The organism is Shimia sp. FJ5 (assembly GCF_032918335.1).
Lineage (GTDB): Bacteria > Pseudomonadota > Alphaproteobacteria > Rhodobacterales > Rhodobacteraceae > Shimia > Shimia aestuarii_A.
Genome location: NZ_JAWJUV010000002.1, coordinates 786,085 through 841,273 on the forward strand (window position 1 = coordinate 786,085; position 55,189 = coordinate 841,273).

At 62.2% G+C, this 55,189-nt stretch carries 56 protein-coding genes, 1 tRNA gene and 1 pseudogene (1 of these 58 cut by a window edge); 41 read left to right on the forward strand and 17 right to left on the reverse strand.

Annotated features, from left to right (window positions below; genetic code table 11):
* Positions 1 to 7: 7 nt before the first annotated feature.
* The 8 genes from R1W01_RS10275 (at position 8) to R1W01_RS10310 (ending at position 3,071) form a co-directional block, all read left to right on the forward strand.
* Positions 8 to 709, forward strand: coding sequence for a M48 family metalloprotease (locus tag R1W01_RS10275; protein WP_411028157.1), 702 nt, complete (start codon positions 8 to 10; stop codon positions 707 to 709).
* Positions 710 to 714: 5 nt separating this feature from the next.
* Positions 715 to 1,071, forward strand: coding sequence for a YigZ family protein (locus tag R1W01_RS10280; RefSeq protein ID WP_317275223.1), 357 nt, complete (start codon positions 715 to 717; stop codon positions 1,069 to 1,071).
* A 100-nt stretch (positions 1,072 to 1,171) separates the two neighbouring features.
* Complete coding sequence (locus R1W01_RS10285) at positions 1,172 to 1,435, forward strand: DUF6455 family protein (RefSeq protein WP_297755541.1); 264 nt, start codon at positions 1,172 to 1,174, stop codon at positions 1,433 to 1,435.
* On the forward strand, positions 1,432 to 1,710 hold the full coding sequence (locus R1W01_RS10290; protein ID WP_297755538.1) for a DUF6455 family protein: 279 nt from the start codon (positions 1,432 to 1,434) through the stop codon (positions 1,708 to 1,710). Before R1W01_RS10285 ends, R1W01_RS10290 begins: the two co-directional genes overlap by 4 nt.
* Positions 1,707 to 1,985, forward strand: a complete 279-nt coding sequence (locus tag R1W01_RS10295; protein WP_243612529.1) for a DUF6455 family protein — start codon at positions 1,707 to 1,709, stop codon at positions 1,983 to 1,985. Before R1W01_RS10290 ends, R1W01_RS10295 begins: the two co-directional genes overlap by 4 nt.
* A 15-nt stretch (positions 1,986 to 2,000) precedes the next feature.
* Complete coding sequence (locus R1W01_RS10300; protein ID WP_297755534.1) at positions 2,001 to 2,258, forward strand: DUF6455 family protein; 258 nt, start codon at positions 2,001 to 2,003, stop codon at positions 2,256 to 2,258.
* A 54-nt stretch (positions 2,259 to 2,312) separates the two neighbouring features.
* The gene (locus tag R1W01_RS10305) at positions 2,313 to 2,660 is read left to right on the forward strand and encodes a diacylglycerol kinase (RefSeq protein WP_297755531.1); all 348 of its coding nucleotides are present in this window, start codon (positions 2,313 to 2,315) and stop codon (positions 2,658 to 2,660) included.
* 51 nt (positions 2,661 to 2,711) lie between these two features.
* A complete protein-coding gene (locus R1W01_RS10310) occupies positions 2,712 to 3,071 on the forward strand; it encodes a diacylglycerol kinase (RefSeq protein WP_297755528.1) in 360 nt (119 codons plus the stop codon).
* Positions 3,072 to 3,225: 154 nt separating this feature from the next.
* Here the strand turns inward: R1W01_RS10310 and R1W01_RS10315 are convergent, their stop codons facing one another.
* Entirely contained in the window at positions 3,226 to 3,867 is a 642-nt protein-coding gene (locus R1W01_RS10315) for a DUF4145 domain-containing protein (protein WP_297755525.1), read from the reverse strand.
* Between the two features lie 80 nt (positions 3,868 to 3,947).
* Positions 3,948 to 5,330 (reverse strand): 30S ribosomal protein S12 methylthiotransferase RimO, encoded by a 1,383-nt coding sequence (gene rimO / locus R1W01_RS10320; protein ID WP_297755522.1) that lies wholly within the window; start codon positions 5,328 to 5,330, stop codon positions 3,948 to 3,950.
* Between the two features lie 114 nt (positions 5,331 to 5,444).
* On the opposite strand from rimO, the gene R1W01_RS10325 reads away from it, so the two are divergent.
* The 3 genes from R1W01_RS10325 (at position 5,445) to R1W01_RS10335 (ending at position 9,537) form a co-directional block, all read left to right on the forward strand.
* Positions 5,445 to 7,391, forward strand: a complete 1,947-nt coding sequence (locus R1W01_RS10325) for an AsmA family protein (RefSeq protein ID WP_297755519.1) — start codon at positions 5,445 to 5,447, stop codon at positions 7,389 to 7,391.
* Positions 7,381 to 8,607, forward strand: coding sequence for a multidrug effflux MFS transporter (locus R1W01_RS10330; protein ID WP_297755516.1), 1,227 nt, complete (start codon positions 7,381 to 7,383; stop codon positions 8,605 to 8,607). Before R1W01_RS10325 ends, R1W01_RS10330 begins: the two co-directional genes overlap by 11 nt.
* 186 nt (positions 8,608 to 8,793) lie before the next feature.
* The gene (locus tag R1W01_RS10335; protein WP_297755513.1) at positions 8,794 to 9,537 is read left to right on the forward strand and encodes a prephenate dehydrogenase/arogenate dehydrogenase family protein; all 744 of its coding nucleotides are present in this window, start codon (positions 8,794 to 8,796) and stop codon (positions 9,535 to 9,537) included.
* On the opposite strand, the gene R1W01_RS10340 is transcribed toward R1W01_RS10335, so the two are convergent.
* Positions 9,534 to 10,670: an endo-1,4-beta-xylanase gene (locus R1W01_RS10340; RefSeq protein WP_297755510.1), complete on the reverse strand. Its 1,137-nt coding sequence runs from the start codon at positions 10,668 to 10,670 to the stop codon at positions 9,534 to 9,536. The two genes, R1W01_RS10335 and R1W01_RS10340, sit on opposite strands and share 4 nt — an antisense overlap.
* Before the next feature lie 209 nt (positions 10,671 to 10,879).
* Positions 10,880 to 11,467: a GcrA family cell cycle regulator gene (locus R1W01_RS10345; protein ID WP_243612519.1), complete on the reverse strand. Its 588-nt coding sequence runs from the start codon at positions 11,465 to 11,467 to the stop codon at positions 10,880 to 10,882.
* Between the two features lie 131 nt (positions 11,468 to 11,598).
* Between R1W01_RS10345 and R1W01_RS10350 the strand changes: the two genes are divergently transcribed.
* Entirely contained in the window at positions 11,599 to 12,399 is an 801-nt protein-coding gene (locus R1W01_RS10350; protein ID WP_297755506.1) for an ABC transporter permease, read from the forward strand.
* A 171-nt stretch (positions 12,400 to 12,570) separates the two neighbouring features.
* Here the strand turns inward: R1W01_RS10350 and R1W01_RS10355 are convergent, their stop codons facing one another.
* Complete coding sequence (locus R1W01_RS10355) at positions 12,571 to 13,464, reverse strand: DMT family transporter (RefSeq protein WP_297755503.1); 894 nt, start codon at positions 13,462 to 13,464, stop codon at positions 12,571 to 12,573.
* Positions 13,465 to 13,749: 285 nt separating this feature from the next.
* Here R1W01_RS10355 and R1W01_RS10360 point away from each other — a divergent pair, with 285 nt between their 5' ends.
* From R1W01_RS10360 to gndA, 4 genes are all read left to right on the forward strand, one after another.
* Complete coding sequence (locus tag R1W01_RS10360; RefSeq protein WP_297755500.1) at positions 13,750 to 14,931, forward strand: aspartate aminotransferase family protein; 1,182 nt, start codon at positions 13,750 to 13,752, stop codon at positions 14,929 to 14,931.
* Positions 14,932 to 14,935: 4 nt separating this feature from the next.
* Entirely contained in the window at positions 14,936 to 15,862 is a 927-nt protein-coding gene (argF, locus tag R1W01_RS10365) for an ornithine carbamoyltransferase (RefSeq protein WP_243612515.1), read from the forward strand.
* A gap of 262 nt (positions 15,863 to 16,124) precedes the next feature.
* Positions 16,125 to 17,183: a 2-dehydropantoate 2-reductase gene (locus R1W01_RS10370; RefSeq protein ID WP_243612514.1), complete on the forward strand. Its 1,059-nt coding sequence runs from the start codon at positions 16,125 to 16,127 to the stop codon at positions 17,181 to 17,183.
* Between the two features lie 85 nt (positions 17,184 to 17,268).
* Positions 17,269 to 18,666, forward strand: a complete 1,398-nt coding sequence (gndA, locus tag R1W01_RS10375; protein WP_297755496.1) for an NADP-dependent phosphogluconate dehydrogenase — start codon at positions 17,269 to 17,271, stop codon at positions 18,664 to 18,666.
* Positions 18,667 to 18,685: 19 nt separating this feature from the next.
* Here the strand turns inward: gndA and R1W01_RS10380 are convergent, their stop codons facing one another.
* The 4 genes from R1W01_RS10380 to R1W01_RS10395 all read right to left on the reverse strand — a co-directional run bounded on the left by R1W01_RS10380 (position 18,686) and on the right by R1W01_RS10395 (position 24,026).
* Positions 18,686 to 20,167, reverse strand: coding sequence for an inorganic phosphate transporter (locus R1W01_RS10380; protein ID WP_243612512.1), 1,482 nt, complete (start codon positions 20,165 to 20,167; stop codon positions 18,686 to 18,688).
* 90 nt (positions 20,168 to 20,257) lie between these two features.
* A complete protein-coding gene (locus R1W01_RS10385; protein ID WP_243612511.1) occupies positions 20,258 to 20,716 on the reverse strand; it encodes an NUDIX hydrolase in 459 nt (152 codons plus the stop codon).
* Between the two features lie 100 nt (positions 20,717 to 20,816).
* Positions 20,817 to 23,261, reverse strand: coding sequence for an ATP-dependent helicase HrpB (gene hrpB, locus R1W01_RS10390; protein ID WP_297755493.1), 2,445 nt, complete (start codon positions 23,259 to 23,261; stop codon positions 20,817 to 20,819).
* 33 nt (positions 23,262 to 23,294) lie between these two features.
* Positions 23,295 to 24,026 (reverse strand): DUF3108 domain-containing protein, encoded by a 732-nt coding sequence (locus tag R1W01_RS10395; RefSeq protein ID WP_297755491.1) that lies wholly within the window; start codon positions 24,024 to 24,026, stop codon positions 23,295 to 23,297.
* A 69-nt stretch (positions 24,027 to 24,095) separates the two neighbouring features.
* Here R1W01_RS10395 and meaB point away from each other — a divergent pair, with 69 nt between their 5' ends.
* The 6 genes from meaB to ubiM all read left to right on the forward strand — a co-directional run bounded on the left by meaB (position 24,096) and on the right by ubiM (position 28,676).
* Positions 24,096 to 25,073, forward strand: a complete 978-nt coding sequence (gene meaB, locus R1W01_RS10400; protein ID WP_297755488.1) for a methylmalonyl Co-A mutase-associated GTPase MeaB — start codon at positions 24,096 to 24,098, stop codon at positions 25,071 to 25,073.
* Positions 25,070 to 25,879: an alpha/beta hydrolase gene (locus R1W01_RS10405; protein ID WP_297755486.1), complete on the forward strand. Its 810-nt coding sequence runs from the start codon at positions 25,070 to 25,072 to the stop codon at positions 25,877 to 25,879. Before meaB ends, R1W01_RS10405 begins: the two co-directional genes overlap by 4 nt.
* Before the next feature lie 161 nt (positions 25,880 to 26,040).
* Positions 26,041 to 26,331 (forward strand): 50S ribosomal protein L28, encoded by a 291-nt coding sequence (gene rpmB, locus R1W01_RS10410; RefSeq protein ID WP_243612506.1) that lies wholly within the window; start codon positions 26,041 to 26,043, stop codon positions 26,329 to 26,331.
* A gap of 119 nt (positions 26,332 to 26,450) precedes the next feature.
* Complete coding sequence (locus R1W01_RS10415) at positions 26,451 to 26,807, forward strand: hypothetical protein (protein WP_243612505.1); 357 nt, start codon at positions 26,451 to 26,453, stop codon at positions 26,805 to 26,807.
* 53 nt (positions 26,808 to 26,860) lie between these two features.
* Entirely contained in the window at positions 26,861 to 27,355 is a 495-nt protein-coding gene (locus R1W01_RS10420; protein ID WP_243612504.1) for a copper chaperone PCu(A)C, read from the forward strand.
* Between the two features lie 121 nt (positions 27,356 to 27,476).
* Positions 27,477 to 28,676 carry a 5-demethoxyubiquinol-8 5-hydroxylase UbiM gene (gene ubiM, locus R1W01_RS10425; protein WP_297755481.1) on the forward strand — a complete coding sequence of 400 codons (1,200 nt, stop codon included), beginning with the start codon at positions 27,477 to 27,479 and terminating at the stop codon, positions 28,674 to 28,676.
* On the opposite strand, the gene R1W01_RS10430 is transcribed toward ubiM, so the two are convergent.
* Positions 28,673 to 29,371, reverse strand: a complete 699-nt coding sequence (locus R1W01_RS10430; protein WP_297755478.1) for an NAD-dependent deacylase — start codon at positions 29,369 to 29,371, stop codon at positions 28,673 to 28,675. The genes ubiM and R1W01_RS10430 overlap by 4 nt on opposite strands.
* Positions 29,372 to 29,485: 114 nt before the next feature.
* On the opposite strand from R1W01_RS10430, the gene R1W01_RS10435 reads away from it, so the two are divergent.
* Both R1W01_RS10435 and R1W01_RS10440 read left to right on the forward strand, forming a co-directional pair.
* Positions 29,486 to 30,181, forward strand: a complete 696-nt coding sequence (locus R1W01_RS10435; RefSeq protein WP_297755475.1) for a 2-dehydro-3-deoxygalactonokinase — start codon at positions 29,486 to 29,488, stop codon at positions 30,179 to 30,181.
* Positions 30,178 to 30,609, forward strand: coding sequence for a low molecular weight protein-tyrosine-phosphatase (locus R1W01_RS10440; protein WP_297755473.1), 432 nt, complete (start codon positions 30,178 to 30,180; stop codon positions 30,607 to 30,609). Before R1W01_RS10435 ends, R1W01_RS10440 begins: the two co-directional genes overlap by 4 nt.
* A 3-nt stretch (positions 30,610 to 30,612) precedes the next feature.
* Here R1W01_RS10440 and R1W01_RS10445 read toward each other — a convergent pair whose 3' ends face one another.
* The 3 genes from R1W01_RS10445 to R1W01_RS10455 form a co-directional block, all read right to left on the reverse strand.
* Positions 30,613 to 31,578, reverse strand: coding sequence for a LysR family transcriptional regulator (locus tag R1W01_RS10445; RefSeq protein ID WP_297755470.1), 966 nt, complete (start codon positions 31,576 to 31,578; stop codon positions 30,613 to 30,615).
* Positions 31,579 to 31,682: 104 nt separating this feature from the next.
* Positions 31,683 to 32,003 (reverse strand): hypothetical protein, encoded by a 321-nt coding sequence (locus tag R1W01_RS10450; protein WP_243612498.1) that lies wholly within the window; start codon positions 32,001 to 32,003, stop codon positions 31,683 to 31,685.
* Positions 32,004 to 32,104: 101 nt separating this feature from the next.
* Entirely contained in the window at positions 32,105 to 32,773 is a 669-nt protein-coding gene (locus R1W01_RS10455) for a hypothetical protein (protein ID WP_297755466.1), read from the reverse strand.
* Between the two features lie 103 nt (positions 32,774 to 32,876).
* On the opposite strand from R1W01_RS10455, the gene R1W01_RS10460 reads away from it, so the two are divergent.
* The 4 genes from R1W01_RS10460 (at position 32,877) to R1W01_RS10475 (ending at position 35,403) form a co-directional block, all read left to right on the forward strand.
* Complete coding sequence (locus R1W01_RS10460) at positions 32,877 to 33,197, forward strand: antibiotic biosynthesis monooxygenase family protein (RefSeq protein ID WP_243612496.1); 321 nt, start codon at positions 32,877 to 32,879, stop codon at positions 33,195 to 33,197.
* Positions 33,198 to 33,307: 110 nt separating this feature from the next.
* Positions 33,308 to 33,715, forward strand: a complete 408-nt coding sequence (locus R1W01_RS10465) for a universal stress protein (protein ID WP_297755462.1) — start codon at positions 33,308 to 33,310, stop codon at positions 33,713 to 33,715.
* Positions 33,716 to 33,838: 123 nt separating this feature from the next.
* The gene (locus R1W01_RS10470) at positions 33,839 to 34,420 is read left to right on the forward strand and encodes a rhodanese-like domain-containing protein (protein WP_317275224.1); all 582 of its coding nucleotides are present in this window, start codon (positions 33,839 to 33,841) and stop codon (positions 34,418 to 34,420) included.
* A gap of 167 nt (positions 34,421 to 34,587) precedes the next feature.
* Positions 34,588 to 35,403 (forward strand): sugar phosphate isomerase/epimerase family protein, encoded by an 816-nt coding sequence (locus tag R1W01_RS10475; protein WP_297755460.1) that lies wholly within the window; start codon positions 34,588 to 34,590, stop codon positions 35,401 to 35,403.
* Positions 35,404 to 35,412: 9 nt separating this feature from the next.
* On the opposite strand, the gene R1W01_RS10480 is transcribed toward R1W01_RS10475, so the two are convergent.
* The 3 genes from R1W01_RS10480 to uvrB all read right to left on the reverse strand — a co-directional run bounded on the left by R1W01_RS10480 (position 35,413) and on the right by uvrB (position 39,162).
* Positions 35,413 to 35,901: a HugZ family protein gene (locus R1W01_RS10480; RefSeq protein WP_297755457.1), complete on the reverse strand. Its 489-nt coding sequence runs from the start codon at positions 35,899 to 35,901 to the stop codon at positions 35,413 to 35,415.
* A gap of 127 nt (positions 35,902 to 36,028) precedes the next feature.
* Complete coding sequence (locus R1W01_RS10485; protein ID WP_297755454.1) at positions 36,029 to 36,979, reverse strand: DUF4238 domain-containing protein; 951 nt, start codon at positions 36,977 to 36,979, stop codon at positions 36,029 to 36,031.
* Positions 36,976 to 39,162: an excinuclease ABC subunit UvrB gene (gene uvrB / locus R1W01_RS10490; protein ID WP_297755451.1), complete on the reverse strand. Its 2,187-nt coding sequence runs from the start codon at positions 39,160 to 39,162 to the stop codon at positions 36,976 to 36,978. The genes R1W01_RS10485 and uvrB overlap by 4 nt, the downstream gene beginning before the upstream one ends.
* 442 nt (positions 39,163 to 39,604) lie before the next feature.
* Between uvrB and R1W01_RS10495 the strand changes: the two genes are divergently transcribed.
* Both R1W01_RS10495 and R1W01_RS10500 read left to right on the forward strand, forming a co-directional pair.
* On the forward strand, positions 39,605 to 39,916 hold the full coding sequence (locus tag R1W01_RS10495) for an ETC complex I subunit (RefSeq protein WP_243612490.1): 312 nt from the start codon (positions 39,605 to 39,607) through the stop codon (positions 39,914 to 39,916).
* 113 nt (positions 39,917 to 40,029) lie between these two features.
* Positions 40,030 to 40,106 (forward strand) — tRNA-Arg (locus R1W01_RS10500).
* Positions 40,107 to 40,272: 166 nt separating this feature from the next.
* Here R1W01_RS10500 and R1W01_RS10505 read toward each other — a convergent pair.
* Positions 40,273 to 41,166 (reverse strand): LysR family transcriptional regulator, encoded by an 894-nt coding sequence (locus R1W01_RS10505; RefSeq protein ID WP_297755449.1) that lies wholly within the window; start codon positions 41,164 to 41,166, stop codon positions 40,273 to 40,275.
* A gap of 120 nt (positions 41,167 to 41,286) precedes the next feature.
* On the opposite strand from R1W01_RS10505, the gene R1W01_RS10510 reads away from it, so the two are divergent.
* The 11 genes and pseudogenes from R1W01_RS10510 to R1W01_RS10560 all read left to right on the forward strand — a co-directional run.
* Positions 41,287 to 43,011 carry an acyl-CoA dehydrogenase family protein gene (locus R1W01_RS10510; RefSeq protein ID WP_297755446.1) on the forward strand — a complete coding sequence of 575 codons (1,725 nt, stop codon included), beginning with the start codon at positions 41,287 to 41,289 and terminating at the stop codon, positions 43,009 to 43,011.
* Positions 43,008 to 44,225: a CaiB/BaiF CoA transferase family protein gene (locus R1W01_RS10515; protein WP_297755443.1), complete on the forward strand. Its 1,218-nt coding sequence runs from the start codon at positions 43,008 to 43,010 to the stop codon at positions 44,223 to 44,225. Before R1W01_RS10510 ends, R1W01_RS10515 begins: the two co-directional genes overlap by 4 nt.
* A gap of 40 nt (positions 44,226 to 44,265) precedes the next feature.
* Positions 44,266 to 45,390 carry a TAXI family TRAP transporter solute-binding subunit gene (locus R1W01_RS10520; protein WP_297755440.1) on the forward strand — a complete coding sequence of 375 codons (1,125 nt, stop codon included), beginning with the start codon at positions 44,266 to 44,268 and terminating at the stop codon, positions 45,388 to 45,390.
* 66 nt (positions 45,391 to 45,456) lie between these two features.
* Positions 45,457 to 47,400 carry a TRAP transporter permease gene (locus R1W01_RS10525; RefSeq protein WP_297755437.1) on the forward strand — a complete coding sequence of 648 codons (1,944 nt, stop codon included), beginning with the start codon at positions 45,457 to 45,459 and terminating at the stop codon, positions 47,398 to 47,400.
* Positions 47,397 to 48,602: a 3-oxoadipyl-CoA thiolase gene (gene pcaF, locus R1W01_RS10530; RefSeq protein ID WP_297755434.1), complete on the forward strand. Its 1,206-nt coding sequence runs from the start codon at positions 47,397 to 47,399 to the stop codon at positions 48,600 to 48,602. The genes R1W01_RS10525 and pcaF overlap by 4 nt, the downstream gene beginning before the upstream one ends.
* A gap of 17 nt (positions 48,603 to 48,619) precedes the next feature.
* A complete protein-coding gene (locus R1W01_RS10535) occupies positions 48,620 to 49,807 on the forward strand; it encodes an acyl-CoA dehydrogenase (RefSeq protein ID WP_297755431.1) in 1,188 nt (395 codons plus the stop codon).
* Between the two features lie 202 nt (positions 49,808 to 50,009).
* Positions 50,010 to 51,508: pseudogene (istA, locus tag R1W01_RS10540) on the forward strand (IS21 family transposase).
* A complete protein-coding gene (istB, locus tag R1W01_RS10545) occupies positions 51,505 to 52,263 on the forward strand; it encodes an IS21-like element helper ATPase IstB (RefSeq protein WP_297755428.1) in 759 nt (252 codons plus the stop codon). The pseudogene istA and the gene istB overlap by 4 nt, the downstream one beginning before the upstream one ends.
* A gap of 213 nt (positions 52,264 to 52,476) precedes the next feature.
* Positions 52,477 to 52,968: a hypothetical protein gene (locus tag R1W01_RS10550; protein ID WP_317275225.1), complete on the forward strand. Its 492-nt coding sequence runs from the start codon at positions 52,477 to 52,479 to the stop codon at positions 52,966 to 52,968.
* 534 nt (positions 52,969 to 53,502) lie between these two features.
* Complete coding sequence (locus tag R1W01_RS10555) at positions 53,503 to 54,537, forward strand: TRAP transporter substrate-binding protein (RefSeq protein ID WP_243612489.1); 1,035 nt, start codon at positions 53,503 to 53,505, stop codon at positions 54,535 to 54,537.
* 245 nt (positions 54,538 to 54,782) lie between these two features.
* On the forward strand, positions 54,783 to 55,189 hold the 5' portion of the coding sequence (locus R1W01_RS10560; RefSeq protein ID WP_297755420.1) for a TRAP transporter small permease. It continues 127 nt past the right edge of the window; the window shows 407 of its 534 coding nt (coding positions 1-407); it begins with the start codon at positions 54,783 to 54,785; its stop codon lies off the right edge, out of view.

The following is a 55,189-nucleotide window of genomic DNA, read 5'->3' on the forward strand; positions in this document are numbered from 1 at the left end:
TGCCCCATTGCGTAAGATCGTTCAAACCGCCTTGGCCGTCAGTGCGGCTTTTGTCCTTGTCGGCTGTGTGGAACCTGCACCGCAGGCTGTGTCCAAGCCTGCCCCTTCCTATAGCGTGAGTCGGGCAGAGGCGCGGCTCTTGCCCGTGCAGCGACGGGTCGAACCGGTTGCAGAGCGCTATTGCCGGGACAGGCTTCCGGCGGGGAGCAATTGCGATTTCAACATTCGCGTCGATCCGCGCGCGGATGCACCGGCCAATGCCTATCAGAGTCTTGACCGGGCAGGGCGGCCGCAGATCGTCTTTACCGCCGCGCTGATCGCGGGGGCACGCAATGATGACGAGCTTGGCTTTGTCATGTCGCATGAGGCGGCGCATCACATCGAGGGACATCTCGGGCGCAAGCAACGCGATACCGTGACCGGGGCTGTGGTTGTGGGCGTTCTTGCCACGCTGGCGGGGGCAAGTGCCGAGACGGTCGATTCCGCCTTGGATATCGGGGCGACGGTCGGGTCGCGGGCGTATTCCAAGGATTACGAGATCGAGGCGGACCGAATGGGAACGGTGATTGCGCATCAGGCGGGCTATGATCCGGTGCGCGGGGCCGAATATTTCCGGCGTATCCCCGATCCGGGCAATGCGTTCCTTGGCACACACCCGCCGAACGCGCTTCGGATCGATGTGGTGCGCGAGACAGCGGCGGGGCTCTGACGCCCATGTTGCAGCTTGCCAATGTCCTAAGCGACCGGGGATCGAAATATGCGGTCTCGGGGGGGACGGTCGCCTCGCGCAAGGAGGCGGATGCCTTCCTGAAGACGCTCAAGCGGGACAAGAAGTTTGCCAAGGCCACGCATAACACCTGGGCCGTGCTTCTGTCGGATGGCACGCCGCTCAAGGGCGACGATGGCGAGAGCGGCGCGGGGATGGTCATCCTGCGGATGCTTGAACGCGAAGGGCTGCACGATCATGTGGTGGTGGTGACGCGTTGGTATGGGGGCGTGAAGCTTGGCGGCGATCGGTTCCGGCGGGTACAGGACTGTGTGCGGGCCTATCTCGAGGCGCGGGCGGCTTGATCGAGGTCATGAGGGCGCCCTTTGGTGGTTGACGCAGGTCAATGGGCGCAGGGCGCGGGCGTGTTAGCCTCTGACTCGATTTCAAACCGGGACGCCACCCATGACAGACCAATCCACCCTACGCCACCACGCCGCGCTCATGGATCGCGTTGCGGATCGGCATGGCATTGATCTCGAAGCGGCGGTGCTTACCGGAAGCATGACATTTGACGAGGTGTCGGAGGCGGTTCTGCGCTGCGTGGCTTGTGCGAACCCCGAGGATTGCGCGCATTGGCTCGACCGCGAGGAGGCACGGGCCGAGGCACCGCCGGTCTATTGCCGCAACCGCGCCCTGATGACCCGGCTCGCAGGAGACAGCGCATGAAACCACTTGGCGACACGAATTCCCATTTCTGGCTTGTGCAGCGCATGGCGCAGGCGACCGAGACCGATCTTGTCGCCGCGATGGCGCGGGCGGACCTCAGCAATGCGGATTGGGCCGAGATGGTGCAGAGCTGCCGAGGTTGTGATTGGACCGAGGGCTGCAAGCGGTGGCTTGCGGCCGAGGAGACCACACAGGACGGGGCCGCGCCGGGAGCCTGTATCAACCGGGAGCGGTTCCTTCGCCTGAAGGAGGCGCTTGAGGAGGTGGAGCCATGAGCAAGGTAGAGCCGCTGGGCGATCCGGCCCGGCATTTCTGGATGACGCGGAGCGTGGCGCGGGTCATGGGGCTTTCGCTCAGCGAGGCGATGGCCGAGGGGCACCTGACGCAGAAGGGCTATGCCGACCTCGTCACAAATTGCCGCCGCTGCACCCATGTGGCGGATTGCGAATACTGGCTCGCGCATCAGGCGGGGAGGGCAGATCACGCCCCCGAGGGATGCCCGCACGCAAAGCTATTCGACAGATTGAAGGATGCGGCCGGAAGGGCCTGAAACGGAGAAGATACAATGAACCTATTTCAGAAATTCGGCCAACATGCCGATTTGGTCTCGGGGATGTCGGACAAGCTTGGCGTGGATTGGGCCGAGGCGTTCGAGGCTCATCCCGATCTCGCGGCGCGCTATCGTAGCGCGGTGCTGAACTGCACGCATTGTCAGAAGACCGGCGAATGTCAGGGCTGGCAGAAGGGCCATGCCCATGCCGATCACGCGCCGGATTATTGCCTCAACAAAGGGTTTCTCGAGGATCTCGCCGCAGAGTCCTGAGCGGTTGCACCGAGAGCGCGGGCGCGGCATGCTCGGCCCGTTACGGAGGGCTGCATGTATTTCATCACGCGCACGATTGAACGGACCCGGTGGAGTGTCGCCGGGTTTCTGCATTGCTGGCGCGAGGAATATTCCTTTCGCGCCTGGGGCTATTGCAATGTCGTCTCGGCAGCGTTGGCGTTCGTCCTGCCGCTCACGGGGGGCGAACGGGCGGTGATCCTCGCGCTTGGCCTTTTGGTGATGGTGGTGGAGTTGATCAACACGGCGGTGGAACGCGCCGTCGATCATACCTCGACGGAGCAGCACCCGCTGGCGGGCCAGGCCAAGGACACGGCGAGCGCGGCGGTGATGCTCACGGCGCTGGCGGCGGGTGTGGCGTGGATCGTGGCGCTTATCTTCTAAATCCTTGATTCGCATGGGAGATCGGGGCAGAATTTTGGCCCGGAGGAGCCCATGTTGTATTTCCTGAAACGTCTGAAGTGGCGGCTTGTGTGGTCGTGGCGCGGCTGTGTCGATGCATGGCGGCATGAGCATTCGTTTCGCACATGGGTTTGGGCGAATGTCCTGTCCGCCGGGTTTGCGCTTTGGTTGCCGTTGGGCGTCGCGGAAAGGGCGTTGATTTTGGCGCTGGGCGTTTTGGTGTTGGCGGCGGAGTTGTTCAACACGGCGCTCGAGCGGGCCGTGGATCACATCTCGCTCGATAAGCACCCTTTGGCGGGACAAGCCAAGGACGCCGGAGGCGCGGCGGTCGCGGTCACGGCGATTGCGGCGGGTGTGGCTTGGGTTGTGGTGATTGTGGGGTTGGTGGGGTGAAGCGTTGCCCTCCGGGTATGTCTGCGTGGCGTCCCATCTACACGAACGCATGATGCACAGCATCATGCATCGCGCCCGACCCCGCCCCGTCACGCCACAGGCGTGCCTCCGGCACGACGCGGGCGCGATTGCGCCCACCCTCGGGATCGGGCGCTTATTTTTCTTGGTCCGACAGCTTTTCCATCAATTTCTGAAAACGCGCTTTTCGTTCTGAAAACACTTCATCAAGGAAAATTTCAAGCGCTTCATAAGCATCGAGCAAGGTATCGACCTTGATTTCATTTCCGTGACTGCCAGCGTTGACGATTGGCTTTAGGGTCTGAAGGAACTCAGCATGGCCCTCTTCGACTTCTGCAAGTGTTTTCAGTCGGTTCCCAAGCGAAACCCATTTCCCATCTTTTTCGTCCTCTATGCCGAAATATGAAAGTAGTTCTTCTAGCGCATTCCGGATAGAATTGGCGGCAAGGTTCTTGTGTGCCCAGTAGTTATCGAAGGACGCGAGAAACTCTCGCTTTATCGTGTCTGGGAGCTTCTCGGGTAAATCTATGATGTGAGGTGAGGGGACTATGAAGTGAATCTTGAAGAATTCTTCGTAGTCAGTATTTCCGTTGTGGTCATAGCAAGGTTCTATCCCGCCTCGCGCATAGGCAATATGCTCCTCTCCACAGTTTGAGTTGGCACACCGAAGCGTAACACTCAGGCGTAGTTCTACATCATCCCAATAAGACCATTCTTCCCGCTGGATAATCTGAGAGAATGCAGGGTGATATTTCTTCACTTCATCGCGTGCTACCAATGTTCCCTTTTGGCAACGGGAGCATAAGAGGTTTGGAAAGCTTGCTTCAGAAAATCCGTATTTGAGTAAGTTCCTGTCAATCAAACCAACCGCCCCCACAAATCATATTCCCCGGCTTCATCGACCTCGACCGAGACGATCTCGCCGACCGACAACCCTTCCGTCCCTTCATCAATAAACAGGTTGCCGTCGATCTCGGGGGCGTCGGCCTTGGTGCGGCAGGTGGCGATGCCGTCTTCGTCGATGTCGTCGATGATGACGTCCATGACTTGGCCCACCTTGGCGGCGAGTTTGGCCTCGGAGATGGCTTGGGCCTTTTCCATGAACCGGTCCCAGCGGTCTTGTTTGACTTCCTCGGGCACGTGATCGGGCAGCGCGTTGCTACGCGCGCCGTCGACGTTTTCGTATTGGAAGCAGCCGACGCGATCCAATTGCGCCTCGTCCATCCAGTCGAGGAGGTGTTGGAATTCCGCCTCGGTCTCGCCGGGATAGCCGACGATGAAGGTCGACCGGAGGGTGATGTCTGGGCAGGTCTCGCGCCACTTGGCGATCTCGTCGAGCGTCTTGGCTCCGGCGGCGGGGCGGGCCATGCGTTTGAGCGTATCGGGGTGGCTATGTTGGAAGGGGATGTCGAGATAGGGCAGGATGAGGCCCTCGGCCATGAGCGGGATCAGGTCGCGCACATGGGGGTAGGGGTAGACGTAGTGCAGGCGCACCCATGCTCCGAGTTGGCCGAGTTCGCGGGAGAGGTCGGTGATATGGCTGCGCACTTCGCGGTCTTTCCACGGGTGGGTGGAGTACTTGCGGTCGAGGCCATAGGCGGAGGTGTCCTGCGAGATGACGAGGAGTTCCTTCACGCCGTTCTCGACGAGCTTTTCCGCCTCGCGCAGGATGGCGTGGGCCGGGCGAGAGGCGAGTTTGCCGCGCATATCGGGGATGATGCAGAACTTGCAGGCGTGGTTGCAGCCCTCGGAAATCTTCAGGTAGCTGAAATGGCGCGGCGTGAGCGAGACGCCGGAGGCGGGCAGGAGATCGACAAACGGGTTCGGATCGGGCGGCACGGCGGAATGCACGGCGTCGAGGACCTGTTCGTATTGGTGCGGTCCGGTGACGGCGAGAACCTTGGGGTGCGCGCCGGTGATATAGTCGGGTTCCGCGCCGAGACAGCCGGTGACGATCACTTTGCCATTCTCATTGAGTGCCTCACCAATGGCCTCGAGACTCTCGGCCTTGGCGGAATCAAGAAAGCCGCAGGTGTTGACGATCACGGCATCCGCACCGGAATAGTCGGGCGAAATCCCGTAGCCCTCGGCCCGCAGGCGGGTCAGGATACGCTCGCTATCGACCAAGGCCTTGGGGCAGCCCAAGGAGACCATGCCGATGGTCGGCTGGCCGGGACGGTTGGTTTCGGAAACGCGGGCACGCGCGAGATCGGGGCGGAGGTCGGGCGGATTGCTTGACATGCGCGCTCTATAGGCGATGGGCGCGGGTTTGGGAATACGGGTTGATCTTCCCCGTTGCGGGGCGCGGGGGGCGGGCGTAGGCTGGGCCTAGAGTCTATTGCCGAGGGTGGTCCGATGCGTTTGATCCGTATTCTTTTGATGGTTGTCGTGGTGGTTGTGCTGGGGCTGGTGGCCTTGTTGGTGCTGCTGCCGGGCGAGAAGATCGCCAAGATCGCGGCGGATCAGGTGCGCTCGCAGACCGGGCGCGAGTTGGTGTTTGAGGGCGATGTGGGGATCAGTTGGTATCCGATCCTCGGCGTCAAGACCGGGCCGGTGCGCTTTGCCAATGCGGAATGGTCCGACAATGGGCCGATGTTCCGGGCCGAGAGTGCGCAGATCGGGGTTGATGCGATGAGCCTTATCGGGGGGACGATCCGCATCACGCAGATCGACCTTAATGCGCCGGATGTCCTTCTCGAGGTGCAGGCGGATGGCACCGCGAACTGGGACCTGTTCCCGGAAGGCGCGGAAGCGGGCGAGGCGACCACGGCGACGACGGAAGCCGGCGGCGCGATGGGCGGTCTTGTCCTTGAGAGCCTTGCGGTGCGTGATGCGCGGCTGCGCTATCTCGATCAGGGGGGCGAGAGTTTCGACATCAAGGACGTGGACGCGACCCTTGTCTGGCCGGACCGGGCGGGGCCTGCGGAGGTTGACCTGACGCTGCGGCCCGCGGAGGAGGCGGTCGAGATCGCGGCGGTGATCGACAACCTTGAAGGGTTCCTTGGCGGCGAGATTTCCACGCTGCGCGCCAATGTGGCGGCGGCGGGGGCAAGCGTGGCCTTTGACGGGCGCGCCGGGATGGACCCGCAGGCGGCGGGACGTGTCGAGGCGGATGTGCCAAACCCAAATGCCTTTATGGCGGCGCTTGGCCTTGGAGAAGCGGGAATTGCCGGGAAGGCGGCCTTTGCGGGCAATGTGACCTATACCAAGGATGGCAAGATCGCACTCCGGGAAGGCACGGCCACGGCGCTTGGCAATACGGTCAGTGTCGAGGCGGATGTGTCGATGGACGGGCCGCGCCCGCGCGTCAATGCGCGGATCGCCGGCGGTGCGATGACCCTTGCGGCGTTGCAGGGCGGCGGAGGCGGGGGCGGTGATACGTCTTCGGGCGGTGGTTGGTCCAAGGCGCCGATTGACGCTTCGGGGCTTGGCATCATCGACGGGGATATTTCCCTTGCCGCAGAGAGCATTGATCTTGGCGACATGGTGCTTGGGCGCACGCGCGTCGGGATCGCCATCGATAATTCCCGCGCGGTCGTAAGCTTGCGCGAGTTGCACATGTTTGACGGGGTGGCGAGCGGTCAGATGGTCGCCAACAACCGTAGCGGGCTTTCGGTCAGCAGCGATATCACGGTGACGGGGCTTGAGTTGAAAACCTTGCTTACCGATATGGCCGGCATTGATCGCATGTCGGGCGTTGGCACGATGAAGAGCCAGATCCTTGCCTCGGGCAATTCGGTCCATGCGATCATGAATTCGCTTTCGGGGTCGGGGTCTTTCGATATCGGGCAGGGCAAGATTTCAGGCATCGACCTTGATCGTCTGCTGCGCGGGCAGCCGGGGGCGAGCGGGACAACGGTTTTCGATTCCCTTTCGGCGAGCTGGACCCTGACAAGCGGGGTGATGACGAACAATGACCTGCTTCTCGACCTGCCGCATGTGATCGCCAAGGGCGCGGGCACGATCGGCATCGGGGCACGCACGATCAATTACCTCTTTACGCCGCAGATCAAGAACGAGGCCGAGGACGGGCTTGCCGTGCCGGTCGAGATCAAGGGCAGCTGGGACAATCCCAAGATCATCCCGCGTCTCGACAAGGCCTTTGGCCGCGATATCGAGGTCGATCTCGAAGAGAAGAAGGACGAAGTGCGCGAAGAGCTTAAGTCCAAGGCCAAGGCGAAGCTTGAGGAGAAGATCGGCACGATCGACACGCAAGAAGGCCAGTCGACCGAGGATGCGATCAAGCAAAAAGTCGAAGACGAGGTCAAAGACAAGCTAAAGAGCCTGCTCGGTGGCGATTGATTCAGAAGCGGCGAGGCGCGGGCCACCGCACCTTGCCACGCTTATCATCCTCACGGGGGTCTCGATCCTGACGCTCAACATGTTCCTGCCTTCGTTGCAGCACATGGCAGAGGATTTTGGCGTTGAGTATGCGGTCGTGAACCTTGCCGTGGCGGGCTATCTGCTTGTGACCGGTGTCTTGCAGATCATCCTTGGCCCGCTTTCGGATCGCTATGGGCGGCGGCCGGTGATGCTTGTCGCGATGGCGCTTTTTGCGGGCGCGTCGCTAGGGTGCTGGCTGGCGCAGGATATCTGGGTCTTCCTCGGGTTCCGCCTTTTGCAGGCGGCGGTCATCGGTGGCACGGCGATCAGCCGCGCCGTGGTGCGCGACATGGTGAGCGACCGGGAGGCGGCGGCGATGCTTGGCCAGATCGGCATGGTGATGGCGCTTGCGCCGATGCTTGGGCCGGGGTTCGGCGGATTTCTGGATGAGATCTTTGGCTGGCGCGCGAATTTCGCCGTGTTCACCCTCTTAGGCGTGGCGCTTTTTATCCTTGTCTGGCGAGACCTTGGCGAGACGAACACCGCCCCCTCGGCGACCTTTGCAGCGCAGTTTCGGGCCTATCCCGACCTGCTCCGCTCACGCCGGTTTTGGGGCTATGCGCTCTGCGTCGCGTTCTCGGTCGGGGCGTTTTACGCCTTCATCACCGGCGCGGCCTTTGTCGGCAAGAGCGCCTTTGGCCTTGGTCCCGCGCAGGTCGGGATCGGGATCGGCTCGATCACGGGGGGATTCGCCTTTGGCAATTTCCTCTCGGGGCGGCTTGCGACACGCTATGGCCTGACAACGATGATGATCCTTGGGCGGGTCGTGGCGTGCTGTGGGCTGCTCGTAGGGCTTGCGCTTGTGGCGCTCGACGTGGTGACGGTCTGGACCTATTTCGGCTCGGTCATGTGTGTCGGGCTTGGCAACGGGCTGACGCTGCCTTCGGCCAATGCCGGCACGATGTCGGTGCGCCCGCATTTGGCGGGGAGTGCCTCGGGGCTGGCGGGGGCGCTCATGGTTGTGGGCGGCGCGGCGCTGACGACGCTCACCACCAGCGTTCTGACGGAGGCGAACGGTCTCTGGCTGCTTCTCGCGATCATGCTTGGCTCGGCGCTTCTTGGGTTGGCAGCGTCGCTCTACGTGCGCCGGATCGACCTGCGGGAGGGGCCGCCTAGGGCGGACGCCTCGGCTTGACAGGGCGCGGCCCTCGTGCGATCCCGACGCCATGACACACACGCGCCTCATCACCACCGTGTATTACCCCCTGTCCACATAAGTGGCGGGGCGTTCATCATGTTCAACCGCCGCGGCGCGGCCGGTTGAACGAAGAGGCAAATCATCCCATCCGCGCGCGGCTCTTGCAAAGGAGAGCCCGGAGATATGGGCGATATTCAACATCAAAGACGCCTTGGCCTGATTGGGTTTGGCGCGTTCGGGCGGCTTGCTGCCGGGGGTCTGGCGGAGCATTTCGAGGTCGTGGTGCATGATCCGGCCTATGCGCGGGCAGAGCTTGCCGATGGGCGCCACCTCCCCATGGGATCGCTGGAAGAGGTGGCGCGGGCCGAGATTGTCGTGATCGCGGTGCCGGTCGCGCGGATGGCACATCTCTGCGGGCAACTTGCACCGCTGTTGCAGCCCGGAGCGGTTGTGGTCGATGTCGGGTCGGTCAAGGTCGGCCCGGTGGCGACAATGCGCGAAGCTCTCCCGGCGCATGTCGAAATCGTTGGCACGCATCCGCTTTTTGGTCCTCAGAGCTTTGGCCGTGCGCCGGGGCAGAAGGTTGCGATCTGTCCGGTGCGGGGGCGGGCGCATCTCAGGGTCGCGGCCTTCCTGCGCGCCTGCGGGCTTCGGGCGCTTCTGACGACGGCAGAGGCGCATGACCGGGAGGCGGCGATGGTGCAGGGGCTGACCCATCTCATTGCCAAGGTGCTTGTCGAGATGGGGCCCTTGCCCGAGCGCATGACGACGGTGAGCTTTGACCTCATGCGCGAGGCGGTCGAGATGGTGCGCCATGATCCGCCAACCGTCTTGCACGCGATCGAGGCGGCCAACCCCTATGCCGCCGAAGTGCGCCAGCGTTTCTTTGCCCAGGCAGCGGCGATGCGCGGCCAGTTCGAGGTCTAGCGTTTGCGCGCTTTCTCGAGGGCCGAGGCGACGGCGTGCCAGGCTGGGGTGGGGCTCAGGTCGTCGTCGAAGAGAGAGGGGCGGTGCGGCGTGCCGTCCTTGCGTGGATAGCGAAAGTCATACTGCGACATGCCTTTTGGCACGGGCTGCGCGGGCAGGTTCATCCAGTTCCATTTGTGGATCAGCCCCCACATCATGACGTGGTCGCAGGCCGTGCCGGACAGGACAGTGTTGAGATAGCGGGTCAGTTCTTTCGCGATCCGCTTGTCGCGCTGTGCAATGTCCGTTGGCAAGCCGTTGTCCCACACATCCATCTCGGTGATCATGATCTTCAGGCCAAGGCGCTCGACCTCGTTCATGAACCCCTTGAGCCGCGCAGAGCTAAAGGGGAAATTCGGGCGCAGGTGGCTCTGCAGGCCGATCGCGTGGATCGGGATGCCCTTGGATTTCAGCCGCTTGATGGTCTCGAGAATGAGCGCTCTCTTGCGGCGGTGATCGGGGTAGTCATATTCGAGGCCCACCTCGTTGAGCACAAGGCGCGCGGAGGGGTCTGCCTTGGCGGCGGCGGCGAAGGCGACGTCGATATACTCCGCGCCGAGGCCTTCGGCAAAGGGCGTCGGGATGAGGTAGTCCGGGCGGCGTTTCTGCCAGTCGAAGGGTTCATTGACGACCACCCAGTATTTCATCTGTCCCTTGTAGTGCCCCATCACGTCCTGAACGTGATCCTCGATGACTTTGCGCGCGCCCTTGTTGGCCACGGCCCGGCCCAGCCACTCTGGCACCCAGCTATGAAAGATGGCGGCATGGCCGGCCATCGGGATGCCCGAAGCGCGGGCGAAATTCACCGCCCGGTCGGCACGGTCAAAGGAAAACCGCGAGGTGATGAAGCGTTTGTTCGGCCCCATGAGGAATTGATGGCCGGTCACGAATTGGCGGCATTGCTGTTGGTAGAGTTCGGCGATGGCAGGGGTGTCGAAGATGTGCTCATCGGGGTAGTCGAGAGCCGATCCGAAGACGATGCCTTTCTCGGCGGCCATGTCTCCGAGGGATGCGGCACGTGCCTGTGCTGGCCGTCCGGCGAGCGCAAGCGAAGATGCGGCTCCGCCAATAAAGGTCCGTCTGCTGAATTCCATGTCAAATACCTTCTGAATGCAATGCTCTGGCGAAATGCGCCGGGTCGGCCCCTGTTAAAATAGAGCGAAGCCGCCTTGGGGCAGGATCGCCAAAGGAGCGCGTGCGATCAAGGTCTTTGTCTGGGGAGGAGCCGGGTGCGGCGCAAAGAAAATGCCGACACGCGGGTGCCGGCATTTTGCAGGGGGTCTGTCGTGCAGGCGCGCGGATGTTACCGTTTGCGGTCGCGGCGCGAGGACATGGGTTGGAAGGCGACGCCGACATGGGCCTCGCAATAGGGTTTGCCCTGTTGCACGGGCAGGCCACAGAACCAGAAATCATCCGTCGCGGGGTCACCGACGGGCCATTTGCAGGTCCGTTCGGTCAGTTCCATCAGCGAGAGTTTCTTGGCGGCCTTCTCGACCTCGCTCACCTTGGCGAGCGCTTCGGGGCTGATCTCATTCGCGGAGGGCTGCGGCGGCAGCGGCTGTCCGGCGGGGATGATCGCCTTGCGCGCCGGGCTCATCGCCGGTTTGGCGGCGGCAGGCTCTTCCTTGGGCGCGGGCTTGGCCTCTGCGGCGGGCTTGGGTTTGGGCTTGGCCTCTGCCTTGGGCTTGGCCGCGGGCTTGGGCTTGGGCTCGGCCTTGGGCTTGGCCTCGGCCTTGGGGGTGGCGTTGCGGTTGGAAAGACCAAGGCGATGCACCTTGCCGATCACCGCGTTACGGGTCACGCCGCCGAGTTCCTTGGCGATCTGGCTGGCCGACTGGCCCTCGCCCCACATTTTCTTCAAGAGCTCTACGCGCTCGTCGGTCCACGACATCCGTTGAATTCCTTAGCTAAAAAGCGGCCCCCCGACAGGGCCGCTCCGCATTGCGAGATTGGCCCTCTATTGTAGTCAGGCGTGAGCGAGTTACAAGGCAGAGAATCAGCGCAAATGAACGAGGAAACGGCATGAACGGCACGGAAATGGGAGTTCGACGCTTTGGTTGGGTCAACTGGCTGGGACTCGCCACGCTGGCACGGCGCGAGATTCTGCGCTTTAGCGTGGTCTGGACACAGACGCTTTTGGCGCCGCTGGTGACGGCGGGGTTGTTCCTGATGATCTTCACCATCGCGGTCGGCTCGCGCCGGGGCGATGTCATGGGCGTGCCGTTCCTCGAATTTCTCGCGCCGGGGATCCTGATGATGACGGTGATCCAGAACAGTTTCGCCAACACCTCGTCGTCGATCATGATCTCGAAGGTGCAGGGCAATATCGTCGATACCCTGATGCCGCCCTTGTCGCCGCTCGAACTGCTCATCGGGTATCTTGCGGGGGGCGTGGTGCGCGGATTGGCCGTGGCGGTGGCGATCCTTGCGGGGCTGGTGCTGGTCCTTGGGCATGGCGTGGCGCACCCGGGTTGGGTGTTTGTCTTCGTGCTGCTTGGTGGGGCGTTTCTCGGGGCGCTCGGGATCATGGCGGGGATCATCGCCGGCAAGTTTGACCAGATGGCGGCGATCACCAACTTCATCATCACGCCGCTCGCCTTTCTGTCGGGAACGTTCTATTCGGTCGAGGCGCTGCCCGAAGGGCTTGCGCGGGTGACCCATATGAACCCGATTTTCTATCTCATCGACGGTGCGCGCTATGGTGTGATCGGCGTCTCTGACAGCGCGCCGGGCTTTGGCGTTCTCGTGGTGAGCGGCGCGACTTTGGTCCTGTGCCTTTTGGCTTGGGCCATGCTCAAGAGTGGCTACCGCCTCAAGAGCTGAAACGCGGCCTCTGGCGGGCGTGCTTCGGCCAAGACAAAGCCTTGAGCCTGCCCCTGTTTTCTTCTTGGCGGAAATACCTCGGGGGTCTGGGGGCAGCGCCCCCAGCCACGCCCAACGCTTTGTGGCGCTGGCCTTGGCCAGCGTCTCAAAGGGGCGGGAGCACGCCCGTATCTAAACCGGTTTGCGGGTTTCGCGCCATGCAAGGACCGCGGCGCCAATGAGGATGAGCGCGGCCCCGATCCAAGACACCACGTCGGGCCGCACCCCAAAGACCAGCGCGTCATAGAGTGTCGCGAAGGCCAGCGCGAGGTAGAAGAACGGCGAGACAAAGCTCGCATCCGCAAGCCGCATGGCGTTCACGAAACAGATCTGCGCCGACCCCATCAAGAGGCCAATCCCCGCAAGGGCGGCCCATTGTGCGGGGCTTGGAGTCTGCCAGAAAAAGCTCGCGGCGATGCTGGCCAGTATCAGGCCGATGGCGTTGTTGATGAGCAGGATCTGAAACGGTTTCTCGCGCCCCGACAGGAGCTTGATAAAGATCATCTCGCCGCCCATGGCCAGAGCTGCGGCAAGGGCCAAGAGCGCGCCGAACTCGAGGCTCGCCCCGCCCGGCCGCATGAGCACTGTCGCACCGATCAGCGCAAGCACGGCCGAGCCCCAGCGCCAGCGGCCGACCTTCTCGCCAAGGAAGGGAATGGCGAGGATCATGGCAAAGACCGGGTTGAGAAAGGAGATTGCGGTGGCATCGGAGAGCGGGATGAAGGTCGCGGCGCCGAACATCAACGTCACGCCCCCCCAGCCGAGCGCAGAACGGCCGAAATGCAGGTGCAGGGCGGGCCGTGTCAAGCGCGGGCGCAGGGCCATCGCGCCAATGGAGAACGCGAGGAAGGCAAAGAGAAACCGACCCTGGCTTATCTGCAACGGGTGCAGCGGATCGCCAAGCACACCGGTGCCGATCGCCTTGGCGAGCAGCGTTGTGCCGGCGGCAAAGGCGGCGGCGGTCACGGTCAGGGCGGCGGCGAGGGCCGGGTTCTGGGCGATCTGTTGGGGTTCGGGCGCGTGCATGCGCGATCCTTGTCGGCAAACGCGATCCGCGGCAAGGGGGAAATAGGGGCTAGGCAAGCGCGGAGGCAGGCGCTAGAGAGAGCGCCATGGGATACGCATTTGCGCATAAAGGGCTTCGACGCCTGCGACGCACGCGACGGGCCTGAGCCTGCCGCGCCCTTCGTCATGACATGACGGCGGGAAAACCCCATGATCTGCGCCGGATCGGCGCACTCACTCTCTCACATTGTTGACTTGCCCGCCCCTCTGGGGCAACCACAGGGCTTCTTTGATAAGGACAGGACCATGATCCCTTCTGTTTTGCCGACCTATAACCGCGCGCCTTTGAACTTCGTCAAGGGCGAGGGCAGCTGGATGATCGAGGCGGACGGGCGACGTTTCATCGACCTCGGCGCGGGGATCGCGGTCAATGTGCTTGGCCATGCCAACCCGATCCTTGTCGAGGCGCTCACCGAGCAGGCGGGCAAGCTTTGGCATGTCTCGAACCTCTACCAGATCCCGCAGCAGCAGGCGCTGGCCGACAAGCTTGTCGAGCAGAGCTTTGCCGACACGGTATTCTTCACCAACTCAGGCACGGAATCCTGCGAACTCGCGGTGAAGATGGCGCGCAAGTATTGGTATGACAAAGGTCAGTCCGAGAAGGTCGAGATCATCGGCTTTGAGGGCGCCTTTCATGGCCGCTCGTCCGCCGGGATTGCGGCGGCCGGGGGCGAGAAGCTCGTCAAAGGGTTCGCGCCGCTTCTGCCGGGGTTCAAACATGTACCTTGGATGGATTGGGATGCGCTCAAGGCGGCGATAACTGATGAGACCGCGGCGGTCATCATCGAGCCGGTGCAGGGCGAGGGCGGTATTCGCCCGCTACCCGATGCGGAATTGCGCGCCTTGCGCGAGATTTGCGACGACGCCGGCATCCTGTTGATCCTCGACGAGGTGCAATGCGGCGTGGGCCGGACGGGCAAGCTTTTCGCGCATGAATGGGCGGGTATCACGCCGGATATCATGATGGTGGCGAAGGGTATCGGCGGGGGCTTTCCGCTTGGGGCCGTGCTTGCGACCGAAGAGGCCGCGAGTGGCATGACGGCGGGCACGCATGGCTCGACCTATGGCGGCAACCCGCTTGGCTGTGCCGTGGGCTGTGCGGTCATGGACGTGGTGGCGACGCCGGAATTCCTTGGCGAGGTGAGCCGCAAGTCGGGCCTGTTCCGCCAAAAGCTCGAGGGGCTTGTCGCCGCGCATCCGGATGTGTTCGAGGAAGTGCGCGGTCTTGGCCTGATGCTCGGCCTCAAATGCAAGGCGACCAATATTGACGTGGTGCAGGCGGGCTATGCCAACGAGGTGGCGACCGTGCCCGCGGCGGATAACGTCGTGCGCCTGTTGCCGCCCCTGACCATTTCTGAAGACGAAATCAGCGAAGCCGTGGCGCGGCTCGACAAGGCCGCCGCGCAGGTTGCCGCAGCAAAGGATTAAGGCCATGAAGCATTTTCTCGATATCAACAAGACATCGCAGGATGACCTGCGGGGCATGATCGACCACGCGCACGCTATGAAAGCAGCGCGCAATGGCCGTCCGCGCGGCGCGGCGGATGATGAGCAGCCGCTCAAAGACCACATGGTCGCGCTCATCTTTGAAAAGCCCTCGACCCGGACGCGCGTTTCGTTCGACGTCGGTGTGCGCCAGATGGGCGGGCAGACCATGGTCCTTTCGGGCAGTGAGATGCAGCTTGGCCATGGCGAGACGGTGGCGGATACGGCCAAGGTTCTGAGCCGGTATGTCGATCTCATCATGATCCGGACCTTCGAGGAGGCGACGCTTCTGGAGATGGCGGAACATGCGAGTGTGCCGGTGATCAATGGCCTCACCGACCGCACCCATCCGTGCCAGATCATGGCCGATATCGTCACCTTCGAGGAAAAGCGTGGGCCGATCGCGGGCAAAAAGGTCGTCTGGTCGGGCGACGGCAACAATGTGTTTGCGAGCTTTGCCCATGCGGCAGGGCAGTTCGGGTTTGATCTGACCTTTACCGGGCCAGAGCCGCTTGATCCCGAGCAGGTGTTCGTTGAGGAGGCGCGTGCCAAGGGTGCGAATGTCGTGATCGAGCGCGACCCGGTGAAAGCCGTCGAAGGCGCGGACCTTGTTGTCACGGATACTTGGGTGTCGATGCATGATGCGCCCTCGGCGCGGGAACGTCGGCATAACCAGCTGCGCCCCTATCAGGTCAATGCAGAGCTGATGCGCCACGCCAAGCCGGACGCTCTTTTCATGCACTGCCTGCCGGCGCACCGGAACGAGGAAGCCACCAATGAGGTCATGGACGGGCCGCATTCGGTTGTCTTTGACGAGGCGGAAAACCGGCTTCACGCACAGAAGGCCGTCATGCGCTGGTGCCTCGGCAAGTAACGCGCAATACGCCCAGAAGAGACAATTCCGCCCCGTCTGATGCCAAGTCAGGTGGGGCGTTTTCGTTTTGCAGGAACAGCCCGACACGATGCGTTCGAGGCCGCCAGTTGCCTCAATTCTGCCCTATTGGCATACTAGCCAGCGAAAGCTCCGGTGCGCTTTGGTGCGCCGAGTGTCCTGTGATGTTTGACGAGTGTCTCTGGTTCCAATGACGCCGCCCGGCCCCGAATGGGCCGGGAGACCTTTTGGTCGAGGATTGCAGATGAGCGAAAAGACATCCGAAGAGAAGGTTCCCTATCCGCAGATCGTCGTTGCAGGCGCCGGGAGTGTGGGGTGTTTCGTGGGAGGGATGCTGGCCCGTGGGGCGCATCATGTGACGCTTCTCGTGCGGCCGCGCCTTGAAGAGGTGTTGGCGCGGCAGGGGCTTACGCTCACGGATTTCGAAGGTTTGGACGAAGAGCTTGCGCCGGACATGTTCTATCGCTCGGTGGACCCGGCTTGCCTTGCAGCGGCAGATATCATCCTTGTCACTGTGAAAAGCGGCGATACCGCCGAGATGGCGGACCTGATCCGCGCGCATGCGAAGCCCGAGGCCGTGGTCGTGAGCCTGCAGAACGGGGTTGGCAATGGTGGTGTGCTCAAATCGGCGCTGCCGGGGTTTGATGTGCGCGCAGGCATGGTGCCGTTCAATATCGTGTCGATGGGTGGCGGGCGGTTCCATCGCGGCACGAGCGGCGACATCGTGATCGAGAAAGGGCCGGGCTGGCTTGCCTGGACGCTCAGCGTCAAGGGGCTGACGGTGCATGAGCGCGACGCGATGGTGCCGATCCAGTGGGGCAAGTTGCTCATCAACCTCAACAACGCGCTGAACGCGCTTGCGGGCATGCCGCTGCGCGATCAGTTGCGGAGCATGGGCTGGCGGCGGATCATGGCGGATCAGCTTTCCGAAGCGATCCGGGTGCTGGAAGCGGCAGAGATCGAGGCGGTCATGCCTTTGAACCGCCGTCTCCCGATCCGCATCATGCCGAAGATTCTGCGCTTGCCTTCGCTTCTGTTCAATTGGGTGGCGCGCTCGATGCTGACCATCGATCCCAATGCGCGCAGTTCCATGTGGGAAGACCTACAGGAAGGGCGGCGCACAGAGATCGACGAATTGCAGGGGATGATCGTCGAGCTTGGGCGCGAAAAAGGGATCAAGACCCCGATCAACGCCTGTGTGGCCGAGCTTATCCGCGAGGCGGAGGCCAAGGGCGCGGGTTCCCCCCAGCTTTTTCCGCGCGATATGAGGCGTTTGGTGCGGGTGCAGAAGCAATCCGCCTGAACAATCCCCCCGAAGGGTTGCAGCCGGGGGCGCTAAGGGGCAGTCTTGTCGTGTTAGCGGAAACAGCGCGAGAGGACAGGCCGCGATGCAGCTTGCCGATATCGGGGTATACGGGCTTGGCACGATGGGAAGCGCACTTGCGTTGAACCTCGCCGAGAAAGGGTTTCGCGTTGCGGTGAGCAACCGCGAGAGCGACTGGATCGCGCCATTCCTCAAAGAGGCCGGCCCGCTCGCGGCGGGGATCACGGGGCAGGAGCGCCTTGAAGAGTTCATTGCCGCGCTCGAGCCGCCACGCGTTCTTCTTTTCATGATCCCGTCGGGGGCACCGATGGACGAGATGATTGCCAAGGCCGCGCCGCATCTCGCAAAGGGGGATACGATCATCGACGCGGGCAACGCCGATTTCAATGACACGCGGCGGCGCAACGATGTGCTTGCGGCGCAGGGGCTGCATTTTGTCGGGCTTGGTGTTTCGGGCGGCGAAGAGGGCGCGCGGACGGGGCCGTCGATGATGATGGGAGGCAGCGCGGAAAGCTGGCAGCGCCTGCAACCGATGGCCGAGGCAATTGCCGCGCGGTTTGAGGGCGCGCCTTGCGTTGACCGGGTTGGGCCGGACGGGGCGGGGCATTTCGTCAAGACGGTGCACAACGGCATTGAATATGCCGATATGCAGATCATCGCCGAAATCTATGGCCTCATGCGCGACGGCGCGGGGCAAAGTGCGGCGGGGATCGGCGCGCTATTCGAGACCTGGCGCAAAGGACCGCTGCAGAGCTACCTTGTGGATGCAACGGCGGCGGTCTTGCAGACGGTGGATCCCGAGACGGGGCAGGCGATGGTCGACCTGATCGAGGATCGCGCCGGGCAAAAAGGCACCGGGCGCTGGACGGTGATCGAGGCCTTGAAACTTGGCCAGTCGGCGAGCGGCATCGAGGCGGCGGTGGGCGCGCGGAGTTGGTCGTCGGATAAGGCGCTGCGCGGAACGTTCGAAACGCGGTTCGGTGCGGCAGGAGGCATGGAAATGCCAGAGGTCGACACTCTTGCCAAGGCGTTTGAGGCGGCGCGTATCCTTTCCCATGCACAGGGTTTTGCGGTTTTGCAGGCCGCGTCCGAAGCGTTCAAGTGGTCGCTCGACCTTGCGCGGATCGCGGAAATCTGGCGGGCGGGGTGCATCATCCGCTCGGGCCTTCTTGATGATCTCGCTGATGCGCTTCGCGGTACGGAGGAGGGCTCCTTGCTGCTTGCTCACGGCATGGCGGCGCGGCTTGACCGTACCGTGCCTGCATTGCGCGAGGTTGTGGCGGCGGCGGTTGTGGCGGGGTTGCCTGTGCCGGCGATGAGTGCGAGCCTTCAGTGGTTCGACGCGATGCGACAGGGGCGTGGCACGGCGAACCTTATCCAAGGTCAGCGCGATTTCTTCGGCGCGCACGGGTTCCGGCGCACCGACCAGGCGGGCGATCATCACGGGCCATGGGGCGGTTAAGGTCCGCCCCAAGGTTCGGTTAGTGCATCAGCGCGTTCAGGATCAGGAAGATCACACCTGACATCACCGCAGCGGCGGGCACGGTAATCACCCATGCGGCGACGATGGTCATAAAGTGGCTGCGGCGCACGAGCTTGCGGCGGCGGCGTTCCTCGGGCGCGATGCGGGCGGCTTCCGGGCGTTCGGCGGCGAATTTGCGCAAGCGGCGCTCGGCATGCCATTCGCGGAAGAAGCCGACGCCAAAGACCCCGCCAACAGCGATATGGGTCGAGGAGACGGGCAGGCCGAGCCAGCTTGCGACGATGACCGTGATGGCCGCGGAGAGCGCGACGCAATAGGCGCGCATCGGGTTCAGCTTGGTGATCTGGCTACCGACCATGCGGATCAGTTTCGGGCCGAAGAGGAAGAGGCCAAAGGAAATCCCGAAGGCCCCGATGATCATGACCCATGTCGGGATCGCGACCTTGGCGGCGAAGTTGCCGAACTCGGAGGCGTGGACGATCGCGGCAAGCGGGCCAACCGCGTTGGCGACGTCGTTGGCCCCGTGCGCGAAGGAGAGCATCGCGGCGGAGAACACGAGCGGCAGGCCGAAGAGCACCTTCAGCGACTTGTTACGGTTCTCAAGGCCGACGGATTGCTTGCGGATCAGGGGCGCGGTGATGACATAGGTGAGCGCGCCGATGACGACGCCGATCATCAGCGCAGTGGTGAGGTCGATCTTGACGATGCGTTTGAGGCCCTTCAGAGCAAGGTAGGAGGCAAATGCGGCGGCCATGATCCCGACCAGCACCGGCACCCAGCGGCGGGCGGCGGCGATCTTGTCTTCCTGGTAGATGATCTTGGCCTTGATGAAGGCGAGGAAGGCGGCGGCGATCACCCCGCCAAGGACCGGGGAAATCACCCAAGAAGCGGCGATCGTGGCCATGGTGGGCCAGCTCACGGCGGAGAAACCGGCGGCGGCAATGCCTGCGCCCATGACGCCGCCGACGACGGAGTGGGTTGTCGAGACGGGTGCGCCGACGTAGGTCGCAAGGTTGACCCAGAGCGCCGATGAGATCAGTGCGGCCATCATCGCCCAGATGAAGATACGCGAATTCTCGATTCCGGCGGGGTCAATAATGCCCTTTGAAATGGTTGAGACCACGTCGCCCCCTGCCAGAAGCGCGCCCGCGCTTTCGCAGAGCGCGGCGATGACGATGGCGCCGCCCATGGTGAGCGCGTTGGCACCCACGGCCGGCCCCATGTTGTTGGCGACGTCATTGGCGCCGATGTTGATCGCCATGTACGCGCCGAAGGCAGCGGCGGCGATGACGATCATGTTCGAGGGGTAAGAGCCGAAGAGCACCCCGGCGGCGAGACCAGCGACCACGATGAACACCAGCGCAATGCCAAGCCCGACCATCGGGCGCGAGACGTAGTTCGTCGCGTATTCGAGATTGGAAATCCGGTGCAGGTCTCGGTCGAGTGTGGACCATTCCTTGCCGTCGCTGTCATAGCGCATGTTTTCGCTCCGCCGTCTCTAAAGTCACGGCGGGGTAGAACGGAAAACCGTTCAGAGCAAGGATTCTGTCATGGAACCGTTACAAATGGTTCACATTTGTCGCAGGATCGACTGCAGCCCCGGCTCATCCACCATCTCGGCGGCCTCTTCAGGGGCAACCCATTTGCGGGTGCGCTCGTCGGCCTCGGGGTAGTCGTCCTTTAGGGTTTTGACCTCAACGGCGTAGACCTTGGTTTCGACCGGAACGGGCATGCCGCTGTCGAGGCGTTTGTCATATTCGTAGGTGCCGACCGAATCCGTGTCGATCTCGCCCTTTTTGACGCCTGCCTCTTCCCAAGCTTCCTGCATCGCGGCGCCGGGGGCGTCGAGACCGTCGATGGGCCAACCCTTGGGCACGATCCAGCGACCGGTGTCACGGCTTGTCACGAGGAGAACCTTCTTCTTCGGCCCATCCTCACGGTAGCACAGCGCAGCCACCTGCAGCCGCCGGGGGCGGCGGAATAGCGGGGTCACGACGCTTTGAAGCGCATTCTTGAAGGCATCCGTCATGGGACTATCGGGTTTCTGCTCGTGTGTTCGCGTTTTTTGTATCGCTGTTGTATATACGTTTTTTGTTAAAGACTTCAACCCCCGCATATTTACGAGTTCATCACGTTTTCCGGCGCTTGGCGCGTAGGGTCGGATCGGCCTCGGTCGGGTCTTCGGGCCAGGGGTGTTTCGGATAGCGTCCCCGCATGTCCTTGCGCACATCGGCGTAGGACGTCGCCCAGAACCCGGGAATGTCCATCGTCGTCTGCACGGGCCGCCCGGCGGGCGACAGGAGCGTCACGCGCAGGGGAGTGCGGCCCACGGTGGGGTGGGTCTTCTGGCCGAACATCTCTTGAAGGCGCAGCGAGATTTCGGGGTGGTCGCCGGAGTAGTCGATGGGGATCTTGCGATCAAGCGGTGTCGTGAAATGCGCGGGTGCCTCGCGGTCGAGGAGCTGCAACTGCGGCCAGTCGAGACGCGCGCGCAGCGGATCAAGGAGATCGAACTTTTTCCAGTGCTCGGCGGTCTTCACACCGGAAAGGTGCGGTAGGAGCCAGTCTTCGAGAGTTTCGAGCAGCGCATCAGGCGACATATCGGGGAGGTCATGTCCCGCGGCACGCAGAAGATCGACGCGGGCAACGAAGCGACGGGCGGCATCGGAAAGCGTCAGGCCAAGATCGCGCACCCCGTCGAGCATCGCGCGTGCGATGGCCTCGTCGGGGGCGTCTTTCCAGAGACGATCATCAAGGGCGATGGCGCCGAACATTTCCTGTCGCCGGGCGATGACGCGGCGCTCGCGCTTGGACCAAGCGCAGCTATCTTGCCAGGTGATCTGGTCCGAGAACCGGGCGCGGATCTCGGGCTCGGAAATGGCGATGGCTTGGCGGATGCGGGCCTCGCGCGGGTTGCCGTCGGTATCGGTCACGACAATGAGGCGGGTAGACGCGAGGGGGTCGCCTTCGTCCAGAATGGCCCCTTTGCCGCCGGAGAGGACAAAGCGCGGTGCGTCGCCCTTGCGGTGCAGGCCGATGCGGTCGGGGTAGGCGAGGGCGGCCATTTCGGCGGCGCTCATTCTGTCTTTGGAGTGGGTCTTTGTGGCGGCGGCGAGGCGTTTGGCCTCGTCGCGGATCGTATGCAGCGCAGCGCGGTTGACTTGGTAGGGGCGGCGTTCGGTAAAGGCCTTCAGATCGCGCAGGGCTTCAAGCCGGAGCGACAGGTCCACGGGGGCGCCACGGGAGAGCGGATCACGCGCGGCCAGTAGCGCGGCCAGCGGCGCGGCGTCGGGGCCAGCGAGGGCGAGCATATGGGCAAGGCGCGGATGGAGCGGCAAGGCCGCGAGGGCGCGGCCATGGTCGGTGATGCGGTGTTGGGCGTCGAGCGCGCCAAGCATTTTGAGGACGTTCTGCGCCTCGGCATAGGAGCCGGGGTTGGGCTGTGTGAGGAAGGCGAGGTCGGAGGGCACGGCGCCCCAAAGTGCCAGCTCGAGGGCGAGGCCGGTGAGGTCTGCGGCCTCGATCTCGGCGGGTGGAAAGGGCAGGAGCGCGCCTTCCTCGCCCTTGGTCCAGAGACGATAGCAAGTGCCTTCCGCGACACGCCCCGCGCGGCCCGTGCGTTGGGTCGCTTCGGCGCGGCTCACTTTTTCCGTGACAAGGCGCGACATGCCAGAGCCGGGATCAAAGCGCGCACGCCGGGCGCGGCCTGCGTCGACAACAACGCGGATGTCCTCAATGGTGAGCGAGGTTTCGGCGATCGAGGTCGCGAGGACGACCTTGCGACCGCTGGGTTCGGGACGGATCGCGGCGCGCTGCTCGGCAAAGGGCATGGCGCCGAAGAGCGGGCGGATATGACACTCGGGCGGCAGTTTGAGGCGCTGGGCCGTGCGGCGGATTTCGCCTTCGCCGGGGAGGAAGACGAGGATGCCGCCGTCGGTTTCGCTTGCTGCTTTTTCGATCAGGCGGGCCGTGGCGTCTTCAAGTCGGTCCTGTTTGGCGAGCGGGCGGTCGAGCCAGCGCGTTTCGACGGGGTAGGCGCGTCCCTCGGAGGTAATCACCGGCACATCGCCCATGAGCGCGGCGACGGGCTCGGCGTCGAGCGTGGCGGACATGGCCAGTAGCATGAGATCGTCGCGCAGGGCGTCCGCAATCTCAAGGCAGAGGGCGAGGCCGAGATCGGCGTTGAGGGAACGTTCGTGGAATTCGTCGAACAGCACCGCGCCGATGCCCGAAAGCTCGGCGTCGGATTGGATCATGCGGGTAAGGATGCCCTCGGTGACGACTTCGATCTTGGTCCGGGGGGAGGTTTTGCTTTCTCCGCGCACGCGGTAGCCGACGGTCTGTCCCGGTTTTTCGCCCAAGGTTTCGGCCATGCGTTCGGCGGCGGCGCGGGCGGCGAGGCGGCGGGGTTCGAGCATGAGGATCTTGCCCGAGACCAACCCGGCCTCGAGAAGCGCAAGCGGCACGACGGTGGTCTTGCCTGCACCGGGCGGGGCCTGCAATACGGCGCGGCCGCGCGCTTGCAGCGCAGAGATTAGCGGCGCGAGGGCGTCATGGATGGGCAGGGTCGTCATGATCGCCCTTATCGGGCAGGGCGCGCGGCGCGTCTAGTCCTGCCGGATCAGGGTTGCGCGTCCGTGGCGGGCCTTAACGGTCAGCCGGGTGGCGCGCCAGAAGAGGCCGTTGCGCTGATAGGTGACACTCAGCGGTGCGCTTTGGCGTTCGGAGAGTTCTTCAGCGGAATAGCCAAAGAGGCGGCGGTATGTGCCATGGCAGGTTATGGTCCGGTCCGTGCGGGTTTGGCGGGGAAAATCGACTGAGGCGACGCGGGTGCCGTCGAAATGACGGCGTTGCGGGGGGCAGGGAACTGTTTTTTGATCGCGCAGTGTCAGCCAGAGAAGGGTCAGAGGATCAATCGTCTCGGCAAGAGCTGCCGGCGGGATCGGGCTTGCCGGGGGCGCCAGGCTTTGCAGGACGCGGGGCGGGGTCGTCGAGAAGTCGACTTCGGCACGGGCCTGTCGGCGGCCGGTATGAATGTCGCCTTGGTAGATGTGCGGGCGCGGGTGGGTGTTCCCACGGATGCCGGTCGTGGAAAGATCGACACGGACACCGGCCAGAAGATCGGCGAGCCCGGTCGTTCGGAAGACCGCGCGCCCGGCATAGCGTGTTTCGGTTTCGGTGACGGCGAGACGGAACTCGCCAACCTTGAGGCCAAGGGTTTCAACAAACCAGAGCTGTTCCGCGTGGCCCGGTAGAGGCGCCAAGAGAAGCGCCAGAAGGGCGCAAAATCGGCGCAGGGGTGCATGTCGGGGTGGACATTGAGCGGGCGCACAAGGCATGAAGCTTCCTTGAAAACAACGAACGAATTCGCGCTGCGCTTTGCGAGGCGCTGGAGGGTGAGAGACGCTATGGATATCACACAGATGCGTGACAGGATATTGAAGCAGGACCGCCGGGCGCTTGCGCGGGCGATCACCCTTGTGGAAAGCGGGCGCGCGGATCACCGGGCACAGGCGAGCGAGCTACTTGAAGCGTTGCGCGGCTCGGGGAAACAGGCGCTTCGGATCGGCCTTTCGGGGACTCCGGGCGTCGGCAAGTCGACCTTCATCGAGAGCTTCGGCATGATGCTCACGGAAAAAGGGCTGCGCGTTGCGGTGCTCGCAGTCGACCCTTCTTCGGCACGCTCGGGCGGCTCGATCCTTGGCGACAAGACCCGGATGGAACAGCTTTCGCGCAACCCCAACGCCTTTATCCGTCCCTCGCCGAGCCAATCGCATCTTGGCGGTGTGGCGCGGCGCACGCGTGAGGCGGTGGCGCTTTGCGAGGCGGCGGGGTTCGATGTCATCTTGATCGAGACCGTGGGTGTCGGGCAGTCGGAAACCGTGGTCGCGGAAATGTCGGACCTGTTCATGCTCCTTCTTGCTCCGGCGGGTGGGGATGAGTTGCAGGGCGTCAAACGCGGCATCATGGAGATGGCCGATATCATCCTCGTCAACAAGGCCGATGGCGATCTCAAGGCGACGGCGATGCGGACCTGTGCGGACTATGCCGGCGCGCTTCGCCTCTTGCGCAAACGCCCGCAAGACCCGGAAGGGTTCCCCAAGGCGATGACGGTTTCGGCGCTTCAGGAGGACGGGCTTGAGACCGCATGGGGCGAGATGACAACGCTTGTCGATTGGCGGCGCGACAACGGCCATTGGGACGCGCGGCGTGCGGCGCAGGCACGCTATTGGTTCGAAGAAGAGGTGCGGCAGGGGCTTCTTGCCAAGTTGCGCCAATCCCCGGCACGCGAAGTGATGGCAGCGCTCGCGCTCGAGGTCGAGGACGGCGAGACGACACCGAGCCTTGCCGCGCAACGGATGCTGGAAGAGCATCTCGGCGGATGACGGCAAAGGGGCGTATCCTTTTTGACGGGGAACGCCTTCGGGCGTGCCTTTTCAATGCAGAGGCGCCCAAGCTCATCGTGACGTTTCGTCAACGGGTCACGCCGGATGGCGCCTTCAGCGAAAGCCGTCCGGTGCAGAGGTTCGTAAAGAAAAACTACGCCCATCTACACCTGCAAGCGCGGTGCAATGATTGGTACATCAACCAAGAGACCGACGCCTTCGAGGCGCGGTTGCGCGAGATCGTGGCGCCCTATCGCCGTGTGGTGGGCACGGGGTTCTCGATGGGGGGGTACGGGGTGCTGCGGTTTTCCAAGGCGCTTGGACTTCAGCATGCCATCCTGATCTCGCCTCAATTCTCGATCGCACCAGAGGTTGTCCCGCGGGACCGCCGGTATCGCGATAGCGCCGTTGGATTCGATGCGGCGCTCGGAGATGTGGCGCGGCGGGCCAAGCGCGGCATGAAAGGGGTCATCCTTGCCGATCCGTTCCGCCCGCTCGATATCTACAATGCGCGGCTGATCCAGGAGGCGTTTCCCAAGCTCGCCTTGTGTCGGCTTGGCTGTGGCGGTCATCCGGCGACGCGGGTTCTTGGCGAAAGCGGCGGGTTTGGCCGGGTGCAGGGGCTTTTGTTGCGCGGACAGGTCGATCCGAGCGAGATCATCGGCCTGCATCGGGCTGGGCGGCGCGAGTCGGCAACCTATTGGCGTCACCTGGCCGAAACCGCCGAGGCGCGCGGGCGAGCCGCTCTTGCACAGGCGGCACGGGGGCAACAGGCCGCGCGAGAGGCGGCTGCGGCCAAGACATAGAAGTTTCGACCGCGCGGGACATTTCCTTGTGCTGAATCACTTGACGGCACCGAGATTAGCGCCTAATGACGCCAGACAAATTTCCGGGCGCTGCCCTTGGCGGCGCCTTATTGCTTTGACGGGGGCCGATTCCCCGTGGACCGTAAAACGAGGATGAACCCATGTCGCGCCGTTGCGAACTGACCGGAAAAGGCCCGATGACTGGCAACAATGTCAGCCACGCCAACAACAAAACCAAGCGTCGTTTCCTCCCGAACCTGAACGACGTGACGCTGCAGTCGGAAACCCTTGGTCGTGGCGTCAAGCTGCGCATCTCGGCGTCGGCCCTGCGCACCGTGGATCACCGCGGTGGTCTCGACAAGTTCCTCGCCAAGGCGAAGGACACCGAGCTTTCGGCAAACGCGCTGAAGGTGAAGAAAGAGATCGCCAAGGCACAGGCCGCAAACGCCTGATATCGCCTGACCGCGAAAGATTTGGAACGCCCCGCCTGTTTTGCAGGTGGGGTTTTTCCGTTTTTGCCGCTTCGTTTCGCCGCTTCACATTCCGGCGCGGCAATGCCTATAGTTGCGCCATGAACCGACTGCGCCAGTCCATCGCGATTCTGCTCGTCTCCGTGCTTGTCCTCACCGGGCACAGCATGGCGATTGCCCGTGGCATGGCGATGCCTGTGGGCGAGATGGAGCTATGCACCGGGGCGTCCGGGCCGGTGATGATGCCGGTGGATGCCGAAGGCAACCCCACGGGGCCGGCACATATCTGTCCGGAGTTCAGCCTGTCCCTGCTGAATGCCGTGGCGGTGCCGGATGTGGTTCTGCATGCCGTGGAAGGGCGTGGGGAAAAGATCGTCGTGCCACAGGAGCGCAGCTTGCGCGTGATTCGACCTGTGAGCACGGTTGCGCGCGGGCCACCGGAGAACCGCGTCCTTTAAGGGGCGCATTCCGACCCACCCCCAATTCCAAAGACAGTTTCAGGAGAGACGAGATGTCCTTCAAATCCTTCGCCGCGGCCGCCGTGGCCACCATCGCCTTTGCCGCCCCCGCACTCGCCGAGAGCATCATCACGGTCAAAGACCCCTATGCGCGCGTCGCGACCAAGATGTCGAAATCCGGCGCGGCCTTTATGGTCATCGAGAACACCGGCGACGAGGCGGATCAGCTTATCGACGCGCGTTCGGACGTGTCGCAGGTTGTCGAGCTGCACACCCACAAGGAAAACGCCGAGGGCGTCATGCAGATGCTGCACGTGCCGGAAGGTTTTGCCATTCCCGCAGGCGGTGAACATGCGCTGGCGCGCGGTGGCGATCATGTGATGTTCATGGGCCTCAACAAAGGTCTTGAGCATGGCGACGTGGTCAATGTTACCCTCGTCTTTGAAAAGGCGGGCGAGGTCGCGGTCGAAATCCCGGTCGATCTCGAGCGTAAGCCGATGCACGGCATGGGTCATATGAACCATGGCGAGATGAAAATGGACGACTAAACCCGTCCCGGCCAAGGCTCCGATGGGGGCCTTGGCCAACCCGCGCAGCTCGAGTTGACACAAGTCAACAACGCGCGCCCCTCTGCCGCCTATGGTGCGGCGAGCATTGAGGGAGGTCATCATGGCCGAGCAGAGTAATTTCGACATCGTTGTGGTTGGGGCCGGTCCGGCGGGGCTTGGTTTTGCGCGCGCTATGCAAGGCAGCGGCCAGCAGATTGCGATTGTCGAGAAGCTCTCTGAGAGCGTTCTCGCCAACCCACCGGAAGACGGGCGCGATATCGCGCTCACCCATACGTCCGAGGCTTTGATGCGCGACTATGGCATGTGGGCGCGCCTTGACGAGGGGCGCATCGGGACGATCCGGGACGCAAAGGTGTTGAACGGCACGTCGGCCTTTGCGTTGAACTTTGACGCACGCAAAGCGGGCGCGGATTACCTTGGCCGCATAGTTCAAAACCACGAGATCCGGCGCACAGCCTACGAGGTCATCAAGGATGATCCGCATGTGTCCCTGCTCTGTGAGGCCGAGGTCGCGACGGTGGCGACGGATGCGGGCGGGGCGCGCGTGGGGCTGGCCGATGGGCGGCGTCTTCATGGCAATCTTCTCATCGCGGCAGACAGCCGGTTCTCGGGGGTGCGGCGCAAGATGGGGCTGGCGGCGGATTCGCTCGATTTCGGGCGGGTCGTGATCGTCTGCGAGATGACCCATGAGTTGCCGCACGAGGACACGGCGTTCGAATGTTTCCACTATGACCAGACCCTCGCGATCCTGCCGATGGCGGGGAATGTCTCGTCTGTGGTGGTCACGCTTCCGGCGGATCGGGCCGAGCAGGTCATGGCGATGAGCGACGCGGGTTTTGCCGCCGATGTCGCGGCGCGGTTTGAGGGGCGGCTCGGGGCGATGCATCTTTCGAGCCCGCGCCACCCTTATCCGCTTGTCGCGGTGCTGGCGCGGCGCTTCGTGGGGCATCGGTTCGCACTTGTCGGCGATGCGGCAGTCGGGATGCACCCGGTGACGGCGCATGGCTATAACCTCGGACTTTCGGGGGCGAGCCTCTTGGCGGCGGAGATCAGAGAAGCGTTGGAGCGGGGCGGGGATGCGGGCGATGCCCGCGCCTTGAAACGCTATGAGGCAGCGCATCGACGCACTGTCTTGCCGCTCTATCATGGGACCAATGCGCTTGTGCGGCTCTTTACCGATGATCGCCCGCCTGCGCGCCTTCTACGGGGGGCGGCGTTGCGGCTTGGGACCGTTGTGAAGCCGGTGCATAACCGAATTCTCAACAAGCTCACCGAAATCGAGGGGCATGTGCGCAGCTAGCGCGACAGCTCTTGCGTCACCCAATCGGGGACGATGCGGGTTGCCGGGCCGAAACAGGTCTCGGCGAAATCCGAGACACGGGTGGACGGTTCGAGGTTCAGCTCGATCGTATGCGCGCCGCCCATCGCGGCCTCTTGCACGAAAGCCGCCGCCGGGTAGACCTCGCCCGAGGTGCCGATGGCGACGAAAGTGTCGGCCTGTGCCAGATGGGTCCAGATATCATCCATGTGATAGGGCATCTCGCCGAACCACACCACGTCAGGCCGTGTCGCGGCACTGCCGCAGGCGGGGCAAAGATCGTCCTTGTGCATTTCGGGCGGCGCGGGCCAGCGGTGATCGCATCGGCCGCAAAGCGCACCTGCAAGCGTGCCATGCATATGCAGCACGTTTTTGGAGCCTGCCTTTTCATGCAGCGCATCGACATTCTGCGTCACAATGAGAACGTTTCCGGGATGTTCGGCCTCGAGCTGGGCAAGCGCCGTGTGTGCAGCGTTGGGCGATGCCTTGGCGGCATGGGCGCGCCGGGCGTTGTAGAAGCCATGCACGAGATCGGGGTCGCGGTGAAACCCTTCGGGGGTGGCGACATCCTCGATCCGGTGCTGTGCCCAGAGGCCGCCCTCGTCGCGAAATGTGCCAAGGCCGCTTTCGGCGGAAATCCCGGCGCCGGTCAGGATCACGATTTTGTCTTTGCTCATCTGGCCTCTCCTTCGCTTGGGGCAGGATGGCGCGCGGGGCGCGGGGCGGCAAGGGGGAGTTGACCTTGGCCCGATGGTTCGGGGATACCGGGGGAAACAGGGGAGACAGGTGCGATGGCGACATGGATAGCGGCAGAGAAGATCGGGCGCATGGCGCGGATGTGGGATATGCCCGCGCGCCAACCCACGGATGGCGGCAAGGCCCCGATTGTGTTGCTTGGCGGGGGCGGCACACCGCGCACGCTACCGTGCAAGGCGGTGCCAGAGTTGGAGGCGGGTGTCGGTGGTGGCTGGCTTTTCCCGCCGCTTGCTTGGGACGGGCAGTTCAGTGGCGGCGCAGAGGCGCGGATCGCAGGCTATGCGAGCGCCAATCCGAATTGGGACGGTGTCATCTGTGTCGCCGGTGAAGCGACGGTCTGGGCACATGTGAGCGCGGGCGAGGTGATCAGTTTTCAGCGTTTTGTCACCGGGCAACTCGCAGCCGCGATGGAGGTCGACGAGGCTTGGGACGATGCGGTGATGCGCCGGGCGCTTGACGATGCGATGGCACGGCCTGAGCGCCTTGCGGCCTATATCGCGCGGGCAGGTGACGCCGGAACGCTTTGGGGGGCGCTTCTTGGGGCGGAGCTTGCGGCGGCGCGGGTCTATTGGCTTGGTCAGGAGGTGGTCTTGATCGGAGAGGGCCGCGCGTCAGAGGCGCTTCAGGGCGCGCTTGCGGCGCAGGGCGTGCCGGTGCGGCGCGAGGACGACACGGACATGCTTCTTGCCGGGCTAGAGGCGGCGGTGCGCGCGCGGGGAGGCGTTTCATGAAAATCCTGTTCGTTTGCCTTGGCAACATCTGTCGCTCGCCCACCGCGGAGGGCGTCTTTCGTGAGATGGCGCAGGACGTGGAGACCGATAGCGCTGGCACGAGCGATTGGCATGTCGGCGAGCCTCCCTATGGCGCGATGCAGGCAGCGGCGAAGGCGCGGGGCTATGACTTGTCCGATCTGCGTGCGCGTCAGTTCTCCGCCGAGGATTTTGATCGCTTCGACCTCATCATCGGCATGGATGCGAGCAATTTCGCCAACATGGAGCGGTTGCGCCCGGCGGGGAATGCGACGCCTGTGCGGCTCTTTACAGATTACGCGCCGGAGCGGGGCATGAGCGAAGTGCCGGACCCCTACTATACCCGCGATTTCGATGCGGCACTCGACCTTGTCGAGGCATGCGCGCGCGGGTTGATGGCGACGCTTTAAGACCTAGGAGCTGGTCAGGTGCAGGTCGTCGGCAAGCCAAGGTAGCTTGGTCAGCGTTGGCGCGATCACCTGTTCCTGTAGGAGGCGGCGCAGGATCGCATGAACGTCGCGCGGCACGCGGTCGGCCCAGTCGGCGCTCGCGAAAAGCGAGATGGTGCGACTGAACGGGGCGAAGGGCAGAGGGCAGGCCTCGACTTCGTCATGGAACCGCACCGCGCGCATGTAGCCAAGCGGCGTCGTCACAGCCCAGCCAATACCGCGCGCAACCATGGCCATGAGGGCAAGGTGGCTTCCGATTTCGAAACGCTCGGGAAACTCGAGGCCAAGGCGGGTGAATTGCGCATCGATGGTGCGGCTTATGAGTTGGGCGCGTTCGTAGCGTAGAAAGGGCAATTGCGAGAGCGCGTCGATGGAGGGCGCGCCGCCGGGAAACTGTCCGCGCGGGGCGACGATGATGAACGGATCGCGCACCAGCGGGTATTCCGTCACCCCTGCGAGCATCTCTCCGGTGCTTGCGGCGACGCCAAGATGCAAGTGGCGTTCCGTCATGGCCTTGCTGATCTCGTGGCTTGGAGCGGTGATGAGACGAAAGCGACAGTTGGTCAGGCTCTCGGCCAGAACCGTCGCGAGGCGCGGCGTCAGATCATTGTCGAAATCGTCGATCATGCCGAGCGAGAGCGAAGTCAGGTGCGACAGGTCCATCACCGTCAGTTCCGATTGCGCGAGACGGAGCTCTGAGAGGACGCGATTGGTGCGGGAAAGGAAGCTACGCCCGGCAGCCGTCAGGCGCATGGGGCGTTTGCCATGATCGACCAACGCCGTGTCAAGCGCGGCCTCGAGGTTGCGGATTTGCTGGCTGACCGCAGGTTGCGAGAGACCGGTTTCGCTTGCCGCCTGCGCAACAGAGCCGCTTCGGGCGAGAGCCTCGAATACCTCGAGACCCCGCAGGGTCACGCCTTTCGAGATCATGTCTGAACCTCCGGAAGTTTCCGGATTTGTGAATTCAGAAGCGGCTCAGGTCAAGGTTTCTGGGGCTGGATTTCAAGAAAGTGAATGCCGGGCCGTGCACGGCATCAGTTCAGGTGCCCGCAGGAGGCGGCGAATGTGGCGCTGAATTCCTTGTAGCGCTTCCAGAACCGTTCGTGGCTCAGGCGATCCGATTGGCGGATTTCCTGAGCGCGGTGTGGGTCGTCGAAGAAGGACGCAGCGAGGCGTTGGTCGCCACGTGGCAAAGCACGGTCGGCCACCTGTTGCATACAGCGGCACATCCGGCGGCTGGCGGCGCTTCGGTCCGATTTCAGGCAGGCGCGCCGGAGCGTGCCCGCATCGGCGGGGGTCGGAACGGCGGGAACGGTGATGGCAGCCAGCATCAGGGCAACCAGAACATGTTTCATGACTCGGCCTCGAACTCGATATGTCGGTGCCCGTGTTTTCACGGTGCACTTGTCGAGAGTATGCCTGAGGCCGCGGGAGAGATCAATTCGCGGCTGACGGATCAGAAGGTCTGCCAGAAGCCCAGCGTCAGGCAATCGGGCCGCGACCTGTCGCCACGTATCTTGATCCCGACGGTCAGGTGCACCTTGTCCCAAGCGCGAAAGGCAACGGAGGCCGAGAGCGTCGGGGCGGGGCGTTCGACGGTGAGGCCAAGCATGACTTTCATGCGCTCGCCAGTATCGAGACCGAGCGTCGCATCCAGCTTTGGCACCATGCGGCCGCCATCACCGGGGATCAGCACGGTCGCGTCGAGTGCAGCCCAGCCGGGTTTGTCAAAGAGCGTCAGGCCTCGCCCCCAAGACGCACCGGGGCGGAGCAGGGGGGTCAGTTCGGTGAGGCTCCAGCGTGCGCCGAGCGCAATCTCGCCAGCCATGCGGGCGGTTTTCCCCTCGCGGAGAGGAAAGCGCAGGAAGAGCAGACCGGTGCCGTTGCCATAAGTGTCCGAACCGCCATCGAAGCCGAGCGTCAGGCGCGGGGTCAGGCCGTATTCGCCATAGACGGCGGTATAGGCATCTATGGGGTAGGGCGGAGGAAAGGGCGCGCTGCGCGCCGGATCGGCCGGGGAAATCTCGACTGTCGTCGATGTAAACGCCGTGCCCTTGTCCCGCAGCCAAGGGCCGGAGAAGGCAGGTCCAGCGCACAGGACGAGAAGGAAAAACCAGCGGATCATATTAACCTCTTTGCAAGGAATGAGCCGGGATGGTTTACTTTCAGTTAACGCGCAGTCTCGCCATTCTGCCGATGATCCCGGCAGGCAGCCAAAGGAGGACACCATGCCCAAGATCAGCAAGGACGCCACGTACCAGACGGTCATCACCACTTTCGAGATGACGCCGGGCACCTGTCAGGACCTGCTCGACGCGTTGACCGATGCCTATGAGAGTTTCATCTCGAAACAGCCGGGATTCATCGCGGCGGGGCTTCATGTCAACGACGCGCAGACACGGATCGCGAACTACTCGCAATGGGAGCGGCGCGAGGATTTCCAGGCCATGCTGCGCAGCGATGAGATGCGCGAACGCAATCGGCAGATCAACCAGCTTTGCCGTAGTTTCGAGCCGGTCATGTATGACGTGGTGGCGGCGTTCAACTGACGCGCGGGGCACGGATCGGGCGTGATCGGCGCCGAGGAAAAGCGTGACCTGCATCAATGTGCGGCCCGGTGCTTGGCTCTAAACTGCTGACAGGAAACAGGAGATTCAACATGTATGAACATATTCTCGTTCCCGTCTCTTTCGACGGCGATCGCCACCCGGAAACGGCCCTTGAGGTCGCATCCAAGCTTGGCACGGAGGGCGGCAAGATTACCCTTTTGCACGTGATGGAGCAGGTGCCGAGCTATGCGGTGAACTACATCCCGGAAGGGTTTCACGAGGATGCCAAGAAGGCGATCATCAAGTCGCTTGAGGGTATGGCGACCGGTATTTCCAACGCCGAATGCGTTGTGGTCGATGGTCATTCGGGGCGCACGATTCTCGATTGGGCGGATGAGCACAAGCCGGGCCTGATCGTGGTCGCGTCGCACCGTCCGGGGATGCAGGACCTGCTTCTTGGCAGCACGGCGACGCAGCTTGTGCGTCATGCCAAATGCGCGGTGCATGTGGTGCGCTAAGGCCCGCGTTCGTTGATTTGCGATGAGGCCGTCCAATTGGGCGGCCTCAGGTATTGAAGCTTGCATGTGTTCCTCGTTTGCCGGACAAACTTGGGGGAGGGTGCTAGTTTAGGAGGAGAGACCATGAAAACGATGATGGCAGCGTGCGCAGCCCTTTTGATGGCGGTGCCAGCCTTGGCGCAGGAGGTCAATATCCGACCCGACCTCGCCTCGGTCGAGATCGAAACGGCCACCGGCCCGGTGACGATTGAACGTATTCAGGACACCGAGAACAAGATCGAGGGGGACTGGGCCAAGACCTCGCGGCCCTGCCCGAATTTCTGTATCCAGCCGATGATCCCGGCGCCGGGTGTGACGCCGATTGGCGAGTTGGAAATGCTTGAATTCCTTCAGGATCCCGAGGTCATCGTCGTGGATGGCCGGGTCAAATCGAACTTTGACGGCGGCGCGATCCCGGGGGCGATCAACATCCCCTATACTCAGGCGGCGGATCGGCTTGACGAACTGGGCTGTGAAATCGACTTTGACGGGTTCATCTGTGATGACGCCAAGAGGGTCGCGCTTTACTGTAACGGGCCGTGGTGTGGGCAGTCGCCTACGGCGGCGCGGCGGATGATTGAGGCGGGGTATCCGGCAGAGAAGATCTATTACTATCGCGCCGGTATGACGGGCTGGCGGATGTTGGGCCTGACGGTCACAAAATAAGGCGTTTCAGCCGTTTTTCACCCACCGGGCGCAGGCGGCGTGCGGTGGGTTTTTCTTTGCCTGAAAGCCGGGAAATCCCTTGTCGGTATCACGTCGGTATTGCGTCGGTATCGCGTCGGTGCAACTCTTGAGGCAATTGCGGTTAGAGAGGTTTCAGGAGGGTTAAGATGAGCGAACTGCCTGTGGTCGGAGCACAGTTGACGGTGCTGGATCTGTCAAAGCATCGGGACTGGCTCTTTGAGAAGGATCGCGATCTGGAACTGCCGGAATTTTGCATGGCGGACATTCTACGCAACCCGGACCCGTTCATCGACCTTGCCAAGAACGCGCTCGACGGATGGGACGGGCGGCTTGGCATTCACGGGCCGTTCTCGGGGTTTGAGCTGCACACCGGGGACCGTGAGGTGCGGGCCATTGTGCAAGCCCGAATGGAACAGGCGCTCGACGTTTGCGAAAAACTTGGCGCCGGGCAGATGGTCATCCATTCGCCCTATGATCCGTGGGATCGCGACAACCTCGACAACGGACCGAAGGGGCGGGACAAGCGGATCAATGCGATCCTCGAAACACTTGGCCCGGCGATTGCGCGGGCCGAGGATTTAGGCGTCGTGATGGTCATGGAGAACATCAAGGACACCGATCCGGCCGACCGTATGGCCGTCATCGAGGCCGCCGATAGCGCGGCGCTGCGGCTCTCTGTCGATACGGGCCACGCGCATTGGGCGCATACGATCTGTGGCGCGCCGGCGGTGGATCGGTATATCAGCCACGCGGGCGAAATGCTTGGCCATGTACATTTGCAGGACACGGATGGCTATGCCGACCGGCATTGGCACCTCGGGGCGGGGAACATCCCGTGGCACGGGGTGTTCAAGGCGCTTGAAGGGTGTCATGCGGCGCCGCACCTGATTGTCGAGATCAACGATTTTGACCGGGTGGAGGAGAGTGTCGCCCATTTGGAAGCATTGGGGCTCGCGCAGTAGGGCGGTGTGTCAGGCGGAAAGGTCGTCGGCGGCGAGGCGGAAGGCCTTGCCAAAACCGCCGTTGAGCGTCGCGCGGTCGATCTCGAGCCGGGCAAAGGCGAAATCGGGCAGGTCTATGTAGAGTTTCGACTTCGGGCGCTGGGCGAGGAAATGATCGCGCAGGGGGGCGAAGGCGGGGTCGGTGCGCTCGATGAAGGCCGCGCGACAGTCGAGCATGAGGCGCGGAAAGGCGAGGGGATCGCCCTTCGCGGGCGGCTCGCCCAGCATCAGGGCACAGCGCGGATCGGCGCGCAGCGCGGGCGTATGCGAGGCGAGGCCGGAGATCAGGGTCACGGGGGTGCCGTCTTTGTCGGTGCCGATGGCGATGCGCGTCACATTGGGTGCGCCGGTTTCCGGGTTGGTCGTCGCCAGCGCGCCGGAGGTGGCGGTGTCGATCAATTGCCGCGCAAGGGCGCGGGAGTCGGCGTCGAGGGGCTGGAACGGATCTTTCTCGGGCATGGCTCTTTTCCTAGTGGTGTGGGGAATGGGTGAGCCTAGTGGCGTGCCTTTGGCGAAAGTGGCGAGGAATGTGCGGGAAGGCAAGGGGCTGTGGTGTCCTACCCACATGAACGCATGATGCACAGCATCATGCATCGCGCCCGACCCGCCCCCCAGGGCGGGCGCGATTCTCGCACCCACCCTCGGGATCGGGCGCTTTGGGTGAAGTTGGCCAACCGACCCTCGCTAGCGAGGCCAGTAGTTCCTTTGACGTGGATGCTATTGCACGGCTTTGTTTAGCTATTGAAATGTTCAATTTGCGAACTTGGTGATCTGACAAACGGAGGTTGTCCACATTCGAAGAATGAACGAACCCGACTGCGAGGCGCGGAGTCAGTGTTGTCCAGAGTTCCACGCCCGGTTCACTAAGGTGCTGGCGAGGATAATCTTCAAAGCGAGCAACAGGATTTGACCCAACGATGAATTGCTTATTCGCACGGGCGGGGGTGGCGAGCGCGATGGACATCTCATTGATAGTTTCAAGAATTTTCACGGATTGCTTGCTAAAATTCTCAACGCGGCTATTTCCGGCGACTCTTCTTTGAAAGTCTGTTGATTGAAATTTGCTGCGCTCTTCATCCGTCAGTGGTCGAACTTGCCTCTCTAACTTCTCAATGGATTCTGCCGCAAACGTTTCCTCCGTAGCTTCTGCAACAATAGGTTCAATGAAGTCAGGGCTCCTTTTCATATGGTTATAAAAGAACTGAACGAAGCGTCGTCTCTCAGCGCCCCCAAAAGCTACAGGCGAATTTGTCTCTTGAGAGACCTCTAAGTGTGCAGTCCATTCTGGAATGTAGTTGTCAAACTCCTTTCCGAAGAACCGCTCTACCGCATCATCCTTTGTGCCATCTTCTTTCTGAAAGCTGTTGAAGTGCCTCTTGCAGAAGATGCTGCCAATATTGCGCGGACTTGGGTCGCCGGGGAAACGCTCACGCGACAGATACCAAGTAGTGTCATTCTGAAAGCAAAAACGTCTCAGTATTCCTTGAGGTACGTAGTGGTGTTTCTTCGAATGCTTAGACACTTTGGCTTTGGTCACCTCCCCCGCCTCTTCACATTCCCCCCACGTTGCCCCGGCCGACCCGCCGTTGACCGCCCCCGCGCCTTCGTCGCTGCGTCGCTGGCGGCTTCAACCGCACTCTGCCGCGCCAGCGGGTCGTCGGCGACCACCAAATCGACCGCCTCAAGCCGTTTGACCTCGTCGCGCAGGCGGGCGGCTTCTTCGAACTCGAGGTTCTCTGCGGCCTTGCGCATGTCGGCACGCAGGCCCTCGAGATGGGCTTCGAGGTTGGCGCCGTGCAGGGGTTTGTCGACCTGTGCGGTGACGCGGTTCATGTCCACGTCGCCTTGGTAGAGGCCGGCGAGCACATCCTCGACGTTCTTTTTGACCGTCTCGGGCGTGATGCCGTGTTCCTCGTTATAGGCGATCTGGCGGGCGCGGCGGCGGTTGGTTTCATTGAGCGCGCGGTCCATGGAGCCGGTGATGCGGTCGGCATACATGATGACGCGGCCCTCGGCGTTGCGGGCGGCGCGGCCAATGGTCTGAATGAGGGAGGTCTCGGAGCGCAGGAAGCCTTCCTTGTCGGCGTCGAGGATCGCCACGAGGCCACATTCGGGAATGTCTAGGCCTTCGCGCAACAGGTTGATGCCGATCAGCACGTCGAAGGCCCCGAGGCGCAGGTCGCGGAGGATCTCGATGCGCTCGAGCGTGTCGATGTCGGAATGCATGTAGCGGACCTTGATGCCCTGTTCATGCAGGTATTCCGTCAGGTCCTCGGCCATGCGCTTGGTCAGCGTGGTGACGAGCGTGCGGAAGCCCTGCGCGGTCACGTGGCGGATTTCGTCGAGGAGATCGTCGACCTGCGTCTCGACGGGGCGAATCTCGACCTCGGGGTCGAGGAGGCCGGTGGGGCGGATGACCTGTTCGGTAAAGACCCCGCCGGATTGTTCAAGCTCCCATGCCGCGGGGGTGGCCGAAACGAAGACGCTCTGCGGGCGCATGGCGTCCCATTCCTCGAATTTGAGGGGCCGGTTGTCCATGCAGGAGGGCAGGCGGAAGCCGTGTTCCGCCAGCGTGAACTTGCGTCGGTGGTCGCCGCGATACATGCCGCCGATCTGCGGCACGGAGACGTGGGATTCATCGGCGAAAACGATGGCGTTGTCGGGGATGAATTCGAAAAGCGTTGGCGGCGGCTCGCCGGGGGCGCGGCCGGTGAGATAGCGGGAATAGTTCTCGATCCCGTTGCAATGGCCCGTTGCCTCAAGCATCTCGATGTCGAAATTGGTGCGCTGCTCAAGGCGCTGGGCCTCGAGGAGTTTGCCTTCGCCGGTGAGGATGTCGAGGCGCTGACGCAGTTCCTCCTTGATCGAGATGACCGCCTGTTTCAGCGTCGGTTTCGGCGTCACGTAGTGCGAATTGGCGTAGACGCGGATTTTCTCCATCGTGCCGGTGCGCTCGCCGGTCAGCGGGTCAAACTCGGTGATCGCCTCCAACTCTTCGCCGAAGAAAGAGAGTTTCCAGGCGCGGTCTTCGAGGTGGGCGGGGAAGATCTCGAGGCTGTCGCCCCGGACCCGAAAAGAGCCACGTTGGAACGCTTGATCGTTGCGGCGGTATTGTTGCGCCACGAGTTCGGCCATGACGGCGCGTTGGTCGTATTCCTTGCCGACCTCGAGATCTTGGGTCATCGCCGAGTAAGTCTCGACGCTCCCGATGCCGTAGATGCAGGAGACCGAGGCCACGATAATGACGTCATCGCGTTCGAGAAGGGCGCGCGTCGCCGAGTGGCGCATGCGGTCGATCTGTTCGTTGATCTGCGATTCCTTCTCGATATAGGTATCGCTGCGCGGCACGTAGGCCTCGGGTTGGTAGTAGTCGTAGAAAGAGACGAAATACTCGACCGAGTTCTCGGGGAAGAACCCTTTCATCTCGCCATAAAGCTGGGCCGCGAGGGTCTTGTTCGGGGCGAGGATGATGGCGGGGCGCTGGGTCTCTTCGATGACCTTGGCCATGGTGAATGTCTTGCCCGTCCCCGTCGCGCCGAGAAGCACTTGATTGCGCTCCCCGTCTTTGATGGCGTCCGACAACTCGACGATCGCTGTTGGCTGATCGCCCGCCGGGGCAAAGTCTGTGTGCATGACAAAGGTCTTGCCGCCCTCGAGTTTTTCGCGCGTGGGCAGGTCCTGCATCATGGGCAAAGATTTGTCGGAATGGGCATAGGGCATCGCTGATCCTCCGGTTGTCCCTAATGTGATCCCTTTTTGTTCTTGTGCAAGTCCTGAATGGGGCCTTGTCGGTGAGGTCGCAAAATGGGTCGAACGCGTCGGTTTCCGCGACGTAAGTTTTCAAATTGGTTAGATGTTCTGGCCGATCTTGAAATTTTCATAAACATACGCCCCTGTCTGGTGCAACTTTTCTAACTATTTGTCTTGTCAACAAAGTCTCGGTCTCTATAAGATCGTGATTGCAAGCAGCAGACTTGGTTGTCACTAGCCCGCACTCACACCCCTCGCTCCCCGCGGGTCGGTCGGCATCCAAGGCTGCTTGCATACTTCCTCCCCCGATAGCTCCCGGCGATTGCGCGCTTTTTTCACGGCATGCGACCAATTCCACGCTTGCCCGCCGAGGCCAAATTCCCGATAAAGCAGGGGTCTGAAGGAGTCGGAAATGATCGCACGCATCTATCAGCCTGCCCGCAACGCCATGACGTCGGGCACCGCCAAGACCCATCATTGGGTTCTGGAATATGGACCGTCCGAAGCCCGCGAGCTTGATCCTCTCATGGGGTGGACCGCGTCAGGCGATATGCAGACACAGGTCAAGATGCGCTTTGATACCAAAGAGGCCGCGCTCGACTATGCCCGCGAGAACGGCATCGAGGTACAGGTCGTCGAGCCGCACAAGCGCAAACCCAACATCCGTCCCGGCGGCTATGGTGACAATTTCGCCACCAATCGACGCGGTCCCTGGACCCACTGACCCGCGCAAAGATACGGCCCGCCACCGCGCGGGCCTTTTCATTAAAGGGTGCCTGCACAGGTCAAGAAACCCTCTGGGCAAAGCGGAGAGGTTGATCTAGGAAAGGGCCAAGCGGTCCCTTAGCTCAACTGGATAGAGCAGCTGACTTCTAATCAGCAGGTTGAGGGTTCGAGTCCTTCAGGGATCGCCAGTTTCATCAAAAGCCAGAAAAAGGGGAAGTGACCCGCCCCACTTGAGTGGTCCAATTCGATTGTTAGTGTATGACCGGCCTTTGGTCCATCTGGCTGATGGTTGCCGGGTCCGGAAGGCGGTCGCACAGACTATGTCCGGATCGGTGCGAGAGAATGCGGGTTTGCTCAGAGGGGCGCTTCGAAGCGTGGCAGGCCGAGCAGAAGGTTTTGAAGCGTCGGTGAGGTATCGTCGCTGCGCCAGATCTGGGCGACATCATGTTCGGCCTGCCGTTCTTCGATCTCGAGGAAGGCGACATCTGAAAAAACGCTGCTGCTCAGGGACGACGGCACAAGCGACACCCCCATCCCCTGTTTCACAAGCGCCACGACCGTGAACCAGTGCTGAATATGAAAGCTCGTATCCGGCTCGAGATTGGCACTGCGCAGAAGGGCCGTGATCTTGTCGTGGTAATGGGCTGCAAACCCACGAGAGAAGACCATGATGCGTTCCCCCGCGAGTTCGGAGATGCGAACCCGGCTCTTGCTGGCGAGACGGTGCCAGCGCGGCACGCAAGCGACCAGCCGCTCCGTTTCGAGTACCTTGCAGGAGAGACCTTCGGGGAGCGGCACGGCATGGACAAAGCCCACATCGATCTTGTGTTCCAGCAGGCTTTCGATCTGACGGGTGGTGTTCATTTCGTGGAGGATCAGATCGACCCGCGGATGGCTGTTCTGGAACGCCTTCAGTTTGGCGGGCAGGTCACGGAACAGCATGGACGGCACGAAACCGACGCTCAGCTCCCCCGCGGTACCCTTGGCGGCTTCCGCCGCGATGGTCATTGCCGAATCGAGCTGTCCGAGGATGCGCGCTGCCTGCTCTGCAAAGATCGTTCCCGCCGGTGTCAGGCGCACGTATTTGCTCGTCCGTTCCATCAGTTTGAAGCCGAGCCGCTCTTCGAGCTGGCGCAGGCTGGCGCTCAACGGGGGTTGCGAGATGTTCAGCTTCTCGGCCGCGCGGCCAAAGTGAAGCTCTTCTGACAGAACGAGAAAATGCTTGAGCTGGCGGAAGGTCACGGCCATCGGGGGGCTCCATCATATGCAAATGCGTATCAATACATACATCAACGGTATTGGAAATTGTATTATTGTTTCTGTCACCTTGCTCGGCAAGCCGCAAATCGCACGACCGGGAGGGACCACATGACCGCGACAATCCATCAAAATATTCCTGATAGCCGGGGAATGAGCCTTTTCGAAGCCGACCCCGATCTCTGGCGCCTGATGCAGGTCTATCTCGACGAGGAGACATGTGCGCGGGTGCGTCCGGAATTGGAACGTATGGGCGCTTTAGCCGGGGGGCGGCTGGAGGAGCTGGCCCTGACCGCTGACAAGAACCCGCCCGAGCTGCGCATCCGGGCGCGCAACGGCTCGAATGACGAGCGGATCGTGAAGCACCCCGCCTATGAAGAGCTTGAACGCTATGCCTTTGGCGAGTTCGGCCTTGCCGCCATGTCGCATCGCGGCGGTGTGTTCGGCGCAGAAGAGAAGCTGCCGCCGCTCGTCAAATATGCGCTGGTCTATCTCTTCGTGCAGGCGGAATTCGGGCTTTGCTGCCCGCTGAGCATGACGGATTCGCTGACCCGCACGCTGGTGAAATTCGGCGACCCGGAGCTTGTCGCGACATATTTCGACCAGTTGACCAGCCAGGACATGGACATGCTTTTCCAGGGCTCGATGTTCATGACGGAGCAGGCTGCGGGCTCGGATGTGGGCGCGATCGATACCACCGCGCGGTTCGAGGATGGCGAGTGGCGTCTCTACGGGGACAAGTGGTTCTGCTCGAACCCGGATGCGGCGCTCGGCATGGTGCTTGGCCGCCCGGAAGGCGGTGGCGCCGGCACCAAGGGCCTTTCCCTGTTCCTGTTGCCGCGTCACCTGCCCGATGGCAGCAAGAACGCCTATCGTATCCTGCGCCTGAAGGACAAGATGGGCACCAAGTCCATGGCCTCCGGCGAGATCGCGCTCGAGGGGGCGCTCGCCTATCTCGTGGGCGAACCGGGCCAAGGCTTCAAGCAGATGACCGACATGATCAACATGTCGCGCCTTGCCAATGGCGTGCGCTCGGCCGGCCTCATGCGCCGGTCGGTCACGGAGGCGCTTTTCATTGCCCGCAACCGGACTGCCTTTGGCAAGCGCCTTGTCGATTTGCCGGTGATGCAGCGCCAATTGCTCAAAATGATCACGACCGCGGAACAGGGGCGCTCGATGGTGTTTCATACCGCCGATGTCTTGCGCCGTGCAGATGCGGGGGATGCAGGGATGGCCAAGGTGCTGCGCATCCTGACACCGCTGGTCAAGTTCCGCACATGCCGCGACGCGCGCAAGGTCGCGGGGGACGCGATGGAGGTGCGCGGCGGCAGCGGCTATATTGAGGAATGGTCGGACGCCCGCGTGCTGCGCGATGCCCATCTTGGGTCAATCTGGGAAGGGACGAGCAATATCGTCGCCCTCGACGTGGCCCGCGCGGTGCGCCGTGAGGATGCCCTCACCGCCTTGCAAGCGCATGTGACGGAAACGCTTCACCAAGCGAAGGAAACGCTTGGCGAGCAGACGGCCATCGCGGACGGTTTCGCCCGCGCTGCCGATTTCCTCGACGGGGTAGCCAACACGCGCGACCGCGAGGTCGAGACCCGCGCCGCGGCGAGCGCCGTCTACAACGCGACCTCGGCGGCGTTCCTCGCCTGGGAGGATGCACAGCTTCGCCTCGTCGGAAATCAGACGACGGGCGACCGTCTTGCCATTGCGCAGAACGTGTTGCGCCACAAACTCTCGGCGCGCGATCCCTATGCGCAAGACGCAGATGAGGCGGATCTCGCCGCGCGCCTTTTGTCCGAGGACAACGCAACGCTGGAGGCGGCACAATGAGCGCCGCGACGGAACAGCAGGGCGGCGGTGCGCTCGAAGGAATCAAGGTCATCGACCTCAGCCGCGTGCTCGGCGGGCCGCTGACCGGGCAGATCCTTGGCGATCACGGTGCCGATGTTATCAAGGTCGAGCCACCCATGGGCGACGAGACGCGGGACTGGGGGCCGCCGTTCCGAGATGGGACCGCGTCCTATTTCGACGGCGTGAACCGCAACAAACGCGCCATGGCGCTGGATCTGCGACACGAGGAAGGGCGCGCGGTTCTCCTGCGCCTGCTGGAAGACGCGGATATCGTGCTCGAGAATTTCAAGACCGGCACCATGGAGAAATGGGGCCTTGGCTATGAGGACGTTCTTTCGCAACGCTTTCCGCGCCTGATCCATTGCCGCGTGAGCGGGTTCGGTTCGGACGGCCCGCTTGGCGGCCTGCCCGGATACGACGCCATCTTGCAGGCGATGGGCGGCTTGATGAGCGTGAACGGCACCCACGAGGGCGGTGCGACACGGGTCGGCCTGCCGGTCGTGGACATGGTCACGGGGCTCAACGCCGTGATCGGCATCCTCCTGTCGCTGCATGAACGCGACCGCAGCGGCAAGGGCCAGTTCGTCGATGCGACGCTGTTTGACAGTGCGATCTCGCTATTGCATCCGCATGCGGCAAACTTCCTGATGTCGGGCAAGACGCCGGTGCGCACCGGCAACAACCACCCCAACATATCGCCCTATTCGACCTATGCCACGGGTACCCGGCCGATCTATCTCGCCGTGGGTAATGACCGGCAGTTCCGCAAACTCTGCGAAGAGATCGGCGCGCTGTCGATTGCCGACGATCCGCGCTTTGCCAACAATGGCGAGCGGGTCGTGAATCGCGAGGCGCTGCGCGCGGAATTGGAAGCCGTGATGGCTGGTGTCGATGGCGGAGACCTCGCCGACAGGCTCATCCGGGCGGGGGTTCCGGCGGGGCCGGTGCTCGACGTGTCCGAGAGCCTTGCACATCCGCATACGCTGCATCGCGGGATGCGGGTCGACATCGACGACTATAGCGGTGTTGGCGCGCCCGTGCGCCCATCGCGCAGCGCGCCTGTCTATAAGATGCGCCCCCCCAAATTCGCGCAACATAGCGCAGAGATATTGCGGGAGTTCGACTTTTCGGAGGACGAGATCGAACACCTGACAACCACAGGGATCGTGCCGCAGGCGCGGCCCGGACGCTGAAGCACCACTCACTGCAATTCACTATCGGGAGGAAAACGATATGCAGAACTTCTTCAAGATGACCGTCGCGTCGATCGCGCTTGCCGCAGGACCAGCGCTTGCGCAGGAGGCGGACCTGCCGCGCTCCATGCTCTGGGCAACCTATGATGTCGGCTCGAGCGGCTATGCCGAGGCCTCGGCCATTGCTGACGCCTTTGGCAAGGAATACGGCACCCGCGTGCGCATCATGCCGTCGGGTACCTCGATCGGTCGGCTGCTTCCGCTGAAGACGGGTCGGGTCCAGTATGGCTGGCTCGCCAACGAGCTCTTCTTCGCGACCGAGGCGCTCTATGATTTTGCCGCGCGTGAATGGGGTCCGCAGGACCTGCGTGTCGTGGCGGGGCGTCCCTCGACCTTTGGCATGGCTGTTGCCAAGGATGCCGGGATTGAGCAGCTCTCGGATATCGCGGGCAAGCGTGTGCCGCGCATCAAGGCTAACCCGTCGATCAACATCAAGGTCGAGGCGCTCCTCGCCTTTGGTGGCCTGACATGGGACGATGTCGAGATTGTCGAGGTGCCGTCATACGGTGCTGCGCTCAAGGCGCTGGTTGATGGGCAGGTCGATGTCGCCGGGTCCACCCCGACCGCGTCTACGCTCTATGAGATGGAAAGTTCTTCGCGAGGTCTCGACTGGGCACCGATGCCTGCGGACAACGCAGAGGGCTGGGAAGCGATCAAGTCGGTCGCAAGCTTCTTCGCCCCCGCCACGGCAACCCAAGGGGCGGGCATCACGGAAGATGACCCGGCACAGATCTTCGCTGTGCGTTACCCGATGATCACCGTCTACGCGAATGCCGACGAGGAGGAGGTCTATACCTTCACTAAGGCGCTTGACGAGACCTATGACATCTACTCGAACGCCACCAAGGCGACACCGAAATGGAAGCTCTCGGAAGCCGGGACGACCCCGGCGGACGCGCCCTTCCACCCCGGCGCGATCCGCTACCTGACCGAGATCGGTGTCTGGACCGACGCGGACAGCGCATGGAACGAGGCACGTCTCGAGCGCCTTGAGACCGTTCAGGGTGCCTGGGACGAGGCAGTCGAAGCTGCGCTGGATGCAGGTATCGCCGATAAGGAATGGCCGGCCTTCTGGGCCGAGCACAAGGCCGAAGCGCTCAAGTAAGGCGCCTTTCCCCATGCCGGGCTTTCCGGCATGGGGATGTCCGACCTACGAACTTGGAGGCATGACATGGCCGATCCACAAGCCACTGCCGCGACCGGGCGACTAACACCCGGAATCCGTATTCTGCTCGCCGTTCTGGGCGTGATGGGGCTGACGATCATCGTCGTGCAGACCTTCAACCTGTCGCTCTTTGGTGTCTTTCCGCTCTTGGCGAACCGTTATTACTACTGCATCATTGGCGTCTTCCTCGCAGCAGCGTTCCTGATCAATCCGGCACGTGCGGGACACCGCACCCCGGTGAGCCTGCTAGACCTCGTACTCAGCGCGGCGTCGCTCGGGGTTGCGGGCTACCTCGCCTTTTACGCTGAAACGATCATCACCCAAGGCTGGGAAGTTGTTGCTCCTGCACAGGCGGCGATCGTATCGGGCCTATTGGTGCTGCTTTCGCTCGAGGCGGTGCGGCGCACGGCGGGGAGCCTACTGATGGTGATCTGCACCGTCTTCGCGGCCTATCCCTTGTTTGCCGATATCATGCCTGCCTTTCTTTGGGGGCCGTCCTTTAATCTTTCCGAGACGGTCTCGGCCCACGCGATGGGCATGGAAAGCATCATCGGTATCCCGCTAAGGGTCGTCGCCGACACGCTTGTCGGGTTCATCATCTTCGGGTCGGTCCTCGCCGGGATGGGCGGGGGACAGTTCTTCATGGACCTCTCCATGGCGCTCATGGGCCGCAAGCGCGGTGGCGCCGCCAAGGTCGCAGTCTTGTCGAGCGGCCTTTTCGGGTCCCTGTCGGGCAGCGTCATCTCGAACGTGCTGACCACCGGGCGGCTCACAATCCCGGCGATGCAGAAGGCGGGCTATCCGGCCCAATACGCGGCGGGCGCGGAAGCCTGCGCTTCGACCGGGGGCACGTTGATGCCACCGGTGATGGGGGCCGTGGCTTTCATCATGGCGTCCTTCCTTGACGTGCCCTACACCACGATCATGGTTTCGGCGCTGGTACCGGCGCTGCTCTACTATCTGGCGCTCCTTCTTCAGGTCGATCTCTATGCAGCCCGCAACGGGCTCGAGGGGCAACCCGATGCGCAACAGGTCTCTATGTCGTCGGTGCTGGCCCTTGGTTGGCATCATCTGGCGTCCCTCCTGGCGCTGATTGCGATGCTCTTTATCTTCAGCCCTTCCAAGGCGGCGTATTATGCGACGGCGCTCATGCTGGTGCTGGCGTTCCTGCGTCATCGCAAGCTACCGAAAGCGGATGCGATCATGGCGCTTTTGCAGGATGTCACCGGCAATATTGCCCATCTCGTCGCGACGCTTTGCGGGATCGGCATGGTGGTCGGTTCGCTTGCGATTACCGGGGTCGGCAGCGCCTTTTCGCGCGAGTTGATCCAGTACGGGGGCGAGAATACCCCTCTCCTGCTTGTCCTCGGGGCGATCACGAGCTTCGTGCTCGGCATGGGGATGACGGTCAGTGCCTGCTATATCTTCCTTGCGACGCTTCTTGCGCCCGCACTGGTCGAGTTGGGACTCGATCCCATCGGGTCGCACCTGTTCGTTCTCTACTGGGGCATGCTTTCCTACATCACGCCGCCGGTTGCGCTCGCCGCGATCACAGCAGCGCAGATTTCCGGAGCGTCAGGGATGCGGGCAGGGTTCACGTCGATGCGTCTTGGTGCGACGCTCTTCGTGCTGCCGTTCGTTTTTGTCTATGAACCGGCGTTGCTCCTGAACGGGCCGACCCTGACGATCGTTGCGGCAGTGGGCACGGCGGTGCTTGCGCTGACGCTGATCTCCTGTGCCTTCGAAGCCTATCTCTACGGAATCGGGCGTGTCGGCACTGTGGCGCGTGTGGCCCTCTTCGTTGCGGGCGGCCTGCTGCTCGTGCCGGACCGGGCTGTCGAACTGGCGGGGGTGATTGTGCTCGCCGCGACCGTTCTCGCCCTTTGGTTTTCGGGAGGACGTCCCGGGGCCAATGCACTCCAACCCATAGCCAAGACGGAAGATCCATGACCGAAGCATTTATCTGCGACTATATTCGCACGCCCATCGGCCGCTATGGCGGCGGCCTGTCGAAGATGCGGGCAGACGACCTTGCGGCGCATCCGCTGGCGGCCTTGCTGGCACGCAATCCGGGAATGGACCCGGCGATGATCGAGGAAGTCTGGCTCGGCTGTGCCAACCAGGCGGGGGAGGACAACCGCAACGTCGCCCGCATGGCAGCACTCCTAGCAGGCCTTCCAGAGACCGTTCCGGGCCTCACGGTGAACCGCCTTTGCGGGTCGGGCATGGAAGCCGTCGCCTCGGCGGCGCGCGCAATCCGGGCCGGGGAAATGTTCCTTGCCATCGCGGGCGGCGTCGAGAGCATGAGCCGCTCTCCCTTTGTCATGCCCAAGGCGGAAACGCCGTTCTCGCGCGCCAATGCCGTCCATGACACGACCATCGGCTGGCGCTTCGTCAATCCCAGGATGCACGCGGATTGGGGCACGGAGTCGATGCCGGAAACTGCAGAGAACGTGGCCGATGACCACGCCATCTCCCGAGAGGATCAGGACCGTTTCGCGCTGCGCTCGCAGCAGCGCGCAGAAGCGGCGATGGCCTCCGACCGTTTCAGCGAGGAGATCGCGCCGGTGACGGTCGCCCTCGGGCGGGGCAAGACCCAGGATGTGACGCAGGACGAACATCCGCGCGCCGGATCGACCCTGGAAGACCTGACCCGGCTCAGGCCCATCGTGCGACCGGACGGAACCGTGACGGCAGGCAACGCGAGCGGGGTCAACGATGGCGCAGCGGCGCTTGTCGTGGCCTCCGGGGAGACCGCAAAAGCCCAGGGCCTGCGCCCGATGGCGCGGATTGTCGGGGCAGCCTCCGCCGGGATCGCGCCGCGCGTGATGGGCTATGGCCCGGTGCCTGCCGTGCGGAAACTCTGCGCGATGACGGGTGTCGATCTCGATCAGGTTGACGTGATCGAACTGAACGAAGCTTTCGCGGCGCAAGGGCTTGCCGTGCTGCGCGGCCTTGGCATTGCCGATGACGATCCACGGGTGAACCCCAATGGTGGCGCGATCGCGCTTGGCCACCCCTTGGGCATGTCGGGCGCCCGGATCACCGGCACCGCCGCCCTCGAGCTTCAGAAAACCGGCGGGCGCTATGCCCTCGCCACGATGTGTGTCGGTGTCGGGCAGGGCGTCGCGATCCTGCTTGAGCGCGTTTGACAGAAAAGGACAGAGCCATGAAGGACACGAACGTATTTAGCTGGGACGATCCGTTCCTCATCGAAGGTCAGTTGACCGAAGAAGAACGCATGATCCGCGACAGCGCCCATGCCTATGCGCAGGAAAAGCTCCTGCCGCGGGTGGAGCACGCCTTTCTTGCCGAAGAAACCGACCCGGAGATCTTCCGGGAAATGGGGGTGCTTGGCCTCTTGGGCATCACGGTGCCCGAGGAATATGGCGGGATCGGTGCGGGCTATGTGAGCTATGGTCTTGTGGCGCGCGAGGTGGAGCGGGTGGATTCCGGCTATCGCTCGATGATGTCGGTGCAGTCCTCTCTCGTGATGTACCCGATCTATGCCTATGGCTCGGAAGAGCAGCGCCAAAAGTACCTGCCAAAACTGGCGAGTGGCGAGTATATCGGCTGTTTCGGCCTGACCGAACCGGACGCGGGATCCGATCCCGGCGGCATGAAGACGCGCGCGGAGAAAATCGACGGCGGGTATCGCCTGACCGGGAGCAAGATGTGGATCTCCAACAGCCCGATCGCGGATGTGTTCGTGGTCTGGGCCAAGTCCGAAGCGCATGGCGGCAAGATCAAGGGCTTTGTCCTCGAGAAGGGCATGAAAGGCCTCAGCGCGCCGAAGATCGGCAAGAAAGTCTCGCTGCGGGCCTCGATCACCGGCGAGATCGTCATGGATGGCGTCGAGGTCGGCGAGGACGCGCTTCTGCCCAACGCCGAAGGGCTTTCGGGGCCGTTCGGCTGTCTCAACCGGGCACGCTATGGCATTGCCTGGGGCGCGATGGGCGCCGCGGAAGCCTGTTGGCATAGCGCACGGCAATACGGGCTTGACCGCAAGCAGTTCGGCAAGCCGCTTGCCCAGACGCAACTCTTCCAGAAGAAGCTCGCCGATATGCTGACCGAGATTTCGCTCGGGCTTCAGGCCTGTTTGCGTGTCGGTCGCCTCTTTGAAGACGGGCATATGGCGCCGGAGATGATCTCGGTCATCAAGCGCAACAATTGTGGCAAGGCGCTCGATATCGCGCGCATGTCGCGTGACATGCATGGCGGCAACGGGATTTCCGCCGAATTCGGTGTGATCCGCCACATGGTAAACTTGGAGACGGTGAACACCTACGAGGGGACGCATGATGTCCACGCCCTGATCATTGGCCGTGCGCAGACTGGGCTTCAGGCATTTTTCTGATCCTATCCCCCGCTTGCAAAAGTAAGGCCCTCCAATATGGAGGGTCTACACCATGGATCGCTCTACGATTTGTTTTCTGTTCGGTAGATCAGTTTGTGAATCCCGGAGACAAAATGGGCCACAGAAACGGTCAGATTTCCTGATCGTAGCGGAGTAAAATTTCGCCACTTTACGCCTGAGGCAACGATCTGAAGGCGGGGAGATGTATTCTGTGGAACTTTATAATCGGGTGCGCCGGGCGTGCCATGTTGAGGGTATGAGCGAGCGTGCGGCAGCACGGCATTTCGGGATTGATCGCAAGACTGTGTCGAAGATTTTGCAGCATCGGTACCGCCTGGATATCGGCGGCGCACTCCGCCAGCGCGACCGAAGCTTGATCCGTTCATTCCAATCATCGATCAAATTCTGGAAGACGATAAAGCCAGGATCAAAAAACAGCGTCATACGGCCAAGCGCATTCATGCCCGGCTGCGCGACGAGCACGGGTTCACGGGCGGCATTACCATCGTCACGGATTACGTCCGCGAGAAGAAGCGGCGCTCGAAAGAAGTATTTGTGCCGCTCAGCCACGCCCCGGGTCATGCACAAGTGGATTTTGGCGAGGCTCTGGGCGTGATCGGTGGGGTCGAATGCAAGCTGCACTACTTCGCAATGGCGCTGCCGCATTCGGATGCGGTCTTCATAAAGGCCTATCCTGCGGAGACCACGGAAGCCTTTTGCGATGGCCACAACGCTGCCTTTGCGTTCTTTGGCGGCGTGCCGTTGTCTATGCTCTATGACAATACGACTATTGCGGTCGCCAAGATTTGCGGTGACGGCACACGTGAGCGGACCCGCACCTTCGCCGAGCTGCAATCTCACTATCTGTTTGACGACAAGTTTGGGCGCCCTGCAAAGGGCAATGATAAAGGGCATGTGGAAGGGGCTGTTGGGTATGGGCGGCGGAACTTTATGGTTCCCGCGCCGCGGTTCGAGGACTTCGACGCGCTGAATGCCTGGCTGGAAGGCCAATGCCTGCGGCGTCAGAACGACATTGTGCGCGGCCATTCCGAGATGATCGGCGAGCGCATGTTACGTGATCTGGATGCGCTGATGGCACTGCCGCCCACACCCTATGACGCCTGCGAGAAGGTCAGTACGCGGGCGACGTCGATCTCGATGGTGCGCTATCGGAGCAATGATTATTCTGTGCCCGTGGCGTTCGCTCATCACGAAGTTCAGGTTCGTGGATATGTCCATGAGGTTGTGATCGGCTGCGGCCCGGATGTGATCGCCCGGCATCAGCGATCCTATGACAAGGCCGATATGATCTTCGACCCGGTGCATTTCCTGCCGCTGTTGGAGCGGAAGGTCGGTGCCCTGGATCAGGCTGCGCCTTTGCAAGGCTGGGACTTGCCAGATGCATTTGCCACGTTGCGCCGGTTGCTGGAGGCCAGAATGGGTAAACCGGGTAAGCGCGAGTATGTTCAGGTCTTACGGCTGTTAGAGACCTTCGAGATGGATCATGTCCATGGCGCGGTGCGCCAGGCCCTTGATCTCGGCGCAATTGGCTATGACGCAATCAAGCACCTGGTGCTGTGCCGGATTGAGCGCCGCCCGCCTAAACTGGATCTGGATGTCTATCCCTTCCTGCCAGCAGCCCAAGTCGAGACAACAAAGGCGGCAAGCTACAAAGTACTGATGTCTGGGGTGACAACATGACAGATGCCCCACAGGTTTTGCTCGCACATCACCTCAAGAAGCTGAGGCTGCCGACCTTCCTAAGCGAATACGACAAGCTTGCCCGGCAATGTGCTGCCGAGGGCAAGGACCATGTCCAATATCTGCTCCGGTTATGCGAATTGGAATTGATCGAACGCGAGCGCCGGATGATCGAGCGTCGGATCAAAGCAGCAAAGTTCCCGGCAACCAAGAGCCTCGATAGCTTCGACTTCAAGGCAATCCCCTCGCTGAACAAAATGCTTGTGATGGAGCTGGCCCGGTGTGAGTTCGTGACACGCCGCGAGAACATAATCGCCCTCGGCCCATCCGGTACCGGAAAGACTCACGCAGCCCTGGGATTGGGCCTGGCCGCCTGCCAGAAAGGTATGCGGGTCAGGTTTGTGACAGCGGCAGCTCTGGTGCATGAGCTGATCGAAGCCGTCGATGAACGCCGCCTGCAACGCTTGCAGAAACAGCTCGCGGCTCAGGATCTGCTCATCATCGACGAACTTGGCTTTGTGCCGCTGTCCAAGACAGGTGCGGAATTGCTGTTCGAAGTCATCAGCCAACGCTACGAACGCGGATCGATCATCATCACCTCCAACCTGCCGTTCGACGAATGGACGGAAACCTTCGGAACAGAACGCCTGACCGGTGCCATCCTCGACCGCCTCACACACCACGTCCACATTCTGGAGATGAACGGCGAGAGCTTCCGCCTGCGCGAAAGCCGAAAATCCAAAACCAAAAATTGATCAGAACTGGCCTGCGGCCAGTGCGCCTTGGCATGCGTCAGCTATATTGAAAGCACGCACGCCAAGGCGCCGCATCACTCAACCAACATGGCCCAGTTTTACACCGGCGCTTGGCCCAATTTTACTCCGAGATTGACATTTCAGGGACGCGAGCAGGGGATTGTATCCATTAATTACGACGAAGTTCAGCACATTCTGTCTGGGAAGGAGGGCTTGGCCCTCGAAGCCGAACTGGACTCCTTCAAGTCTATCCTCAAGTCAAAAACCTGGCCATTCTTGCTGGTATTGTCAGGGATCCCTGAACTGGATGACAAGATCCAGCATTTTGAACAACTGGGCCGGAAGGTGACCCATGTGACCTTTACGGATATCGAGTATGACGATGATGCCTCAACCGTCCATGAAATGATGGGCAGTTACGCATTGGAGGCGCGCCTCGAGGTGTCAGATGACCTGAACAGTGAGGACTTCATCCATCGGTTGGCAACGGCGGGCGCATTCCGGTGGGGACTTGTCTGTATGCTGGTCAGGCTTGCCGTCTGCGAGGCCAAAGTTCAGCAGAGCACTGAACTCACCAGGGAACATTTCATCGACACTTGGGTGTCAAAGACCGAGATGAACCCGTTGGCGACGCCCTACAATCACGACAGCTACGACACTTATTTCAGGCGGGAGCGGCCATTCGCTCAAATGTTCGATCTCTGAGAAAATATATACTTCACTGAAAGAGCCCGCGCCTTGCGCGGGTTTTTTGGTTCCTTAGGCAGAATTTGACATGCCCACGGCAAACGTTCGATTTTCGAACTTTTTCTTGCGCATCCTTCCGGTTTCCCACGCAAGCTTCTGATTTTTTGCTCTAAAGTTGTGCGCCCCAAGCCCCTTGTTTTCCTGCCTGAAATAGAGTCTCAAAAAATGCGTGTGGTCCGGCCTTGCGCATGCTTCCCCTTTTCCTGGCTCTTGGGCCTGCCGTCATCATGTTGGCATCGTTGGGTGCATAGGCTGTGTGGCGTAGGGCGAAGCTTTTGAGGAGGCTTGCTTTTCGGGGTTTGTTGCGATGGCGCGAGGGGGCGTTCAGGTGGCCTCAATCGGGGGTGGGCAGAAAAAATGTCGACAAGAAATTTTTTTTGAAATAGTGTTCCAAAAGTAGCTGAAGTTCCGGGCTGCAGGGAAACGCCAGATCCGGCGCGAGGACGCCTTGGCTCAATTGGACGAGTAAAATCGGAACAGGGAGGAAACATAATGAACAAACTTGCAGCATTCGCTTTGGGGATGTCGGTGGCCGTTGGGTCGATGACCGGCGCAGCTGTCGCTGAACCCATTGTCATCAAGCTGGGACATAGCTCGGAAGGTGATGTGCGCCTGCCCGGTTCGGGGCGGACGGCATGCGTTTCGGCGATGAAAAATTATCTCGAGGTCGCCTCTGAAGGCGAGATCGAGCTTGAGGTGCACCCGGACGGAGCCCTTGGCAATGCCCGCACGATGATCGAATCGGCCCAGACCGGTGTGATCCAGATGGTGGGGGCCTATACCTCGATCATGGTGCCGTTCGCGCCCGAGATCAGTGTCACGCAGATTCCGTATGTGTTTCGCGATAGCCTGACCGCGTGGAAGGTGATGGAAGGGCCGCTTGGTGACGAGCTTGCCGACAGCTTCCTCAAGAAAACCGGTCTGCGGGTTCTGGCATGGCCGGAAGGCGCAGGCTTCCGCAACATCTATGCCGAGAAGCCCGTGCACAGCGTGGCCGATCTCGACGGTATGAAGATGCGCGTTCCGGAGAACCCCGGTCTGCTTGCCATGTTCCGCGCCTGGGGCGCCAACACGGTGACGATTACCTGGAGCGAGCTTTACACCTCGTTGCAGTCGGGCATGGCTGAAGGGCACGACACCGAGCTTTACTCGATGTATTCCAAGAAGCTCTATGAAGTGAACCCGCATGTCACCGTCACGCGGCACAGCTACAACCTGCACCCGATCCTGATCAATGAAGAGTTCTTCCAGTCGCTTTCGCCGAAGAACCAGACGCTGATCCTACAGGCAGGCGATGTGTGCAGCCGGGTCGGCAACGCGCAGTCGATGCTGAGTGGCCTGGTGGTGAAGTCGGCCATGGAGGCCGAAGGCGCGACCTTCTACTACCCGACCGATGCAGAGATCGAGGAATTCCGTTCTCTCGGTCAGCAGCCCTATATCGATACGATCGTTCGTAAGATCGGCGATGATGGCGAAGCATGGGTCGAGAAGGTCATGGCTGCGGCGAAAGCCGCCGAAATGGAGTAAGGCCACCACTCCGGGACCGAACGTAAGGTTGCTGCCGGGGGGACGCGCTTGTTGACGGGCGCGCATCCCGGGTGGCAACCTCCCGTTCATACCCCCGCAGATCGGATGTCGCGGCCGTATCGGCCGGGATGACCGGTCTCCGGGCACCTGCACACAATCCCGCGTGATCAGACCTGTTCCGAAACCTAGCTTCGGGGCGCCGGGAGCCTCCGGCATCATGTCACGACGGGTAAGGAGTATGTCGAATGAACAAGCTTCTCTCCGGATATCAGACCTTTCTCGACTGGCTTGAAAAAGCTGCCATGGCGCTGGCGATGATGCTGACCGCCTTGCTGTTTCTCAACACGGCAAATGGCATCATCGTCGATCAGGTTGTCGGGAATTCATTGGTCTGGATCGAAGAGGTCAACAACCTGTTGTTTGCCTGGGCGGTCTTTGTTGGCGCGGGCGTTGTCGCGCGGCACGGGGGGCATATCGGTGTCGATATGGTCTATTCCGTGCTCGGCCCTAGGCTCCAGTTGCTCATGCGTATCGGGTATCTTGTCCTGGCGCTGATCATTGTCTGGGTCATGGTCTACTATGGGGTCAAGATGGCCTTGTTTGTCGGCAAGTATCAGACCTCGCTCTATCTCGATATCAACCTGTTCTACTA

Coding starts and splice junctions, on each gene's coding strand:
- R1W01_RS10345 (WP_243612519.1), bottom strand. CDS start 11,467: ATGTCGTGGACCGACGAGCGCGTAGAGCTCTTGAAGAAAATGTGGGGC.
- R1W01_RS10535 (WP_297755431.1), top strand. CDS start 48,620: ATGAAGGACACGAACGTATTTAGCTGGGACGATCCGTTCCTCATCGAA.
- R1W01_RS10335 (WP_297755513.1), top strand. CDS start 8,794: ATGGGCGATATTCAACATCAAAGACGCCTTGGCCTGATTGGGTTTGGC.
- R1W01_RS10285 (WP_297755541.1), top strand. CDS start 1,172: ATGACAGACCAATCCACCCTACGCCACCACGCCGCGCTCATGGATCGC.
- R1W01_RS10355 (WP_297755503.1), bottom strand. CDS start 13,464: ATGCACGCGCCCGAACCCCAACAGATCGCCCAGAACCCGGCCCTCGCC.
- hrpB (WP_297755493.1), bottom strand. CDS start 23,261: ATGACGACCCTGCCCATCCATGACGCCCTCGCGCCGCTAATCTCTGCG.
- R1W01_RS10310 (WP_297755528.1), top strand. CDS start 2,712: ATGTTGTATTTCCTGAAACGTCTGAAGTGGCGGCTTGTGTGGTCGTGG.
- R1W01_RS10300 (WP_297755534.1), top strand. CDS start 2,001: ATGAACCTATTTCAGAAATTCGGCCAACATGCCGATTTGGTCTCGGGG.
- ubiM (WP_297755481.1), top strand. CDS start 27,477: ATGGCCGAGCAGAGTAATTTCGACATCGTTGTGGTTGGGGCCGGTCCG.
- R1W01_RS10505 (WP_297755449.1), bottom strand. CDS start 41,166: ATGGCCGTGACCTTCCGCCAGCTCAAGCATTTTCTCGTTCTGTCAGAA.
- R1W01_RS10420 (WP_243612504.1), top strand. CDS start 26,861: ATGTCCTTCAAATCCTTCGCCGCGGCCGCCGTGGCCACCATCGCCTTT.
- R1W01_RS10445 (WP_297755470.1), bottom strand. CDS start 31,578: ATGATCTCGAAAGGCGTGACCCTGCGGGGTCTCGAGGTATTCGAGGCT.
- R1W01_RS10435 (WP_297755475.1), top strand. CDS start 29,486: ATGGCGACATGGATAGCGGCAGAGAAGATCGGGCGCATGGCGCGGATG.
- R1W01_RS10440 (WP_297755473.1), top strand. CDS start 30,178: ATGAAAATCCTGTTCGTTTGCCTTGGCAACATCTGTCGCTCGCCCACC.
- meaB (WP_297755488.1), top strand. CDS start 24,096: ATGGATATCACACAGATGCGTGACAGGATATTGAAGCAGGACCGCCGG.
- R1W01_RS10520 (WP_297755440.1), top strand. CDS start 44,266: ATGCAGAACTTCTTCAAGATGACCGTCGCGTCGATCGCGCTTGCCGCA.
- gndA (WP_297755496.1), top strand. CDS start 17,269: ATGCAGCTTGCCGATATCGGGGTATACGGGCTTGGCACGATGGGAAGC.
- R1W01_RS10470 (WP_317275224.1), top strand. CDS start 33,839: ATGAAAACGATGATGGCAGCGTGCGCAGCCCTTTTGATGGCGGTGCCA.
- R1W01_RS10515 (WP_297755443.1), top strand. CDS start 43,008: ATGAGCGCCGCGACGGAACAGCAGGGCGGCGGTGCGCTCGAAGGAATC.
- R1W01_RS10525 (WP_297755437.1), top strand. CDS start 45,457: ATGGCCGATCCACAAGCCACTGCCGCGACCGGGCGACTAACACCCGGA.
- rpmB (WP_243612506.1), top strand. CDS start 26,041: ATGTCGCGCCGTTGCGAACTGACCGGAAAAGGCCCGATGACTGGCAAC.
- R1W01_RS10395 (WP_297755491.1), bottom strand. CDS start 24,026: ATGCCTTGTGCGCCCGCTCAATGTCCACCCCGACATGCACCCCTGCGC.
- R1W01_RS10280 (WP_317275223.1), top strand. CDS start 715: ATGTTGCAGCTTGCCAATGTCCTAAGCGACCGGGGATCGAAATATGCG.
- R1W01_RS10295 (WP_243612529.1), top strand. CDS start 1,707: ATGAGCAAGGTAGAGCCGCTGGGCGATCCGGCCCGGCATTTCTGGATG.
- R1W01_RS10415 (WP_243612505.1), top strand. CDS start 26,451: ATGAACCGACTGCGCCAGTCCATCGCGATTCTGCTCGTCTCCGTGCTT.
- R1W01_RS10465 (WP_297755462.1), top strand. CDS start 33,308: ATGTATGAACATATTCTCGTTCCCGTCTCTTTCGACGGCGATCGCCAC.
- R1W01_RS10430 (WP_297755478.1), bottom strand. CDS start 29,371: ATGAGCAAAGACAAAATCGTGATCCTGACCGGCGCCGGGATTTCCGCC.
- R1W01_RS10475 (WP_297755460.1), top strand. CDS start 34,588: ATGAGCGAACTGCCTGTGGTCGGAGCACAGTTGACGGTGCTGGATCTG.
- R1W01_RS10370 (WP_243612514.1), top strand. CDS start 16,125: ATGAGCGAAAAGACATCCGAAGAGAAGGTTCCCTATCCGCAGATCGTC.
- R1W01_RS10290 (WP_297755538.1), top strand. CDS start 1,432: ATGAAACCACTTGGCGACACGAATTCCCATTTCTGGCTTGTGCAGCGC.
- R1W01_RS10380 (WP_243612512.1), bottom strand. CDS start 20,167: ATGCGCTATGACAGCGACGGCAAGGAATGGTCCACACTCGACCGAGAC.
- R1W01_RS10325 (WP_297755519.1), top strand. CDS start 5,445: ATGCGTTTGATCCGTATTCTTTTGATGGTTGTCGTGGTGGTTGTGCTG.
- argF (WP_243612515.1), top strand. CDS start 14,936: ATGAAGCATTTTCTCGATATCAACAAGACATCGCAGGATGACCTGCGG.
- R1W01_RS10460 (WP_243612496.1), top strand. CDS start 32,877: ATGCCCAAGATCAGCAAGGACGCCACGTACCAGACGGTCATCACCACT.
- R1W01_RS10350 (WP_297755506.1), top strand. CDS start 11,599: ATGAACGGCACGGAAATGGGAGTTCGACGCTTTGGTTGGGTCAACTGG.
- pcaF (WP_297755434.1), top strand. CDS start 47,397: ATGACCGAAGCATTTATCTGCGACTATATTCGCACGCCCATCGGCCGC.
- R1W01_RS10305 (WP_297755531.1), top strand. CDS start 2,313: ATGTATTTCATCACGCGCACGATTGAACGGACCCGGTGGAGTGTCGCC.
- R1W01_RS10455 (WP_297755466.1), bottom strand. CDS start 32,773: ATGATCCGCTGGTTTTTCCTTCTCGTCCTGTGCGCTGGACCTGCCTTC.
- R1W01_RS10510 (WP_297755446.1), top strand. CDS start 41,287: ATGACCGCGACAATCCATCAAAATATTCCTGATAGCCGGGGAATGAGC.
- istB (WP_297755428.1), top strand. CDS start 51,505: ATGACAGATGCCCCACAGGTTTTGCTCGCACATCACCTCAAGAAGCTG.
- R1W01_RS10450 (WP_243612498.1), bottom strand. CDS start 32,003: ATGAAACATGTTCTGGTTGCCCTGATGCTGGCTGCCATCACCGTTCCC.
- R1W01_RS10360 (WP_297755500.1), top strand. CDS start 13,750: ATGATCCCTTCTGTTTTGCCGACCTATAACCGCGCGCCTTTGAACTTC.
- R1W01_RS10555 (WP_243612489.1), top strand. CDS start 53,503: ATGAACAAACTTGCAGCATTCGCTTTGGGGATGTCGGTGGCCGTTGGG.
- R1W01_RS10385 (WP_243612511.1), bottom strand. CDS start 20,716: ATGACGGATGCCTTCAAGAATGCGCTTCAAAGCGTCGTGACCCCGCTA.
- R1W01_RS10405 (WP_297755486.1), top strand. CDS start 25,070: ATGACGGCAAAGGGGCGTATCCTTTTTGACGGGGAACGCCTTCGGGCG.
- R1W01_RS10495 (WP_243612490.1), top strand. CDS start 39,605: ATGATCGCACGCATCTATCAGCCTGCCCGCAACGCCATGACGTCGGGC.
- rimO (WP_297755522.1), bottom strand. CDS start 5,330: ATGTCAAGCAATCCGCCCGACCTCCGCCCCGATCTCGCGCGTGCCCGC.
- R1W01_RS10480 (WP_297755457.1), bottom strand. CDS start 35,901: ATGCCCGAGAAAGATCCGTTCCAGCCCCTCGACGCCGACTCCCGCGCC.
- R1W01_RS10340 (WP_297755510.1), bottom strand. CDS start 10,670: ATGGAATTCAGCAGACGGACCTTTATTGGCGGAGCCGCATCTTCGCTT.
- uvrB (WP_297755451.1), bottom strand. CDS start 39,162: ATGCCCTATGCCCATTCCGACAAATCTTTGCCCATGATGCAGGACCTG.